Below are 57671 nucleotides of genomic sequence, written 5' to 3'. Positions count from 1 at the left end.
TTTGGTAATATCAACTTTATCTAATTTTACATTTTCCTCATTCAATACTAGAAATGACTGACCTAATTTTTCCTTGGCTTCTTCAATTGTTCCTTCCGTTTCATTTAATTCAGCTTCTAGATTTATAAATTTAACATCGTCTGGTAAAGATATAATAAATGTATTGTCGGAAAATTTTGGTGTCGTATCAATGACTGAATACACACTCTCCATGCGAATACTTCCACTTGTATTAATACTTTTTACTATAAACCATGTTTTTTTATCAATCCAAAGCTCTATTTCTCCATATAATGAGTTTTTCTCCTTTGCCTTTAGTTTTATGTGGTGCGTATGGAAATCATTCACTTTTTCTTCACCAAGATACTCATATTCATGACTCCCTTTTAAATTTTCTAATAAGGTAATAACATTTTCTTTAGGACTTCGATTCGGTATTTCCAAAGTTTCTATATCATTTACAATCATTGCCTTATTTTCTATTTTGTCATAAGCAGTCATCGTTTTACCATCATTTATTAAAATTTCTTCCCCACCTGTCTGTACGTTTTTCATAATCACTTTTACCTTTTCTCCACTTCTCTTTTCTTCCATAATACTATGCTCAATTAGTTCGTTATTTTCATATGTTTTTAGTTCGGCTTCTGCATAATACGATTGAAAATTTTGATCTTCCGCTAGTACTTTCTCAATGATTTCATCTGTTCGCAAAGTGGATTCCTCCGAACAGCCTGTTAGTAAAATTCCAACACTTACAAACAAAATGAGAATTATTTTTTGTAAATTCATTTATAATTCACCCTTCCTTTAACCAACATGCCGCGAGTGTACCATAGTTTGGATGTGACCATAATTTTATTTTTCCTCCATGTTGTTCCATAATCATCTTTGCAATACTTAACCCGAGCCCCGAAGTCCCGCCTTGCCCTCTGGCTTCTTCAAGTTGGACAAAGGGTTCGAATACATTATCTAAGTCTTTTTTTGAAATTTCCTTTCCTTCATTTTGAATGAGAATGATGGTTCCATTTTTCCGCCAGGATTCAAGTTCCCAAATAAAAGGTGCAAATATCCATGTCGGTAGCGGGTTTGATTGTGAAATTGCAGCGAGCCATATATTTTTTCCTTTATCTGTATAACGAATCGCATTGGACATTAAATTATCAACCACTCGAATCATTTGTTTAACATTAACTGAAATATGAGCGGACACATTTTGTTCGACAGTTAAGTTGATCCCTCTTTCACGACAGGTTCCTTCATATCCCCCCAATAACATATCGAAAAACTCTTCCCCATCAACGTCAACAAATTCAATTTTTTTCGCAGTCGATTTTAACTTTGTAAATACATTTAAATCATCGACCATCTCTTTCATGTAATCCAATTTTTCAAAAATAATAGCACGATATACTTCCATTTCTTGATCCGACAATTCTTGACTTCTACTTATCGCTTCAAAATAAGCACGTATCGCTGTTAGCGGGGTTTTTAAATCATGGGATAAAGCAGCGATGATATATTCTTTTTCCTGTTGTTGCTTTTTAATTTCCTTATTCTTTGCTTCAATTTCTTCCCGCATTTTTGAAAAATGAGCCATTAACTCTCCAATTTCATCTTTCGTTTGAGGTAGTTTTATTCTCCTACTTTTTCCTTTTGCAAAAGCATTCATTTCTTCTTTTAATAGGTGTAACGGTCGATTCAATTTACGATTTAAGAGAATTATCACACACCCATAAATGACCATGAAAGTTATGACTAGACATCCACCGAGAATCAATGTCCGATTTTGAACACCCTCTAACCAAATATCACGTGTCATTGTAATCTCATAAATCCCAATCAGATTATTTTCATTAAAAACCGGCTTCTTGTATGTGTACGTACGGTAATCCTTTTTTAAAACGTTTAAATCTTGATAAGTAAAATTTCGTCGGTGAACAGAATAGATTTCAACACCGGTGTTATCAATTGTTGAATATAGCTTTAAGCCATCGTCACGATACAACTTAATGTTCATAGATGAGTCAACTATGTCTTGTAATTCTCGATAGTTTTCTACATCTTGTACCTGGTAATAAGAGGGATTAGATAAAATTGAATCTAACTTGGTTACTTTATCCATTGCTTCCATATATTCTTTAAAATCACGTTTTTCATCAAAATGTAATAAACTTATATAGAAAAAATAAAGGACGATTATAGGTAAGATCATAACAACAAGATAGCTAATCATAAGCCATGGTTTAATCTTCATCTTTTTCTTTCTCCAATAAAGCGATATCCGACACCCCACACCGTCTGGATAAACTTTGCTGTTTTTGCTTCATCTTTTATTTTTGTCCGTAAACCTTTCACATGAACTGTAACCGTGTTATTGCCATCGATGTCCTCCTGTTGCCAAACATGCTCATACAATTCTGACTTGCTAAAGGTCTTAAAAGGATTTTTTGCTAAAAGAAACAATAGTTCGAGTTCCTTCGCCGTTAAGTGAACCGGTTCACCGTTTAAAAAAACAATCTCATTTCGGAAGTCAATTCTTAAACCATGAAAGTATTCATGAATATTTGGCTGATCAGTATTTAAATAACGTCTGTATCTGCGCAGTTGGGCATTTATTCGTGCTGTTAATTCATCAAGACGAAACGGTTTTGTTATATAATCATCGGCACCTAACTCAAGACCGTTAATTTTACTATCGACTTCCGTTTTCGCGCTGATGATTAATATCGGAAGATCACTTTCAAGTCGAATAGTTTTACATAATGTAAACCCGTCCATTTCAGGTAACATGAGATCAATAAGTACAATTTGATAATTCTCTGATTTAAAATCCTCCCACCCTTCTTTACCAGTCGAGGCCCAAGTAACAAAATAACCTTCCTTCCTTAGATGGTCACATAAAATACGGGCAATTGATGCATCATCTTCAACAAGTAAAATTTTCTCTCTATTATCCATTTCGTATCCCTCTTTCTATTTCGATTATAAATGTCACTAAAAATGATCATACAATTCTTTATTTTTATTTAATAAATCGTTTTCAAACGATCTACATGTTGAAAGTATCTTGTTCTTTGCTTGATCGTCATCCAAAAAGACTTTTTTGATAATGAGAAATTTATTCAGAATACGTAAATGTAAATGAACCAAGACTTTACTTTTAAACGGGGATTGTCATTTGCTGCTCTTAAAAAATATACGGACACCGTATCTTAATGTTTGGTGTCCGTCAAAACAAATGATTCATTTTAAATAGGAGAACGTAAATGATTGAAATTAAATTCTTATAAAAAGTTCTTTAACCAAAGACCAATAGCTGTACCCGCATAATTCCCGATAATATAACCTAATGTTCCGACGAGCAAGATCGGTCCAACAAGTTTTGTCCATCCTTTTGAAATTGCCATCGCCGCAGCAGTTGTCGGTCCACCAATATTTGCATTACTTGCCAGAATAATTTCTTCCAATGAGAATTTCGTCACTTTACCAACACCAAAGGAAACGATCATATTAATCAACACCATGATTGTGACAAAGACAAATATAAGCGGTGCATTTTGTAAGATCAACGGAAGAGAAGCAGGAACACCTATAACGACAAAGAAAATATAGATTAAATATGTCCCAATTTCCTGAGCTCCATTTATACTTTCAAAATAACGAGGGAAAACCGTCACGAGAAGCATCGTCAGTGTCGTTAACATTAAATAGTTATCACCCAATATTCCATTTAATACATTGAAAAATATACTTACGTTTTCTCCAGATGGAATCAAATGGTCAAAATACGAAGCAATCGTAAAGGATATCGCTACAATGCCAAAAGCTGTACCAACTGCTTTACTGATATCTAATAATGACATGTCCTTACGTTCCCAATATGAAGCAGCTAAGTTCTTATCAGAATGGTTACTTCTTTCTACTTCATCTATATGGGGGGTACGATATTTATTACGAAAAAATTGTAGTGTTGGAAGTAGTATCAATACAAGAAAATAAATTGCCATGAGTAAATTATCGGCAACAACAGTTGCTGAAACAAGTTCACCTGGCGTTTCAAATTTTGTAGCCATCGCAGCAAAGTTTACACTTCCACCGATATAAGAACCAGTCATCATGGCTGTAATCTTATCTAAGCTAGGAATATATTGTTTCAGCACGAAAAATAATCCTACAATTGCTCCGGCTACTGTTCCAATTGAACTGATTAAGAAAATCAAAAGTAGTCTACCGCTTTCTTTCCATATTTTGAATATGTTAGAACGAAACAACAGTAATGGTATAGCAAGTGGTACTACATATCCCCAGACCGTATCATAAACGGGAGATTCCGTAGGGATAATATTAAAGTTTGCTAATAACATGGCTCCAACAAGTGCGATAATCGCACCGGATATTCTGGAAGCCCATTTGTATTTTTGCTCTAAATATATACTAACAGCTGCCCAGCCTGCTAAAAACCCCCATAATAGCCATGTATCGTCTGGCTGTATCAGTGTATTCATTTTTCCATCCTCCATTTTCTCTTTAATAAAAAAATTCTTTCAGCTATAAAACTTATAGGAAGCAATGCTTGTTTTACTTAGCTTTCCAAATGAAGATTCCCTGCTACATCCTGATAAGTGAATTCTAAATATTGCCATGTAGGTACCCTATCTTGACCAAACTTTCATAAAATTGCAACACGCATTGTCCTTTTCCCATAATAAATGAATGTGTTATTTTGTGTCAACGATTGGTAATAACCCGGATTCAAATATAGATACGGGCTTTAAAAAATAAAAAAAACACTCATCGTGAGTGTTTTTTCAGTAAGTTTATTCAATTGAACAAGTATTTTCTTAATTATTTCTGACACTTATTAACATGCTTTTTTGTGAAATAATGTTACCGTTTTCGAAATATACTCTAGGGACACGATGTCCGATTAAGCATGCTGTTTCATAATGAATGGTATTCATGATCTTCGCTACTTCACCTATAGGAATATGTCCTTCCTTCGGATCTCCAAAAATCGTAATTACATCGTCGGTTGTTACATTTGGAATATGACTTACATCTATCATTGATTGGTCCATACAGATTCGCCCAACAATCGGTGCCTTTTTATTTTTTAAGGTAACATAGCCTTTGTTTGATAACAATCGTGATAAACCATCCGCATATCCAATCGGCATCGTTGCAATCAATGCATCTTCTTGCGGTACAAACGTGCATCCGTAACTAATAGGTTCCTTTTCTTTAACCGTTTTAAAATAAACAGGTTTTGTTTTTAAACTCATAGCCGGACGTAAAGAAATGAAAGATTCTAAATGTTCCTCCGGATATAAACCATATAGACTGACACCTACACGGACCATATCCAAATGCATTTCGGGGAATTGAATGGTCGCTGCGCTGTTACAACAATGTTTAAGGGGAATGTACACACCGTTATTTTCTAAATATGTTACAACTTCGAGAAACTTATTAAATTGATAGTTCGTATACGTCCCATCTTGGTTATCCGCATCTGCAAAATGAGTATAAATCCCTTCTATATGAACAAAATTTGAATCAATCTTTTGCACAAGTGCATATGCATCTTCCGGATCTTTTATCCCGATCCTGTGCATTCCGCTATCAATCTTTACATGTATGTTAACTTTTGTTTTTAATCTATTAGCTACCTCTTGGATCTTATCAATTACTTCGCTAGTAAAAACAGTTAACGTTATTTCATTTTCAATTGCTTTTTTTACGGACTCAGGAGGAGTATAACCTAGTACTAAAATAGGAGTTTCTATTCCTGCCCTTCGTAATATTAAGGCTTCATCAAGTATGGCAACAGCAATATAGTCCGCTCCAGCTTTAAGCGCGGCTTTTGCTACTTCTACACTACCATGGCCATAACCATCAGCTTTTACTACCGCCATTAATTTCGTCTTATTTGATATATATTTTTTAAATGAAGCTACATTATATTGTATAGCATCTAATGAAATTTCTACCCAAGCATTCCGATAACTACCAAATTTCATGCTCTTCTCCCCTTTGAATAAAAAAGAGGAGCTGTCCAGATTACAGCCCCTCCTCACTTTTTAAACTGTTACTGCATATTTAACTACTTCATCGACTGGAACATATTCATAGCCAAGATCGTCTGCTACAGCTTTATTTGTTACTTTTCCAGCAATGACATTAACACCTGTTTTAATTGGTGCAATATCTTCAATCGCTTTCTCTACACCTTTTTGAGCGATTTGAATAGCATATGGTACTGTAACATTCGTTAGACCAACAGTCGCTGTTCTTGGAACTGAACCTGGAATATTCGGAACTGCATAGTGTAGTACACCATGTTTTACTTCAATTGGGTTATCATGTGAAGTTGGTTCATTGATCGTTTCAAAGTTTCCACCTTGGTCAATCGCAACGTCCACGATAACTGAACCAGGTTGCATAGACTTAACCATTTCCTCTGTAACAAGTTTTGGTGCTCTTCTACCAGGAATTAATACTGAACCGATAACAACATCAGATTCCTTCACAGCTTCTGCAATGTTATAAGAATTTGACATTAATGTTTGAACTTGGTTACCAAAAATTTCTTCCAATTGACGTAGGCGAGCTGGATTCAAGTCGATAATCGTGACATCTGCACCTAAACCAATCGCTACTCTAGCCGCATTCTCACCAACAACACCTCCGCCAATAATGGTTACTTTTCCACGTTTTACACCTGGTATACCACTTAATAAAATGCCTTTACCGCCTTTTGATTTCTCTAAAAATTGTGCACCGATTTGTGCAGCCATACGACCGGCAACTTCACTCATAGGTGTAAGCAAAGGAAGTGTATTATTTACAGTAATTGTTTCATATGCAATAGCCGTTACTTCATTTTCAACTAACGCTTTTGTTAATTCAGGTTCAGCTGCTAAATGAAGGTATGTGAAAAGGATTAAACCTTTACGGAAATATTTATACTCGGCTTCAAGCGGTTCTTTAACTTTCATGATCATATCAGCTTTCGCCCATATCTCTGAAGCGCTTTCAATTATTTCAGCACCAGCTGCTCTATATTCATCATCAGAAAAACTACTGCCTAAACCAGCACCAGATTCTATTATAACCGTTTGACCAGCATTAACTAAGTTCACTACACCAGCAGGAGTTAAAGCAACACGATTTTCATTGTTTTTTATTTCCTTAGGTACCCCAATAATCATACTCTCCACATCTCCTCTAATTGAATTTACACTTTAATCATAATTCTTTTCTAAAATAATTTCATTATTTAAAAGAATAAAATTAAGAGTGGGGGTTTGTGAATTTACACAATTAGTGATAAACTTTGTGAATCAGTAAATCAAGATATAAGTTCGTTTTAAGACTTGAATCGTTTAAATCAATCTCACATATTTCAGCTATCCTCTTTAAGCGATAGTTCATCGTATTTGAGTGAACATGAATCTTTTTTGCAGCCAAGTTAATATTACTATCATTTTTTAAATATACTCGTAAAGAATTTAGTAAATCCGTATTATTCTCTTCATCATACTCTTTTAACTTTTCAATGACTTCATTTCGATAATTTTCTTTCATTCTAATTCGATATAAATCATCTAGAAATTGATAAATCCCTAGATCTTGATATAAATAAACATTTTCAAGCTCGTTAGGAAATTTCCTTTTCAGCTCTAATACTTTATTGGCCTGCTTATAGCTATAATGTAATGATGATGGAGTATCATATATCAATCCACTACTTCCTATCACATGATCGATTTGTAGTCGATTACAAAGCCTATCAATAAATGTCTGAATATACTCATGAATAGCAGATTTTGTATCGTTTTCTTTTTTTAATTGAACAAGTAAAATGAGCTGATGTTGATCAAAGAAACGGCCAACAATGTTGACTTTGCTCAGCGTTTCCACTAAATAAAAAGCATGTTTTTTTACCAAGTCAGTTACAGATTCTACTTTTTCAAAATCGATAATAACAATGGACAATTTTCCACTTAAATTCATATCAAATTGTTTTGCTAATTCATGAATTTTATTTTCTTCTTTAAAATCACCCAAAAGCAACTGCCAAAAAAAATCGCGATACTGCTTTTTACTTTTTCCTGTTTTATTACGGACATATAAAAAATATTTTTTCGCAAATTTTGAAGCTTCAATAAACAACTCTAAATCATCGTTTCTTATTGTTTTTTCCTCTATATGTGCCCATATAAACCCTAAAATTTCATCATTTTCTCGAATAGAAACAGTAACTCTATTTCCTAAACCAACACTAGGAATTGCTGGTATTATAACGGGTTTATCACTTTCTAATAGTTTTTTCATAATCCCTTTTTTCCATAAACCATCGATTACTTTATTTGGTACTTTTCTTTGAATAATGGTAGAAAGTCGCGCTTCATCAATATTTTCATTGTGTTTGCTATATGAAATTAAATGATGATTTGCATCCTCTATTGTTATTGGACAATCTAAAACTTCAGCAAGGAAATCTGCTAATTTTTCCGGATACTTATAAATTTCGCTATTCAGTGCTTCATATAATCGTTGTTTTCTTGATGTATGGCTCAAACAGTACCCCTCCATTCTTAAAAACGGAAAAAAGTAGATATCTTCCTCTATAATATGTCCCTTTCTATTATTAAAATATAAAGAATATATATTTGTCCAATTCCACAAATAAGAAAGATTAATTTTTATTTTTTAAATAAATGAATCTTTCCAGCTTTTTTGATATATTATTATCAAAGGGGGTTATTTTTCTAAAAAAATATTTTGAAAAAGGGAGATTTGAAGTCAAACGGGGAGGAATCTTGATGAAAGATATCTTAAAAATTGGAAGCGCTTTTATAGGGATAATCGTCGGCGCTGGATTTGCTTCAGGCCAAGAAGTTTTGCAATATTTTACTAGTTTTGGGATAATGGGTATTTTTAGCGCTATTATTTCAGCAGCTTTATTTGCTTATTGTGGGATGGTACTAGTCTGGTTAGGAAGTAAAACAGGAACAAATTCCCATAAAAGTGTTATCTATCAATTAAGTGGTCGGATTGTAGGAACAATCATTGATTATATATTAATTTTAACTCTTTTCGGTATTGGAGTTGTTATGATCGCCGGTGCTGGCTCAAACTTACACCAACAGTTCGGACTTCCTTACTTTGTTGGGACATTAATCATGACGTTACTAGTATTTTTTATCGGTCTTTTTAATACTGATCGAGTTGTTGCAGTCATTAGTAGTCTAACACCATTTCTAGTTCTATTTGTCATTATCGTTGCGATCTATTGTATATTTACTTTAGATACTTCCTTTTCCACTTTAAATAACATTGCAAAAGAAACACCTACTTCACTTCCGAATTGGTTTATTTCAGGTATTAACTATGCTTCCTTTAATATTGCAGTTGGGGCTTCCATGGCTATTGTTATGGGGGGATCGGAAAAAAATCAAAAAACAGCTGCTTTAGGTGGCCTTATCGGTGGACTTGGTATTGGAGGTCTAATTATATTAATTCATTTTGCTCTCTTCTCAAAAATTGAAAGCGTTGCAGCGTTAGACTTACCACTCCTTGGAATTGTAAATTCTATATCACCTGTTTTAGGCTTTACCATGTCCATTGTCATATTTGGAATGATTTTTAGTACAGCAATGGGAATGTTCTACGGATTTGTAGCTCGTTTTGTAGAAACAGACACACCAAAATTTAGAGCTGTATTAGCAGGGGTGATGATTGTATCCTTTGGATTAAGTTTTATCGGATTTACTGATTTAATTGCTTACTTCTATCCACTTATAGGTTATCTAGGACTTGTATTAATTGTCGTATTATTTATCGCGCCAATTAAAATGAAAAAAAATCATCAGATGAATTCTGAAATTAATCATGACCATAAAAATAAATTGGCAAAATAAGTATATGAAAGAATAAAAGAAAAACAAAATCAAGTCTGTTGTTTGAATTTTCAAAAAATAGAACAATATAGACGTTAATTATATTCATAAAATAAAAAGCTCCTCATTATCTGATTCGTGAGGAGCTTTATCTTTTTTACGATGAAAAAATTTTTTTGAAGGATTAACTCAACAATTCTACTAATTCCTTTAAATCTGTTACTTCTCCTACGTTTCCAGGGAAAATAATATAAGGCATATTTGGATACTTACTATTTTCATCTGTTAACCATACAGGAATGCCGGGTAATGCCTGTCCTAATACGAGTGCCTTTCTCACATTTAATGCATCTGTCCCAATTTGTGATGAAGTTATTCCACCTTTGGCAATAATATATTTTGGTTTGCATCTAAGACTACGAATAATTCTTGTCAAACCTTTGGAAATTTTTACCGATATGGCCAATTGCTTTTCCTCTATGCCAGTCGCGAGCTTTAATTGTTTTCTCTTCGTAAAAATTACACATGTTTGTCCATCTGAAATGCTTTCGTCCAACTCCTTAATTTTCTTTGTTATTTCCCCTTCCAATTTTTCATTATTTAAAGTGAGGTCACTATTAAATTCAATCGGTTTTACAAAATCAAGTTTTAATAATTCCTGTAATTGTTGTGTCGTTTTTTGGACGTAGGAACCTACAATAATCAATCCGCCACCATCACTATTTGAATTAATCATTTTTTCCTTCGAAAGTAGATCTTGATCTGAAATATTTCCAATGACTTTTGTAAAAGATGCAGCTGTTCGGAACAAAAATCGTTTTCCTTGTTTTAATGCATTAACAATTGCAATAGACAAAACTTTTAAATCATCATCGGAAATCGCATTGACAACAATTTTATTAAAATTGTTAACTTGTAAAAGTTGTTTCGTAATTTTATCTATGTTGAACGAACGTAAATCTTCCAAAGAAATATATGTTACATTCTCCTTTTTATAGATTCCATTTGATTTTTCTTCAATATAATCCCCAAGATGACTACTCTTAAATCCAAATGTGCGGTCTTGAGCAAATTCTGTATCCCCTACTGGAATAAGTTTATCTTTTATTTTTACATAATGAATGTTTTCAATCGTAAACCTTCCACCCTCTTTAAAAAAGGGAATAATAAACTCACCATCGAATGGCTTGCTTAATGTCTTATTTATCGTTTCCGATTCCAGGGGAAAATGTCCACGTAAGGTAGAATCTCCTCTACTTACGATAATATATGGCTGATTCAATTGATTCGAGATTTTTTCAATCTTAATCATAATGTCTTGATGAACTTGAACTGTTTTTTCCCTAGAGAAGGCTCGAGAATTTGTTAAAATAAAAAACATTTGATTGTCTGATTGAAATCCTTCCAAGATTGATTCCTCTTCCCAATTTGTATAGACGTGAACGCCATGTACCTTTTGAATGCCAGTCGGATCGTCATCTAATATGACAATCTTATAAGGGAACTGTTTTAACGCTTCCTGATAGCGTTCATTTAAAACCGTTTGATTATAATTAGAAAATTGATATAAAGTTCTAAGTTCCAAATGAAGCACTCCTTCCAAAATCAGTAAAAATGAAGGAACGAATGTTCTTATACTACTATTGTAAACGCTTAATCTATCTTTGTATATTCATATGCAAAATAAGTTTTGAAGATCTTGAAACCTTCTTGTTATTTTTTGCTTGTTAAAGGTAAGCCCAGTATGGTTTTTAACCAGTATATGAAATATTGGTATAAGAACGTGTTAAAACAGAATGGTAGTTTTTAATAAGAATTACCTTTTGTTTCTAATCACCTCAAAAAAGGCATATCGTTGATAAACTTGACGTTCTCATTGTTTTCACTATGCAACAAATGCAGATCATGTACCAACTTAAGTACTATTCATTTTTTCTACTATTCCTTTCTTCCTGTTTTTAAAATTTTCAGAGGATTTTTATATTTCTAAGAGAATATTAATCTCTTAGAAATATGGAAAGGATGTGCATAAATTGAAAAGATTAAAATACGTTAGCTTATTACTTATACTCTTCATGATGATGGCAACACCCGTTTTTGCTGCTCCGGGAGGTTCAGAACAAGCATTTGATAATAAAATTGTGAAAAGAATTAAAGTCGATAATATTTATCATCATATTCAATATTTATCTGAGGAAATTGGACCCCGGCCAGCAGGTTCAGAGGCAGAGCTTAAAACAGTAGAATATTTAGTGAATGAATTTAAAAGCTATGGTTATAATGAAGTGAATGTGCATAAGTTTACTTTTACATCCAGCGGTAATGAAATAACAGCGTATAATGTAGAAGCTGTGAAAAAACCAATGAAAAACCATGATACAGGGCAACAAATTATTGTAGGTGCCCATCATGATTCTGTTCCTGTAAGTCCTGGTGCAAATGACGATGCTTCAGGGACTGGGGCATTGCTTGAATTAGCACGAGTATTTGCCAACACGCCAACTGATACAACTATTAAATTCATTGCTTTTGGTGCAGAAGAAAACGGACTTTGGGGCTCAAGAAAGTATGCTGAAGCAATGCCTCAAGAAGAAGTGGAACGTACGGTTGCAATGTTTCAACTAGATATGATCGGTAGCGCTGATGCAGGAGATTTAGTCATGTTTACTGCTGACGGAGAAAAAAACCTTGTAACAGATTTAGGGGCAGCGGCAGGTTCACGCTTAAGTGAACTCATTCCATATAGTGAACTTGGACGAAGTGACCATGTCCCTTTCCATAATTTAGGGATCCCAGCTGCATTATTTATTCATACACCATTAGAACCGTGGTATCATACTGAAAATGATGTGATTGAACATATTAGTAAAGAAAAATTAAAAGATGTAGCCGATATTGTTGGTGCTGCCGTTCATCAAATTGCTAGAAAGGACACACCAGCACTTGAACGTTCCAGAGTTGCGCCGGTTCCAGTAGATTATTATTATGAAGAACCGAATTTATAAATTTCATTCAATTTGCTTTTAAACAAGTGGAGACCATTACTTCACTTGTTTTTTTATTGATTTCCAATACTTTTGTTGTCCATCTCGACTCCAAAAAATATAGATAGGACAGAAAGTAGTATCTAATAGCCTGACCGCCTATCCAACATTAAAAAAACAAAATTATCTTATTGTTTTTTCCTTAATGATATGTTCGTTAATTTTTTTCCAGAATACTTACAACACGAATCTCATCTTTAATGAGATCAGGTAGAGTGAGCAATAAAAACCCGTTTCCTTCCGAGCTTTTCCGATAACCAAGCGGTATTGTTCGTTTGATTAGTTGGGCAAAAATTTCAGATTCAATAAGTGGTCTTTCAAACTCTTTTTCACTTAAGTTGATAATTAAAGCTAAAGCACCTGCTACATGTGGAGCTGCCATAGATGTTCCCGTTAATTTTGCATATTTATTGTCAAGATAAGTTGATACAACATCAACACCAGGTGCGACAAGATCCACTTCATTATTCGTATTTGAAAAAGGGGCAAGCGAAAGCTCCATATCTACAGCACCCACACAAATAACTTCATTGTATGCTCCAGGATAAGCATATTCCCATGTATCTTCCCGTCCATCTCCTTCATTTCCTGCAGCAACGACAACAGAGACATCTTGATTTACAGCATTTTTAATCGCTTGATGTAATTCTGGTTCATCTTGGGGACCACCTAAAGACATACAGATCACACGCACTCTTTCATTATTTGGACCACGCCATTCTACTGCATAATTGATCGCTTCAATAATCCATTCATAATTACCAACACCATCTCCCGTTAACGCCTTTAAACTTAAAATTTGTGCTTTCGGGGCGACACCTGTTACTCCCGTTTCATTCAAGCTTGCTGCAATTGTTCCTGAAACATGGGTTCCGTGGCCATTATTGTCATCATATTGGTTTGGATCTCCATTATAATCCGTTGTAAAATTTCTTCCGCCTATAATTCGCTCTTTTAAATCTTGGTGATTCGTATCTATACCGGTATCAATTACCGCAACAATAATACCTTCACCGTAATCACTGTCTTCCCAAATAGCAGGAGCTTGTATTAATTCAACCCCCTCTGGCGTTTCATTCGTAGTTTCTACAATGGACTGAATGGTATAAGGAATTAACTTAACCTTTTTGTCGTTCATCGTATGCCTCCTTTTAAAATATTTTTTAAATTTACACTATAGAATATTTCATGGAGGTCATTTCTTAACATACAACCGATAATTGACAACTCTAGCATTTTCAGTAGAAAAACTTACTAATTGACCTCGACCACCCCCTGTAACTTTATGTTTTACTATTTTAACTAATAATTAGTTAAAATGTTGTTGAAAATTGTTGTAATAATCTATCAATTTTATTACGAATGATTCTATCGATTTAATCGTATTGAAAAATAGATTTTTAATCATCAATTATTATAAAACTTAAAGTTATTTTGTTAGGTGTCTTATAAAATAAAAGAGCTCCTGGACATGCCAGAAGCTCGATGAACGTTTGATTCAAAGCATCACCAATAGATGTAATCGATTTCATTGTTGGAACTTATCTATTCCAGCTCTTCTTTCAATAACTTTAAAGTCTCATCAAATTCTTTTTCCACTGCAGGAATTGGTTTATACGTGAGCTTACTAACCCAAACGGCAACGATTAAATTCAAAAGAAACCCTGGTACAATTTCATAGAGATAATCCCCTAGTGCTGTATTTCCCCATATAAATACAGTAACAGCACCGACAATCATCCCTGCTAGAGCTCCGTGACTAGTGAATCTCTTCCAATATAACGAAAGGAGGATGATCGGCCCAAAAGCTGCTCCAAATCCTGCCCAAGCAAAGGCAACTAAATTTAATATTGTATTCGTTTTTTCCAAAGCTAAAATTAGAGCCACAATCGACACCACTAAAACAGCAATTCGACCAAGTAAAATATATCGTTTTTCCGATGCATCAGCTTTATATATCGCTTTGTAAATATCCTCAACTAAAGCAGATGAAGTTACAATGAGTTGTGACGAAACGGTACTCATAATTGCTGCTAAAACAGCCGCTAATAAAATCCCTGCGATAAACGGATGAAATAAGATTTGTCCCATTTGGATAAATACGGCTTCAGGATCCGATAGTTCTACTCCTGTGTTTTGTTGGAAATAGGCAACTCCGACAAATGCTGTTGCGGCTGCACCTGCCAACGTTAAAATCATCCAGCCAATTCCGATTCGACGGGCCTGTTTCGTCTCTTTTGCCGTTCGAATCGCCATAAACCGAACAATAATATGTGGTTGTCCAAAATATCCTAATCCCCAAGCAAGGGATGAAATAACCCCAGAAACAGTTGCTGTTGCAGTTAAACTTAACCAATTAGGATTAAAATCTTTTACTGCACCAATCGTCTCGCTTAGTCCTCCAGTGGTGAATACACCCATGATTGGAAGTGAAATAAGTGCTAAAAACATAATTGTCCCCTGCACAAAGTCCGTGTAACTAACAGCAAGGAATCCTCCGACTAATGTATAAAGAATTATCACAGCACCAACAATAAATAATCCTAAATGATAGCTATAGCCAAAGGAACTTTCAAAAAACACTCCACTTGCCACAAAACCTGATGATACATAAAAAGTAAAATAGACTAAAATAATAATTCCGGATACAATCCGTAAAATTTTCGCATTTTCTTTAAAACGGTTATCAAAAAAACTTGGTATCGTAATTGAATCATTCGATATTTGAGTATATACCCTCAGTCGCGGTGCTACAATCTTCCAATTTAACCAGGCCCCTATGGTCAGGCCAATCGCAATCCACCATTCCACTAAGCCTGCAACATAAATGGCTCCTGGGAGGCCCATCAACAACCATTGTGACATATCTGCTGCTCCGGCACTTAATGCAGAAACAGCTGGACCAAGACTTCTCCCACCTAACATGTAATCATTGAGGTTATGAATGCGACGGTAGGCATAAAATCCTATGGCTATCATCGCAAGAAAATATAGAATGATGGCGAATAATTGAAAAGCACTCTCTGATAATTGCATATAATCCCCCCTGTTTCATTATATTATTTTATATTAGCATAAAATTACTATTATTGAAATATTCTTTATTTTTATAAAAAACTTCTAAAAGATTCGTTCTTTTCTTAAAAAAATTTGTCATATAAGTAATAGAAACTATCTTATTTTGCAACTCTTCATAAGTTTTTTGCCCTCTACAATAATTTTGTAATGTTTACCAGAAAGGGATATTATCAAAAAAATGTATGCGTTTATTCATTTTTACAAATAATCACGCTTTATTTTTATTTTTTCAATAAATTAATTATTACAGAATTTTGATATATTGTTTTTGAGGGGTATTTTCTTTCATCAATGGGAGACATTAGATAACAAGGGGGAAATTTTAAAATATGAAAGATATCTTAAAAATTGGAAGCGCTTTTATCGGGATTATTGTCGGAGCAGCCTTTGCATCCGGTCAAGAGATATTACAATATTTTACCAGTTTCGGATTAATTGGTTCTATTGGTGCAATAATTTCAACAGCAATTTTTGCTTATTGTGGGATGGTTCTCGTCTGGTTAGGAAGTCGTACAAAGGCTACTTCTCACAAAGAAGTAATTTATCAAGTAAGCGGTCGACTAGTAGGGACCATTATTGATTACGTTTTAATTTTTACACTTTTCGGTATGGGAATCTTAATGATTGCTGGTGCAGGTGCTAGTTTACACCAACAATTTGGTTTACCATACTTTGTGGGTTCCTTAATCATGACTTTACTAGTTTTTGTTTCTTCTCTATTTAACACCAGTCGTGTCGTTTCGATCATTAGTAGTGTATCACCATTTTTAATTATTTTAATTATCATTATTTCAGTATATACTCTTGTGACATTAGATAGCTCATTTGCATCGTTAAACAAATTAGCAACTGCTGTAGAAACACCTTCTTCACTTCCGAATTGGTTCGTCTCTAGCCTTAACTATGCTTGTATGAACCTTACACTAGGTGCATCTATGGCGATTATATCGGGAAGTACCATTAAGGATCCGAAAATCGCGGCTTTCGGTGGACTTGCTGGTGGTCTCGGACTAGGAATTTTAATTCAACTTGTCCACTTTGCCATCTTCATTAAAATTGAAGAAGTTGCCACTCTTGATATGCCGTTACTCGGTATTATCAATGAAATTTCACCAATCTTAGGAACAATAATGTCCATTGTCATTTTCGGAATGATATTTAATACAACAGTGAGTGTAGTCTACGGTTTTGTTGCACGACTTGCACAAACTGGTACAAAGAAATTTAATGTTATTTTAGTGATTGCACTGATCAGTGAATTTGGATTAAGTTTTATTGGTTTTACTGGTCTTGTTTCAAGTTTCCTTCCATTAGTCGGATATTTAGGTGTTATCTTAATTGTCGCACTAATAATTGCACCATTTAGACTGAAAAAAAACAACTCAGATTCTGAATTAAATTCAAATCAATCAAAAGATAAACTTGCATAATCAAGAGAAAACGACAGAACGTAGTAGCCCACTATGTTCTGTCGTTTTGTTTTAATAAATGACCGCTCTTAACTTCGGATGTTTTACAATTTGAACAATTGTAATAGCACCAATACTTTGGAAAAGAATTTTCACAATAAGTTGACTTAAAATCGCCACTGGGACAGCTTCCCACGGAATAAATCCAGCACCTAAAGGACTTAATCCTAAAATAACAAAAATAGCAGAATCTAAAAATCCTCCAACAATCCCACTTAAGAAGACTCTCCACCCAATGGACAATTTTAATCGTGTATAAATTTCCGTATCCGACGCCTCTGAAATTAAAAAGGATACGGCGGACGCCATTACAATCATTAAAGTATCACCTAATAAATAGGAAACAAAAGCTGATAAAACTAAAGCAGTGGCAATGAAAAGATATGTTAATTTACGACCATATTTATTTTGAACAATATCCCGAAATATAAATGTACATCCAATTAAAAACGTGCCAATTGGAATAATAAGTATACCGACTTCTAATGGTTGAAATGCTGCAGTCAACACATTCGCTAGAATAATAGAAGCTAAATATAAAAATACTCTCATTATACAATCTCCTTCAACACTGTGCTGTTTTTTTACTTTGAATATATTTTTCATACCCGTTTCTACGGAGGACACAAGCAGGACACGTTCCACAACCGTCGCCAATTATTCCCTCATAACAGGTTAATGTTTTTGTTTTAATTAAATCTAATATCCTTAACTCATCAGCTAACTTCCAAGTTTCCGCCTTATCCAACCACATTAAAGGTGTATGGATCACAAAATCTTGATCCATCGCTAAATTGATCGTAACATTTAATGATTTAATGAACGAATCACGACAATCCGGATAACCGCTGAAATCCGTTTCACTTACCCCTGTTACTAAGTGCTTGGCACCGACTTGACTGGCTAAGACTGCGGCAAAAGATAAAAAAAGTAAATTTCTTCCAGGTACAAAGGTTGATGGCAATTCGCCATTTTCCCCATTTTTCACTGCGATATTATTTCTTGTCAATGCATTCGGTGCAAGTTGATTTAATAAATCCATATTCAAAATGTAATGCTTAACACCAGTCTCTTTGGCTATAGCTTGGGCACATTCGATTTCTTTATTATGACGTTGGTTATAATCAAATGTGACAGCAACTACCTCTTTAAAGTTCTTTTTTGCCCAAAATAAACATGTTGTGCTATCTTGACCTCCACTAAACACAACAACTGCCTTTTCATCTTTTAACATGTAAGCTTCTCCTTTCTAAAGAAAAAAGCAGTACTAAGGGAAGTACTGCTTCTCACTTAGTTTTTTTATAGAGGGTGACTATAACCTCATAACAAACAAAAAAGCCATACTAACGAAAGTATGACATTCCTTAGTTTTTTATAGAGGGTAGCTAGAACCTCTGCCGCAAGTTGCGGACTTTCTATTTTATTTTCCACTATTAATAGAAACATAACATCGGATATTTTTCAAGAGAAATATTGAACATTATTTACCAGCAAAAGCATTGAAAGTTATATATAAATACAGACCACATCTTGGAAGATCAAATGATGATAAGCAAAACATACTTGCAAAGGTATACTTTGATTATTCACCTTTCTTAAGCAAAGTTTATAATAAAAGATAGTACAAATGAAATGGTGTAGGTAATATGGATAAAAGATCCTCCCTGACCATACTTAATTTCCAGTTTTTCTTTTACAATTTACAATAACAAAGAAGAAGGTAGAGTTGCATGGAACAAATAAAAACGCCGTTATATGATGCTTTAGAGAATTTTTATAAAAAAAATAAAATCTCTTTTCATGTTCCCGGTCATAAAAATGGACAAATATTTTTTACGCAAGGTCCATCTCTTTTTCAATCAGTACTTTCTATTGATGCTACCGAATTGACAGGCTTAGATGACTTACATGCACCCGAAGGTCCTATTCTCCAATCGCAATTCATGTTAGCAAATTTATATCGGGTAAAGAAAAGTTTCTTCCTCATAAATGGATCAACAGTAGGCAATTTAGCAATGATACAGGCAGTTTGTGAACCTGGTGATACAGTTTTTGTTCAAAGGAATTGTCACAAGTCGATTTTACATGGACTCATGCTAGCCAATGCAAATCCTGTTTTTTTAACTCCTAATTATTATGAAGATTGGGGTATAGCCGGCTCTCTTGATGCAATAACGGTATTAAAGGCACTTGAAAGTTATCCGAAGCCAAAAGCCATTATTTTAACTTATCCAAATTATTATGGTTTAGCGGAAGAAGAGAATGTAAAAAAGATTATCCATATAGCTCATGAAAAAAATATCCCTGTTCTTGTAGATGAAGCTCATGGTGCACACCTAACTTTAGCATATCCGTTTCCAAAAAGCTCCATATCATTTGGAGCAGATATCGTCGTTCACTCGGCACATAAAACATTACCTGCCATGACAATGGGCTCTTTTTTACATTTTAATAGTAATCTTATCGAAGAAACCCAAATTGAATTTTATTTACAAATGTTGCAATCCAGCAGTCCTTCCTATCCGATCATGGCATCCCTTGATTTATCAAGGGGCTATCTAGCATCATTTACTGAGGAAGATCAATCGTATTTGCTAAAAAAAATCAACGCGTTCAAAAACTTACTTTCTACTATTAAAGAGATTGAAATTTTAGCACCACCGGCTAATGTAACAATGGATCCGTTAAAAGTTACTATTCGTTCCACAACAGGCTTAAGTGGCTATGAATTACAAAAATTACTTGAAGAAAAAGGAATCTACACTGAATTAGCAGATCCGCAAAATGTGTTGTTCGTTCTGCCGCTTTTAAAACGTGAAGAAGAGTATCCTTTTAAACAAACTGTTGAGTTAATTCAATCAGCAGTGAAAAACCAAGTAAAATCCAAGGTAAACGCTCCATCATTTCATTGGAAAGAAATCGAAATGATGACAAATTTAGAAATCCCCTATAGTGAAATGCGAAAACGTTCGAAAAAACAAACTCCATTTAAAGAGGCCATTGGCAAAATCGCTGGAGAAATGATTATACCTTACCCACCAGGAATTCCACTCATTATGTTAGGGGAACGAATTACAATAGAAAAAATAAACACCCTCGAAAAGTTAATTTCACTCGGTTCTAGATTTCATGGTGGAACTGGTTTAGAAAATGAGAAACTCGTTCTTTTTGAAAAATAAATAAAACGAAAAATGCTGGCCAACACCCTAATAGTATGGCCAGCATTCCAATCATTTCATATTATTTTAGATTTCCAGGTACAGATTTCAAAATTCTCCCATCTGCTGCTTTTTTCACTGGAGACTTTGCAGGACGAATAACTTTCATTCATCTCACCACCTTTCATGGTAAACTTTTAATCTATTAAACCGTAGCTTTTGCTTTCTCTTCTTGCATTAAACTATTTTTCCAGATTAGGTTTAATACTTTACGTACATTTCGTTTTTCATATGGACAAGGTCTTTCTCCTGTCACAACACGATACCATGGACAATGATTTCCTTGACAAGCTGGACGGAAGAAGCAAGATTGACAGCCACTATCGTTTTCTTCACCATTTGTTACCCAGAAAGCAAGTTTGTCATAATCAAGATCTAATGTACCATCTTCATAGATATGACCTACTTTGTTTACATCTTCATCTAAAACCGTTGTACATTTATAAACTTGTCCGTCTGAACCAATGACTAAAGAATTCGGCTTAGCTGCATAACAAACGGATGCGGTTGGCATCATAGATCCAGCTACAATTGGACTCATACTCACCCCTTGTTGTACCGCTTCTTCTTGGAAATCCCATATTTTTTGATTGGAAATAATATGGTTACAAATTGGCAGCTCATCATCATTTTTACCGCCCCATTTCCCAACTGGGCGGAAGAACATACCAAATCGTTGGTCATCAGAGAAATGATCTCGAACAAACTTAATAAGTTCACTAACTTCTTTCATATTTTCTCGGTCAAAGTTCACACGAATTGTAATATCAAACTCTTCATCACTTTCTTTAACCGCTTTTAAGTTTTCTATAATTCGATCAAATGTTCCTTGACCACCAGCTAAATGACGAGTCCGGTCATGCATTTCTCCAACACCATCAATTGTAATCATATAAGTACGAACGCCCCAAGAGATTAATTTATCAAAAACATCTCTCGTTAAAAACCATGCGTTTGTAGAGATATCGGCAGAATAGGAAATATCATGAGCCTCACATGCTTCCAAAAATGATTTCGAAAGTTCTTCAATCGTTTTAAACTCTAGTAGAGGCTCTCCACCAAACCAGCTAATATGCAAGTTTGATAACGTTTTTGCTCGTTCATTAACAAGCTCTTTTACTCCCTTTACAACTTCCGGTTTCATTTTCCCCTTTACAAAATGCTGATAACAATACGTACAACGGAAATTACATTGTTCCGTCGTCATTAAAATAAGATGCATCTGATCCGTTCTGTGCATGGAATGATGAAGAAATTCTGCACGTTTCTTTTCATTGATTTTACTTAATACAATAAAACCATTATCATATAATTCTTTTTTGACTTCGTGATCCAATTCTGGGATACCATCTCTTCTTAAAGAAGTCATTACAATTTCTTTTTCTTCCGGAGAGAAATGGACCATTGCCCCACTATAACTATTGTATAACATTAATCCGCCATCTTCTGTATGTGACAATGCATTAAACTTTGAGGGAACATATTTATTCTGAACCATTCATTTGCCACCTTTCGTATTTAAACTATGTCTTTTTAAAACATATTAAGTAAATTTTGTCTACATTCACTAAATTATATGTTATTCGTTTTGGGAAAAAATGGCAATACGAAAAAAGGGTTAAGAAAATATTGGATGAAATTACTTTTTTTTCATTCAATTTAAAGAAACCTTTAAAGGTAGAAAAACAATCTTATCGCAAGATTTTTTAATTTTTTTCGCAATAATTAAAGTTATAAAAATAATAATTTGATATAGTTATGTCTTTTTGTAATAATAAACATATTTAGAAATTTCGAAGGGGGATCGGTGTGTTGAAGAAAAAATATTGTTAATAGGAATAACAGTAATGATGTTTGTTATTATGGCTGCATGTAATAAGGATAACGGAGCGGAAATAGAGAACAAATCCGAAGAGGATTCCAAAGAGCAAGCTATTATTGATTTAGATAAAAATAAGGCTGTCGAAGATATTAAATATGTAAAAGTTCATAAACAAGCAAGTGCATCAGAAGACAAGAAAAATAATAACAACTATAAAGAAAGTAATTCAAACAGTGATAGTGGTACAGCTAAAGAGAATTCCAATAAAAGTACATTAGTAGAAAATAATCAAGATAGTAGTTCTGATAATATTCAAAATGAAGAGAAACCAAATATTATTTCAAGTGGAGAGGAAGCAATTAAATTTTTAAAAAAAGAATTAGATATGGAAAATAATGAAGATATTATTTTCGATGATATGGGTGGTACATTAGAGGAAGATTCGTCTGGTTTTTATTATACAATTTCTTTATATTCAAAATCACTTAAAGAAGCTGGTGGTTCTGGTACACTTGAAAGTTATAAAGTATATCAAGATGGAAGATACAAATTAAATTAATAATAAATAAACATAATGGAGATTCTCATATATTGAGGATCTTTTTTTTGACTAGATATATTCTTTCGTGCTAATTTGCCTCCTATTTATTAAATAAAAAACTTTAAAGGTGGTAATTTTCTTAAATTAAATATCTTTATTAATTACAACAGTTGGTCAACTGTAAAAATAAATAATTAGGAGGAATCAATGTGTCAAAGAAAAAATACAACGAGGAGTAGATTTGATTAAGAATTTGAAAAGTTTACGACTCACAGCATACCGATTATGAAATATCTTAATTTTCAATTTATATTAACGTATTTTTACATATGATAAGCGAAAAGTGATCGTTATAAATACAAACATACTGAACTTACTAGATTTGATAACATTCATGGTAAAAATTTTACAAAAAAATTACCTGTCCCTATACATTTTATCTGTATAGGGACAGGCAAAGATAAATATCAGATATTCATTATAAAATCTTCGACAAGAAATCCTTTGCACGATCCGTTTTTGGTGACGTAAAGAAAGTTTTCGGATCAGTTTCTTCTATGATCATACCATCGTCAATAAAAATAACGCGATCAGACACTTCTTTTGCAAAATTCATTTCATGGGTAACGATGACCATTGTCATACCTGTTTCGGCTAAATCTTTCATAACTTCCAATACTTCCTTTACCATTTCTGGGTCAAGAGCGGAAGTTGGTTCATCGAAAAGCATGATATTCGGCTCCATCGCAAGGGCACGAGCAATGGCCACCCTTTGTTTTTGCCCCCCTGATAATTGACCTGGAAAACTTTCAATTTTGTCCGAAAGACCTACTTTTGATAAAAGATCTTTTCCAATTTTTTCCGCTTCTTCCTTGGATATTTTTCTTACAGTTTTCGGGGCATATGTTACATTCTCTAATACGTTCATATGCGGAAACAAATTAAATTGTTGAAATACCATCCCGATATTTCTTCGAATCTCTGCGATATTCGTTTTTGGATCGGTAATCTTTACCCCATTTATGAAAATATCGCCTGATGTCGGAGTTTCCAATAAATTTAAACAGCGAAGAAATGTTGATTTTCCTGAACCGGATGGACCTATTATCGTGACAACTTCTCCTTTTTGAATGCTTGTGCTAAGATTTTTTAATACGGTATGCTTACCAAATACTTTCGATATTGAATTAACGCTGATCACTTTGTCTTAACCTCCGTTCAACCCAACTACCAATTGATGTTAATATGAATACCATGCTCCAGTAGATTAATCCGACAAATAGTAAAGGCTCAAAACTCGCATATATTTTTGCACTCACAAAATCTGCCCGACGCATCAGATCCATATAACCGATGACGGATACAATGGCAGATTCCTTCGTCAAGGTAACAAATTCATTAATTAACGCAGGCAAAATATTTTTTATAGCTTGTGGTAAAATAATATCCTTCATCATTTGTTTATAAGGGATCCCTAGAGCTTGTGCCGCTTCCACTTGCCCCTTATCAACAGCTAAAATCCCTGCACGAATAATTTCCGAAACGTAAGCACCAGAGTTTAAACCAAAGGCTAAGACTGCAGATTCATAGGCTCCTATATCATAACCTGTTATTTGAGGAATTCCAAAGTAAATAATAACTAATTGTAAAATTAACGGTGTACCGCGGAAAATTGAAGTATATACATTGGCAAAACCTTTTAATATGGGTTGATTCGTTAATTTACATAAAGCAAGTAATGTACCTAATAACAAACCTAATAAAATAGATACAACGACTAATTTTAACGTAGCTCCTATTCCGCCTAGTAAATATGGAATCCATGGCACGATTTGAGTAAAATCTATGTTCATATGAATACCTCTTTTATATTCTATTAAAATAAAGATAAGAATCGGTGGTAACCCATCCAAGGTTCATGACCACCGATGGATTGGGAAAACAAGTATAAGTGCAATAATAAAGACTATTCACCTAATCCCCATTTATCAATTAATTTTTGTAAAGTCCCGTCAGATTTGAATTGTTCTAACACTTTATTAACTTCATCGACAAGTTCGCTTCCCTTTGGAAAAGCAATGGCATATCCTGGAACGCTCGTTGATGGATCATCAAAGCCAACTAAACCTTCAGCTTCAATATATCCTTTTGCTACATCCTTATCGACATACGCAATATCAATTTTATTAGCCAAAATTTCTTGAACTAGAAGTGGTGCTTTATCGACAATTTTAATTTCTATGTTATACTCGTTTTTTAACTTTTCTATACCTTCTTGTTGAATGGATCCTAACTGAACACCGATTGTTTTACCCTCTAACTCTTCTAAACTATGAATAGCTTTATCAGGAGTTGCTATAAAAGTAGAATGCGCTGGTAAATACTCCTTTGAAAAATCAACATTTTTTTTACGATCTTCTGTTGCATTCATACCCGAAAGAACCATATCTGCCTTATTAGATTGTAGTGCACCGATTAATCCATTAAACTCCATATCAGTTATTTCTAATTTATACCCTAATTCGTCAGCAATCGCTTGAGCTAAATCAATATCAAATCCAACAAACTCTCCACTTTCATCAATGGATTCAAATGGTTCATAGTCGGCTGACGTTGCCATTCTAATCACCTTTTTATCTCCATCTGAAGAACCGTTACTTCTTTCAGCGTTACCTCCGCCACATGCCGCTAGTAAACCAATAACGAGTAGAATTAAAAAACCATTTCCAAAAAGTTTTTTCATGATTTTCGTCCCCCAATTCACCTTTTATAATTATTCAATTTATTGCATAAAAATAAATAGTTATGTATAGTTATACCACCATAAGATTTAATTTGCAATATTTTTTTACGTTTTAAAGACTGAGGGACTGACCCCTTTGTCTAATCTTTTCACTTTATTATTATCATTCCCCCTTTATTCTTTGGTACATGGGCTCGTATATTATAATATTAATCTAAAGGAGGTATTTTTTCAATTTTCTTTCAATTTATTGTTTAATTTTTTCAATATATTTTAATAATAATTCATATGAAAATTTTTATTTAGAAATAGTTTTTTCGAATAGATTTGAAATAATGGATGCGAATAGCGAGGGGAAACATCGACAATTTGCATTCAAACTTCACAAAGTTCTTGTTGTTGAAAGAAATAGAAGATAATAATTTCATAGAACAAGAGGTTCAATATTAAATAAAAATTCACCTTTTTAAAGAGAATAGTTGAAAAGTCTCGATAAAAAGGTGATTAAATGTTTGGCTAATCTAAACTATCTATTTTTTAGAAGAACAACGCTTTAATACTGGATAGAACAACTAGTACGCCGATAATGATAACAAACACGTTGCTACCAATATGTTTTCTATATTTTTCTAAAGCAGGAACTTTATAGATTGCATACATTGGTAATAAGAATAAGATAATCGCAATTAATGGTGCATTAATCATATCAATTAAGTCAAGAATACTTGGGTTAGCATAAGCAACCAACCAGCATGTCACAATCATAAAACCGATAATTATATTTTTTACAGTTTTATTATTAAGTTCGATGCCGCGCGATTTAGCACTCTCTTTAATTAAATGTTCCATACCTTCATAAGCTCCTACATAGTGACCAAGGAAAGATTTTGTAATTGCGATTATGGCAATTAATGGAGCTGCAATAGCAAATAATGGCATACTATATTTATTTGCAAGGTATGATAGAATCGGTAAGTTTTGTTCTTTTGCTAGAGCAAGGTCACCGGCAGTTACACTTAATGCACAACTATAAACAAAGAATAATACAACAAAGATTGTAATGATATAGCAAACTTTTTGAATTTGTGCTGTTTTACGGTCAACATTTTCAACTCCGTATGTTTCCCGTTGTTTAACAACGAACGTAGAGATCATTGGTGAATGGTTAAAGGAGAATACAATAATCGGCAGTATAAACCACGCGATTTTTAATACATCCATAAACCCGAAATCACCATCTGCCGCTGCAAAGTTACCAGCTAAACTTAAATTTGATACATCCCATTGCGGAATTAAATATAATGATAATAAGATAAGTGCTGCAATAAACGGATATACAATCCAACTCATAACTTTTACTGTCACATCATGACCGAAGTTAACGATAAAAATTAAAGCCAAAACTAAAACTAGTGACAATAGAATTCTTGGTGGAGCAGTCATGTTCATTTGATTTTCGATAAAGCTTATTGACGTATTTGTCAATGAAACTGAATACATTAATAAGATTGCATAGATTGAGAAAAAGTAAACGATATCAAAAATAGTACTCGCTTTTTTACCAAAGTATTCATTTACTGTAGCTGTAATCCCTTCACCAGCTGATTTGGAAGAGTAAATCATTTTTGCCATTGCTCGATGGGAAAAATACACAATTGGAAATACAAGTAGTGTTAATAATAATAAAGATATAATTCCTCCAGACCCGGCATTAATTGGTAAGAAGAGTACCCCTGCACCAATAGCCGTTCCAAAAAGACTCATCGCCCAAGTAGTATCTTGCATATGCCACTTATTCGGGTCCTTATACTTTTTTACAGTTTCTTGAGGTTGATGTGCTCTTGCAGCATTCCCACTCATTTCATTTTCCTCCTTTTAAAATATAAGGTTATCTTTACCTTTTTATTTGTTCTGTGAATCACTATACAACTCACTAAAACTTGTATTGCTTTACTTATTTATCTTTTCCAAAGATTTTATTTCTGATGGCAATCCCTGTTGGGGTTGCAGCAACGCCACCTAAGCCTGTTTCTCTTAATTCGCGTGGCATCCGTCTGCCTACTCTATACATCGCTTCAATTACTTCATCTGCATCAATTAAGTTTTTCACATCGGCCAAAGCTAAATCTGCCGCAACTAAAGCATTCGCAGTTCCAACAGCATTTCTTTTAACACAAGGAATTTCAACTAAACCAGCCACTGGATCACAAACTAAGCCAAGTAAATTTTGTAGTGCTGTTGAAAAAGCATGGGCTGATTGTTCAGGTGTTCCACCTGCAGCCTCGACCGCTGCTGCAGCAGCCATTGCAGAAGCACTACCTACTTCGGCTTGACATCCACCCATTGCTCCAGCAATACACGCATTATTTGCTACAACCATTCCGAATAAAGCTGTCGTAAATAGAAAATGAATCTGGTCTTCCCGGGTCAAATTTAAAGTATCTTTAATAGCAAATAATACACCAGGAATTGTTCCGCTTGCACCGGCAGTTGGCGTTGCACAAATTACCCCCATTGCTGCATTTACTTCATTTGTTCCTACAGCATTTTGTACGCCTAACATCATTAAATCACCTGATAACGTTTTGCCGGCTTCACGATATTTTTTTATTTTTACCGCGTCCCCACCAGTAAGACCTGTAGGAGAAAATACACCGTCACCTTCAATACTTTTGTTCACCGCATTTTCCATCGTTTCCAAGTTTTTTTCCATTTTTTGCCAAATCTCTTCGTAGGAAGCTTTCGTTACTTCCATTTCCTGTTCAATGGCTAATTCATATATTTTTTTATTCCTCGTATTCGCTGCTTCAACTATTTCTTTAATAGATGTGTACATTTTGTCTCACCCCTGGTGTTTAAAGTATGATGATATTTGCAATATCTTTGAGGTTGTTAAGTTCTTGATGTGCTTCGTTACTTAATTTTGATTCTAAATTATACGCATATAGGTATTTACCATCTTTTTTCAGATTTTGTGAGTCGTTAATTTCGACATTATACGTTTTAAAGATTCTCCCTAGTTCTAGTTCAAGATTCAACTTTTCAGAAATCGCTATCAATATTGGCAGAGAACCTTCAAGTTTCAGACTAAAACCGTCAATTTCAATATGTTTCACTTTAATTAATCCGCCACCTACCGAAATCCCAACAACACGAATACTTCGTTGATCATTTTCTAAATAAATATCTGCTGTATTAGGATGACCAGCAGGACTATCACCGGCTTCTTCCACGAAAGCTATGTCAATACCTTGAGATTTTGCTATTTTAATAGAATTAGGAACACGACTATCATCTGTTGCAAACCCTAACACGCCTGCAATAATAGCAAAATCCGTCCCATGTCCTTTATGTGTTTCTGCAAATGATTCATAATATTTTACAACGACTTTCTTAGGAAGCCCTTGTAATAATTTATTTGCAACTACCCCAATAGCTAAAGCTCCTGCAGTATGTGAACTCGAAGGGCCGATCATTACCGGTCCAATCACATCAAAACAACTTTTGTAATTAACTACCTTTTTTTCTTTCATAACCACGTTCATAGCCAATCCTCCTTTTCTACCAATAGTGTACACATTCATAACTATTAGCGAGTAAATTTATTTGAAAGGGTTTCCATTAAATCCGAAGAAATCCCATTCTATCTTTTTTAAAATTTTGATTATAAAAATATTTTCTAATTATTATAACAAAAAATTATCAAAATAATAATTTATTATTGTGATTAAAAATTATCATAGCAAAAATAGATTGTCAACTGTATTTAAGAAAATATTATTTCCGTAATAAATTTTTACTACAAATTTTAAACTATGTTATAATTATTTTAATAAAGGAGTACCTCTAATTTGATTATTCATAATATTAGAAACTACCCATCTATCATTTTCATCATTTTTTATTGAAGATATTTCATCTTAAATAATGAGAGTGTGTTATAGAGGAGGACTACTGAATTGGATAAAGAGCTATTTCGTCACTATAAAAATATCATGAACTATTTTGGAGAATTACTTGGACCGAGATATGAGTTAGTACTTCATATCTTACACCCTGACGGCGGCTCGCATATTGGGCACATAGTCAATGGTGAATTAAGTGGAAGGTCCTTAAATGGTCCTCTAACGAACTATGCTAGAAAATTAATTGAAGAAAAAGTATATTTAGAAAAGGATCATGTTGTCAATTATGTTGGGGAAGGTCCTAGAGGGAAAAAGTTTCGCTCCTCAACAAAATTTATTAAAGACCATGAAGGCAAGTTAGTAGGCCTTCTTTGTATAAATTTTGATGCGGATGCTTACCGAAAAGTAGCAAAGGATATTTTAAATTTGGCGAATTTAAACTGGGATATAGAATATATCGAAGAAAAAGCAGCCCAAGAACAACCTGTTGAAAACTTATCCGAAAACATCCATAACATCATCTATTCAGTCATTGATCAAGATATTATTGAATCAGGTGCTCAATTATCACCTGATCAAAAACAAAAAGCAATTGCGAAATTGAAAGAGTATGGTGTGTTTGAAATTAAAGGGACAATATCAGAAGTTGCAAAAGTTATGGGAATGTCGGAATCTAGTGTTTATCGTTATTTGCGACTTGTCTCACTTGAAAATCATAATTAATAAACACAATAATTCGATTCAGTATAATAAGCGGTCCATTGTTTGTTCACAAAAACAATGGACCGCTTTTTTTCATTTCCTTGATACAGCTGAATTTAATGTATTTTTTAATCCTTTTCTCACTCAATCTTGTCCCGTTATCATTTGGCTGAAAAAGGATTTAATTTTCTCACCTAAACCGACATTGTATAAATTTACACTAAAAAATTTACTTATTATAAGTCCCTCTATTCCAATCGTTAGCATTTATACGTCTTGTTTGTAAAAATCATTGGTTGCCAAACTTTATTTATATAGATATTAACACAATCGTTAATCATCCATATTTTCTTACATGAATTTTCCTTATTCGTATAAACTATTAAAGGTGATGATATGTCAATTTTTTCAAATGAAGAACTGAGGAATTATGTTGAGGAAGCAAAAAAAGTAGCAAAGAACGGTCAAGTGGCCACATACATTCCAGAATTAGGGAAAGCAAATCCTTTAGATTTAGCAATTGCTATTCATTATCCCGATGGCAACTTTGTATCAGCAGGAGAAATAAATAAAAAATTCACTTTGCAAAGTATTTCCAAAGTAATCAGCTTAGCACTTGTATTGATGGATCGAGGCTATGACTATGTATTTGAACGAGTAGGTATGGAACCAACTGGTGACCCATTCAACTCCATTGCTAAATTAGAAACAATGAAGCCAGCCAAACCATTAAATCCGATGATAAATGCAGGAGCCCTAGTTGTTACATCAATGATTAAAGGGAGTTCAACTGAAGAACGACTAGGACGTTTGCTCAACTTTATTAAACTTTTAGCAAATAATGATACAGTAGACTATAGTGAAACTGTAGCCAAATCAGAGTATGATACAGCTTTTTTAAATCGGGCTCTTTGCTATTTTTTAAAACAACACAATATTATAACAGAAGATACGGAAACATTAATGGAGTTATATACAAAGCAATGTGCAATAGAAATGACTTGCCTTGACTTAGCGAAAATAGGTTTAGTTTTTGCAATGGATGGAGTAGATCCAATCAAGCATAAGCAAATTTTACCTCGGGATGTTGCAAGAATTTGTAAAACGTTTATGGTTACATGTGGAATGTATAATGCCTCTGGGGAGTTTGCAATCAAAGTAGGTATACCGGCTAAAAGCGGAGTAGCTGGGGGAATTATGGGATCCTTACCAGGTAAATGTGGAATTGGTATTTTTGGCCCTGCACTCGATGACAAAGGAAACAGTATTGCTGGTATGAAACTATTGCATCTACTTTCCAAAAACTACAAGCTAAGCATATTTTAATGGCAAGATAAGTCACCCATTTGCTTACAAAATATACTTTTATTTAACAAACCTATCACTTCGATAGGTTTTGTTTTTATTTCAAATAAAGGTTCTAGAGCTTTTCAAAAGGGTAGAGTCATTTCCAATATACATACAATACCATTGACGACTCTTATTACTTTTTGAAAACTCTTTCAGTTTGTCAGATTTATGTTATAATATTTCTAAAATATAGCAATATGAACTACTTGAAAAGGTGAAAAAATGTTTAATAAATTGAAGTCTCTCCCAAAACAAGTAAACATTCTAGTCGGAATTTGTTTAATATTATTGAGCGGAATTTTTCCTTTTGACTCTTGGTCAGGGATGTTCTTGCGAGGAAGTATTTTGTTTGTCGCCATTCTATTTATTGTAGCTGCAGCAGAAAAAAATAAAGCTGAGTAAAAATCTTGAAGTCTATTTAAAATCTATTAAATTTATAAATGATTAATATTATTCATTTTTTAATTGACATTGTTCCGAATTTTATTAAAAATAGAAATATAGCCTAGAACATACGATAAGAATCATTTGTGATTGCCTCACAAATGTCCCTTAACGTAGATGGTGAAGGCTGGTGATAATATGCAAAAAAATGAAACCGTTTTTATTATAGGAGATGCAAAAACAGCGGTCAATAATCCGATCACACAAAAATATAACGCCTTCTATATTGGATTAGTAGTGAATAAAGACAACAACATCATTGTGGATGCGGATTGTTCAACAACGCTTGAATTAACAAGACAATTCATTAAAAGTTTGTTTATCGGCGCTTCCATTCTTGATGTTGAACAAGTCACATCGAAGATAAAAAATCGCTATTTTGGATCTTCACAAAAAGCATTAATCGTCGCTTTTAAAAATGCACATTTAAAATACATGAAATTTGTTCATGCTGCTTCGTCTGTTAAATGAACCGCAGATGAAACCCAGCAAATAGGTTTTTGATATACCTATTTGTTGGGTTTTTATATTTTAAATAGGAGGTAAAATATATGATTCAAAATGGAATTCTTTATTTAGGGGTGTTACTTTTATTAACTGCTATTGTAGCTTATTCTGAAAAAAAATTTAAAGATAGGAAGCTATTTAAAATCATTCCTGGCATTGTTCTCATCTATATTTTTGGAGCCATTTTACAGACAGCTGGCGTCTTTGGTGACAGCACTTCCAATGATGTTGTATACACAGAAGTAAAAAATTTATTACTACCAGCTATGCTTCTACTCATGCTGTTACAATGTGATTTGCGGAAGATTATTAGAATGGGACCAAAACTACTACTGACCTTCTTCTTTGCTGCAATTACGATTGTTCTAGGTTTTACAATTACATATTTATTGTTGAAAGGATTTTATGCTGAAGACACATGGAAAGCATTTGCAGCACTAAGCGGAAGCTGGACCGGTGGATCGGCTAATATGGTCGCATTACAAGATATATTAGATGTCCCTGAAAATATTTTTGGCTATGCACTTATTATGGACACGATTAATTATTCAATTTGGGTCATGTTTATGTTTTGGCTTGTTTCTCATGCATCCCGTTTTAATCGTTGGACAGGTGCAAAAAATAGTGCAGTACCAAATGAATTAGAAGTATCGAATGAACAAAGTGAAGGGAAAATTGGTTTTTCTGAACTGATGGTCCTTATTGGTGGAAGTATTTTTATTTCAGCAGTCTGCTGGGAAATTGGAAATAGTTTACCAGCAATTGGAGCAGTATTTAATGCAACAACTTGGACAGTTATTTTTGCATCTATTATAGGATTAGGATTAGCTGTTACACCGGTTGCAAAAATTCCTGGATCAAACGAAATTTCAAGAGTAATGCTTTATATTATTATCGCTTTAATTGCATCCCATGCAGACTTTTCACAAATTTTCCAAGCACCGATCTATATACTTTCAGGATTTATGATTTTGCTCATCCATGCTTTGGCAATGATTTTTGTAGCTAAAGTGTTCAAATTAGACCTATTTACGATGGGTGTGGCTTCTTTAGCCAACATCGGCGGAATGGCATCTGCCCCAGTTTTAGCAGGAGCCTATCATAGAGCACTAGTACCTGTTGGTGTATTAATGGCGTTATTAGGAAATTTATTAGGAACTTATTTTGGTATCATAACCGCTCAAATATTATCAGCACTATAAACTGAAAGAAGGGGCTTTTATGAAAATTGTTGATGCACAAATTCAAACTGAACGGACGTCTTTAAAGAGACCGTTTAAAACTGCCGTTCGTACTGCCTTTGACATTCAAAGTTTAATTGTAAAAATAACACTTGAAAATGGAATAACAGGATATGGTTCCGGTGTCGCAACGGAAAAAGTCACCGGAGACTCCCTTTCTGGTATGAAAAATATATTGGAACAACTGCTTTTTCCAAGCATACTTGGGAAAGAGATTGAAAATATTGCCGAAAATGAAATGATCATTCAAACAAGTTGTATCGGCAATACAAGTGCAAAAGCGGCTTTAAGTATTGCCTTGTATGATGCTTATGCAAAACTGCTCAAAGTTCCCCTCTTTCAAATTTTTGGAGGAAGAACGAATTCACTCATAAACGATATGACGATAAGTTTAAATGAACCTGATGAAATGGTTCACGATGCTATAAAAGCGGTAGAGCAAGGATTTTCAATTTTAAAAATTAAAGTGGGTAATGATCCACAAAAGGATTTGGAGCGAATTCAAGCAATCTATGATCATTTAGGCGACAACATTGTTTTACGGATTGATGCTAATCAAGGCTGGTCTGCTAAAGAAGCAATAAAAATCATTGGCGAATTTGAAAGTAGAAATTTCCCTATTGAATTTATTGAACAACCCGTCCCCCAATGGGATTTTGATGGACTAAAATTTGTACGTGAACGGGTAAATATACCAATTATGGCTGATGAAAGTGTTTATTCAGCTAAAGATGCTATTAAAATCGTAAATAAGAAAGCAGCAGACCTAATAAATATTAAATTAATGAAGACAGGAAGTCTTTTAGAAGCTTGTAAGATTGCTAGCATTGCAGAAACTGCCGGAATTCCTTGTATGATCGGTTGCATGATGGAATCCTCACTATCCGTTTTAGCAGCCGCTCATTTAGCAGTAGCACATCCGAACATCAAAAAAGTCGATCTCGACTCACCTTTATGGCTCAATGATCATAAAGTTGATCGTTATTTTAGGAATTCGCAAATCCATCTAGAGGAGATTCCGGGAATAGGATTTCATCCCGTTTCTCAATAAATTTGAAAGAAGGATGTGGTTATGATGAAAAAATGGCTATTCACATTAGTGACGGTCATCGGTCTCCTTTTCACCTCTTTTACTCCAGTCCATGCTAACACTGTTTCGGACAAAATTAAGGTTGGTGATACTGCCTATATCGATGTATCTGTTGCAACCGTTTGGACTGATCCAGATATCGCACGTCCAATTGATGAACCAGCACTTACTAATCCTGCGCTCCCATGGAAATGGACGAAATCAATGACCTATGAAGAGAAACTTTGGCTTGTAGGAAACTTAGAGACTCAGGCATTGTTAGGGATGAAAGTAACGGTCCTTGATAAAGAAGGTGACTGGGTGAAAGTTGCCGTTCATGGTCAACCAACACCTAGAGAAGAGATTGGTTATCCCGGTTGGATGCCGGCGGAACAATTAACAACAAATAAGAAATTTGAGAGATTTTTAGAAAAAAAGCCATTCGCTCAAGTTAATTCACCAACCGCTTGGCTCTACGATGATCCAAAACTAAAAAAGTCTTTCATGGAAATTAGTTTCAATACGAGACTACCAATCATTGCTGAAACCAAACATACCGTTAAAGTTTTAACACCAAGCGACGGGCAAAAGTGGATGAAAAAAGAAGATGTACAAATTTATCATTCGGTTGAAGAAATTCCCGAGCCAACAGCCGATGATTTATTGAAAACTGCCTACCAATTCATGGGTCTCCCTTATTTGTGGGCAGGTACGTCCGGATTCGGTTTCGATTGTTCTGGATTTACCCATACGATTTATAAAGCTCATGGCATTACCATTCCTCGTGATTCATCTGTCCAGGCTGTCCACGGCACACCTGTTGCAGAAGAAGACTTACAACCTGGTGACTTAATCTTTTTTGCCTATGATGAAGGAAAGGGGCGAGTCCACCATGTCGGTATGTATATTGGAAACGGAAAGATGATTCATTCACCAAATACTGCTTCTACTGTTCGAATCGATGATTACAGAGCTCCTGGATATGGCGAGGAATATGCGGGTGCAAGAAGATATTTAAAATAAGAAGACTTTAAGGGTTACACTGAATCGTTTAACTTCCCTTTATTTTCACACTGTCGTTTTTCTAGAAAATAAATTTTGTAATCAAACTGACAATTGAATGATAAGGTCCCGTCAGATTTACCTGTGACGGGACCTTTTTTTCTTTAATATGAATCCTTTACCATTGAAAAAAGTACTCAAACGAATTATTGTAATATTAATTTTTCAAGTTCTAATGGCTCGATATATTTGCCATCTTTATAAGCACGCATATTTCCACCTGAAATTTCATCAATCAAGACAATTTCTTTATTCTCTCCAGCACGACCAAATTCAAATTTAATATCGTATAATTCAATTTGCTTTTTCGCAAGTTCATTTTTTACAATCCCTGCAATTTTTTGGGTTAACTCTTTCAACACTTTATATTCTGCTTTTGATAAGATTCCAAGCATATCAAGCGCATCTTCGCTGATCGTAGGATCTTCCCTTTTGTCATCTTTAATCGTTACTTCAACGAAAGCATCAAGGGGCTGGCCTTCTTCGGCATATAATCCATAACGACGGAAAAAGCTACCAACTGCGCGATATCGACAAATGACCTCAAGTCCTTTTCCAAAGACTTCAGCTGGTTTTACGGTCATGGTTACATTTTCAATATCAGCATTAATATAATGTGTTGGAATCCCTTTTTCATTTAACAATTCAAAAAAGTACTTCGTCAATTTCAAACCAGAACGTCCTGCTCCTTCAATTGTTAAACCAACAGAATTTGCGCCAGGGTCAAATACACCATCTACACCAGTTACATCATCTTTAAATTTTAACATATAGTTCCCATCTTCTAATTGATAAACGTCCTTCGTCTTGCCTTGGTAAATCAGCTTCATCTCAAAACTCCTTTAAGCTTAGGATATGTGATGTTTATATCATAAATCAAAAAATGAACCTGGACAAGATACCTTTTTAAAATTTTTCAATTCATCGAAATAAAATATTAAATTCTATAAACTGAAAATAATGCAATGAACACAAGTAACGTTTTCAAAAGTTTTTCTGACAATTTTTTATCTATATTTAATGTTTTTATATAAAATAATCTATTTCCAATTTATTTACAGATTATATATTTAATAGATATAATTAAAAATACAAATGAATGATCTGGTTGTGTGATTAAATTAACATGATAGATCATTTACCTTAATTATGGACAAGGAGTGAAGGCTATGAGTGAAAGAATCCGATTAGGTATAGTTGGCTATGGTAATCTAGGGAAAGGTACAGTAAAGGCAATCCAACAATCCCAAGATATGGAACTAGTGGCTATTTTTACAAGAAGAAACCCGCAAGACTTCCATATTGATATTCCTCATGTTAAAGTTGAACATATTTCAACAGCTTTAGATTATCAAGATGAAATTGATGTCATGTTACTTTGCGGCGGTTCGGCTACAGATTTACCTGAACAAACACCGCAGTTTGCAAAACATTTCAATACAGTCGATAGTTTTGATACCCATGCAAAAATCCCTGAATTTTATGAAAAAGTGAATAAAGCTGCAACTGAAGGAAAAAAGATTGCTATGATTTCAGTTGGTTGGGACCCTGGTTTATTCTCCATTAATCGTGTTATGGCCGATGCCATTTTACCAAATGGTGAAAACTATACATTTTGGGGAAAAGGTCTAAGCCAAGGACACTCCGATGCGATCAGACGTGTTGAAGGAGTAAAAAACGGTGTTCAGTATACTATTCCATCAGATGAAGCAATAGATAAAGTACGTAGTGGTGCAAATCCAACCTTAACAACTGCAGAAAAACATCGTCGTGTCTGCTATGTTGTTGCTGAAGAAGGTGCTGACAAAGCAAAAATTGAAGAGACAATTAAAACAATGCCAAACTACTTTGCGGACTATGATACGGAAGTACATTTTATTACAGAAGAGGAACTTCAACGTGATCATTCAAAAGCTCCGCACGGTGGATTCGTCATTCGTGGTGGAAAAACCGGAGATAACAACAACCAAATCTACGAGTTTTCATTAAAACTTGATAGTAACCCTGAGTTTACCGCTAGTGTATTAGTCGCTTATGCACGGGCAGCTTACCGACTATATAAAGAAAATCAATACGGTGCCAAAACTGTGTTTGATGTACCACTGAGTTATATCTCACCTCGCTCTAACGAAGAACTACGTAGAGACTTTTTATAAAATAAATAGAAATTAATGCAATTTGTATTTTGGCTAGCTCGATTTTTTTCACAAAAAAACGCACGGAAAAGCCCGTGCGTTTTAATCATCTTTTTTGAATTAATAGCATTCGTGAAATTCTACCTTTCTATTTATTTTTTCTTATCATGACAACTTTCGTATTCGTATACTCGGTAATCCCTTCTAACGAATGCTCAACACCAATTCCAGATTGTTTGTGTCCACCAAACGGGAATTTCGGATGGAGCACTTGAGCTTCATTGATCCACACTGTTCCTGCTTCCAATCGATCAGCTATTGACCTAGCCAACGCGAGATCTTCTCCCCAAACGGATGCACCTAGACCATAAATGGTATTATTAGCTCTTTGAATGACATCATCATAATCATGATACTTTAATACTGGCAAAATCGGACCAAAGGCTTCTTCTACAACAACGCGAGAATCATCGGCCGGATTATCAACGATCGTAATTGGGATAAAGTAACCTGGTTTCGATTCGTCGATTTCCCCACCTAATACAATCTTTGCTCCCGACCTTTTCGTATCCTCAATTATTCCTTTCACTTTTTCATATTGCGTTTTATTTTGAAGTGGACCAAGTTGTGTTTCTGGATCCATCCCGTCGCCAACTTTAACAGTTTTAGCATAATTGACAAGCTCTGTTAATAACTCATCATAAATTTTTTCATGAACATATAAACGCTTGGTTGCAACACAAACTTGTGCCGTATTTAAGAAGGCTGCCCAAAATAGTGGTTTAGCAACTTTCTTTGGATCAGCATCTTCCAAAACGATAGCTGCATCATTACCACCTAGTTCTAACGTTACCCGCTTAAGATTAATTGCTGCCCCTTGCATCACTTTTTTCCCAGTACCAGTTGATCCTGTGAAACTAATCTTGTCAATACCGCTATGTTCTGTCATCCAAGCTCCCAATTCATTGGCACCAGTAATAACATTAAAGACCCCTTTCGGAAAAATTTCTTTCGCGAGTTCTCCTAAATATAATGTTGTTAAGGGCGTATTCGGAGAAGGCTTTAAAACAACAGTATTTCCAGTTAATAGTGCTGGAGAAACCTTCCAAACAGCCAATGAAACTGGGAAATTCCACGGGACAATTAGTCCTGCCACACCTAGAGGAGTATAATACTTTTCAACATAGTGAGTGTCTTTATCTTGAAGTATTTCACGAGGTAATCTTTGTTTTGCATAAAATTCAACCGTTTTTGCCGCTCCCGACACTTCTTGTAACGCACCTTGATACGGTCTTCCCATTTCTAATGTAAATAGACGTGCTAATTCTTCACTGTTTTGTTCGATCGCATCAGCAAATTTTTCTAACATTTGTGCTCTTTCTTCCACTGATAGTGCTGCCCAAGATGGAAAAGCAGCCCTTGCAGCATGAACTGCAAGATTTAAGTCATTTTCATCAGCATGGGGAACTTGGGCAATTACTTCTTCATTTGCTGGGTTTATAACAGGTAAAGTATTTTTCGTATAAACCGTTTCTCCATTAATGGTCATGCCAAATTGTCTTACACTCGTCGTCAAATAGATCATTCCCTTCTTAAAGATTAAAGAAACATATTCATCTCTTTACTTACTATTACAAGAGAAAAGATTTCTTCCATTTAATTATACTTTAAATTTTTAACCTAATTCAAATCTTCTGAATTAAATATCGAATTCTATTTCAACAGGAACAATTTTTTAGGTGGTCACCTGAATCTATAGTAGAAAGAACACTAGACTATAAGCTATCCGCTGCTTCATTTCATAAAACCTTAAAAATAGTTGAATCGTTAACATCATGAAAGATCCATTTCTAAATAATACTCTACTTCATGAAATCCCACTTTTTTGTAAACAGGTCTCCCCATTTCAGAAGCTTGAAGGAATATTTTTGTTAGTCCTTTTGCCTTCACTTCTTCGATTAATTTATTTAATATTTTCTTAGCAAGACCTTGCCCACGGTATTCATCTTTCGTATACATATTGGCAATATATGCTCTTATTCCACTTATATTCGTAAAACTTGGTGGAAACTCGTAAAATATGACAGCTCCTGTTGCTATTATTTCTCCCCTATCCTCTACTAAATACTGTATAATCGAATCTTCCATAAATCTGTTTTTAAAAAACTCGTACATATGCTGATCTACATCAGACATCGGTTCTTGACCTTCATCTATCAGTTGTACTTTTCTTAAATCTACTAATTTCCATATATCATTTATAGTAGCCTTGCGTATATTCACATAATCCCTCCTACATGTGTTAGATTCACAAATAACTTCATTTTCTTAATAAATTTATGAATTTAATCATCACTCAATCAAAACTTTAAATATACCTATTTTACCTGTTCTTCACTATAGTAGTGCGATTTGATTTATTAAAAATATAATGCCCGTTTCGTTTTTTAGTCCTCAATTCAATGAAATTAGTAGATATGAGATTTCAATAAAAACATGAGGCTAAAGGGGCAAGTATACAATAGTCATTTGTATTGAAAATAGGCGGTAATAAAAATGATGTCAATCGATATCGGATATATAATTTGTAATAACTATTCGCAAAAGAAACAGAGGTTAATTAACACCTCTGTTCATGTCTTCCTTATCTTATATAAAACTAAATACTTTATATTAAAATGTTTTGATTTTATATTAAATTTTACGTCTAATTACACCATTAAAACACCAATTTGTTGCTACCCAATGACTCAATGGTAAAACAACCAAACCATACATACCTGCAATTAATATTGCTATGATTTCATCAGTTCCTTGTACAAATGAAACAAGAAATATAACACTTAAGACAAGAAGAACATCTTTAACCATTCTTTCCTGAATTATTCGTATCCACGAACAACCTGAAAGACGTAATGGGAAATCACGTTTTGCTTGTAAAATAGCAGTTATCATAGCACTAATGGCCGCAGCAACTGTAAAAGCAATTATCAACGCTATTAAAGAAAAATTTAACACCCATACAATATATGCTGCATACTGGGCATGGAGAATCCCTTCTTCTGCAATGTAAACAATTCTCAACTCACCTTTTATACCATTTTCTCTGAGGGAAAATACATCCAAATGATGACGATGTATTAACATCTGAGTAGCATCTACACCAGTAAAAACTATATTTCCAGTAGAAGCCATGGAAGTCAATGAAGAATCATTATAAGCTTCGTAGAGAGAAGGGACCATGACAACTAATACTTTATCTGTAAATTGAAGTTTCCCATCTCCCCCACCAATTGAAACAGGAATTTTATAACCATCGACCGGGATAAAGAACTGAAATTTTTTTATTAATTCTTCTGAATTCCCACTTCTTGACCAAATCTTAAAATCCTCTTTTATCATTTGAACTAGATCATCAGGTAATGATGTTAAAGACACCTGATTGAGCGATCGATCAGGGACGTTCGATGTAACTAGATCAAGCCATCTTTGGTTTACATAGGAAATTGCCGAAAACTCTTTTAAACCTGTTGGAGGCATCATATCTTCTGTAAATGTATATGATAATGCAACTTGATTGAGCGATTCAGCATCTTTTACCATCTCACCAATTTGAGGTTCCAATTTGTCCATCTCACCAGTCTCGCTTGCAAAAGCTAAAGCAACTTGATCTGAGAGCTTCTTCCATTGTGCCATTTCAGCTGCCGTTATTTCCGATTGTTTAAAAGCTTTCCATGCAGGACCTGCTGTCGCTATTATTAATAATAATGTAAGTATTTTAATTACAATTGCTGTGGAACGTAAACTTTTTACAGCCGGTACTCTAGTAGCTAACATAGTAGCAGTTGGCCACGCTGCGATTGACATAATTAAAGCAACAAATAGCGAGATTAAAATGACAGCTAGTAATAGAATTATTAATGCCTTTAAAAATGAGTCTACATATGCCCAACCATGATATACACCAACATAAACTGCTGAAATACATGCAACAGCAAATGCAGATATAATCAATGCGCCACCAAAGCTTGACAAATCTTGAGTTTGAATCCTAAAAGTGTGTGAACCAGCCAAGACTCGAAGAGCACGTCCCTTTGCTTTTAATGAAAGCCAAAACAGCGCCATACTTGCAATTAGTGCAGATGAAGCAATAACCGCTGCAGTAAATCCTTTTTCCTGAACTACAAAGCCCAAGCTATGGATAATTGATGCATCTGTTCGTCCAACATCGATTGAGCTATGAACTAAAGTGTTTTCAAATTCATCCAAGTGAGCAGTCTCTCCAGTTACAAGATAAAAACCGTCTGGATAAGATGTAGACAATCTTTCTTTATCTACTATTTTACCAACTTCATCTTTACCAAACCAAGTAATTTCAGAAGGATAATCTCCTTCGTTCAAAGGAACGAAAATTTGCCGATCATCGTCATTCGTTAAATCTGGAGCAACCTTTACTAAGCCTAAATTCCAACGTTTATCTAATTCTTCCAGTAACTTAAATGCTTCATCAATAGACAGACCCGATTCACTGAAGTTTAAAATTAATCTACTTTTAACATCAATTGCTTGTGGAAAGTCCCGATCAAATAAGTCTGTGATAATAATGGCTAATAATGCCAGTAAAGTGAACATGACAGCTGCCACAATCGCTATAATACGTTTATACAACAGTGAGACCTCCATTTTACTTAGTTTATACGAACCATTACAAAGGGATATAGATCCTAACAACAATTTACTACGTTAGCAATTTTTATAAAAGGAAATTTTTTTACTGACAATAAGGATGCAAGAAAACGATTTTTCATTAACACTTCACAAACAACTAACGCTTAACTAGATATACCGGAACTCCAAATCCATCTTCTTCACTAAGGTGACTCAGAAATTCCCCTATTTTCTCCCTTTCTTCGTTTGTACCGTAAGTTATCATAATAAGTCCTCTATCTTGGTCATCCTTACACGGTTTTTCAACCTCTACTGTAATTTCATTCCCCAACTTTTGAATTTCTTTGACTAAATCTTGGTTATTTTCTAATGAAGCAGAAGCTTCAGAAATAGATGGTAATTGATCACATGATGGATGAGTATCCTTTGGTGATAAGGGAATCCATCCATTTATATATGCAAATAACCCTATAAATAGTAAAAAAACGATAATAATGCCGATAAACTTATAAAGCTTGTTGGTAGATTTCATATTTTCCTCCCTTAAACTGAGTTATTGATTGATACCTGTTTTATAATAGCGTTGTTTTTTCCGACTTCATGCAAAACATCACATGCTTCTATCATTTCTTGATCGTGTGTAGACACAATGACAGTTCTACCACGTGAGGCAAATTCAGTAAATAAATCAATTACCATCTTTCTATTATCTACATCTAATGAAGCCGTAGGCTCATCTACAAACAAAATTTTAGCATCTTTATAAATCGCACGAGCTAGTGCGAGTCGCTGCTTTTCACCACCACTAAGATGACCGGCTAGTTCTTCTTCTCTACCTTGTAGACCTGTTTGTTTTAAAACCTGTGTCAACCGTTCTCTATTACCCTTAATTCGGCCAAAGACACTTGATTCCATCGTTACATTAAACGCAACTGTTTCTTCATCCATAATACCGTAATCCTGAAGTATAAACGCTGCATAATCACGCCAAAATTTCCTTCGAGATGCTGCATTAAATTTCGTTACATTATTTCCGTCTATAAAAATTGATCCTTCATCAACTGGAAGTAAAAGACCGAGACAATTTAGCAATGTAGTCTTACCGCAACCACTCGGTCCTACTAACGCACTCATCTTTCCAGGCAAGCAACAAATACTCTCGCGATTTAGAACTTTTTTTCCACCTATAGATAATGAAATTTCTTGTGCTTCTACTTTCATATACATCACCTAGTTAATAAATTTTAGTAAACGATTTAATTTAAAGCTATTTACATAAATAATTATTATTTCTACCACCTTCAGAAGGAAACTGATAAGCTGAAGTTATCCAAACCTGAGCAGATATTATGCTACTCCTACTACACTAATAGCAAGTACTTTACCGACCACCTTCTATGTTTATACTATAAAATGAAAGTTAATAATCTTGATGTAAACTTAAGTATATCGAAAATATTGAAAAGATTAATAAGGACTAATTCTTATATTTTAAATTATGTATTTAGTTATATTTTACTGATTTTTCAAAAATGTTTTCTGTTAAATAACTAAATTTAAGCAATTTATCCTTGATGATAACTTTATTTATCAAACGCTTTCATGTTTCTTAATAACAAAAGTAAAACCTTATTCGAATTGAATAAGGTTTTACTTTAACTATCGCCATTTATAATTAATTTTCTGAATGGTGATACTGACGGAATTTATTAACAACGTCAACTCCACCAGCAATGGATATGACACTTCCTGTAATCATATCAGAATCCTCATCACATAAAAAGTCAATCACTCTTGCGATATCTTCTCCACTACCAGGTCGACCTATTGGTGTATTAGAATCAGCGATATCACGTGTTTCTGCAATACTTAACTCTTTCATTTCACCAACGATATCTCCAGGTGAAACCATATTAACCGTTATACCATGTTCGGCTTCTTCTAAAGCTACTGTTTTCGTGAGTGAAACAAGTCCAACCTTTGCAGCTCCATAAGCAGAGCGATACACCCATCCTGGTGCATGCTCTGCCTCATGAAAACCATACGTAATAATTCGACCAAACTTTTGTTTACGCATGACTGGGATAACTAATTTTAAAAAATGGTATACGGAACTTAAATTTCCTTCGATCATTTCATACCATTCTTTATCCGTGTAATCAACTAATTTTTTCCGTTCAGAAATATACGGACCCGCATTATTAATTAAATAATCAATACGACCAAATCTTTTCATTGCCTGGGTGAAAATATTTTTTATATCTTCTTTTTGCGTCACATCTCCTTGAACAAACTGAAGACGGTCTGCATACTCTTTCCATTCTTCTTTTAGTTCATTTACTCGAGACAGGTCACTACGGAAATTTACCGTTACCGAACAACCTTTTTGCAGCAATTGTTCAGTCACTTTTTTACCAAGACCTTTCGACCCTGCAGTAACAACTGCATGTCTCACATCACTCACCCACCCTCTTTTGGATTTCGACTAACGATTTAATAATGTTAAAAATTCCATTCGAGAATCGGAACGATCTGCAAACACTCCTCTTACTGCCGTTGTTGTTGTTTTCGCGTCCGTTTTCTTTATTCCACGACCACACATGCACATGTGTTTTGCTTCAACAACAACCATGGTTCCTTGAGGTTCCAAAATTTCTTCCACTGCATCCGCAATTTGATTTGTTAGATTCTCTTGCACTTGAAAACGTTTAGCATATCCATCTACCATTCTAGCAATCTTCGAAAGTCCTGTAATTTTCTCATTAGGAATGTAACCGACATGAGCAACGCCGAAGAAAGGTGCAAAATGGTGTTCACAAATCGAGTAAAATTCTATATCCTTCACAAGAACTAATTCGCGATGCTTCACATCAAATACCTTTTTTAAATGTTCTTTCGGGTCTTCTTGATATCCTTCTGTGTATTCAAGGAAAGCTTTCAACACCCGTTGAGGTGTTTCTAATAACCCATCGCGGTTTGGATCATCACCACATAATGCTATGAGTTGGCGTAGAGCTTCCATAATTTTCTCTGCTTGCTCTACTTTATTTGCATCCCCTTCAAAAATATGAGGAAATTTTTCAATTATTTTTGTCTTTGTATCAATGAGAGACATATGCGAAAACCTCTTTTCATTCAATTTAGTTATGTCTTCAAATGATGGCAAACAGACCACCTTGTATAATTTAAAATTATTACTACTTAATAATATCAATTTTTTTCATTTATATCATCCGATTAACATGCATTACTAACTTTTGGAAAGGATATTTGACAAAAATCATATAAATTAAATAAAAAATGGAAAGATAAAAACTCATTTGCATCTTTAAAACAAAAAAGAACAGGATTTCTCCCATTCTTATTAAAGATGGCATATTTTATTTTAATAATGAAAAGCTCTGTTCCCTTTATTACAGATCTACCCGTTCAAACCGTCTCACAGATACTTTGAAAGCTGCAAAAATGGAAACAATATAAATAACTATTCCGACAAAAAGAATGGGCAACTGGCGAACCAAGAAACTTGGTTCTACACGATCAAGCCAAACAAATCCTGGGAAATGGACGATCACTTCCATTAATAATACCACTAAACTGGCAGGAATAATCGCGAGAATGAAGGCATTCCCTACCTTATGCGCTGATTTAAAGAAGTACGTTAGAAAAATATAATTAAATATAGCATATGTGATGAAACCAAAACCATAATAAGCAACATTTGCTTCAATACCAGCCGGATTTCCCTCCGGTAATACATACAATCTTAAAACGGCGAAAGGTAATGAAATCATTAACTGGGTAATTTGTGCTAAAATGACGAGCAAAAATTTTGCTTTTACTGTGTCACTTTTTTTTACAGGTAGTAAAGCTGTATAATGTATATCATTTGTTTCCCGTCCATACATAAATGTGATAAATGGAGCAAGACAACCGAATAAAAATACCATTCCATACGGATAAGCCGGAACAATTACTAACACACCTAATGCGGTAAAAATAAACAAATTCGGATGGGCTGCCAAACGAAGTTCTTTATATAAAAGATTAAACATCGTACGCTCTCCTTTCTGTGCGAATCATGATTTCTTCTAGAGACAACGCACCTGTTTCTCCGGGTTCTTTTAAATGTTGAAAGGAGTTGATGAACACTGATTTCTCAGCACTTTTAAGGAGTTTTCCATCTTTAATATACGTAATGTCATCGGCACATTTTTCCAAATCCGAAGTAATATGAGTTGAAAACAAAATACTGCGTTCGCCACCTTTCACTAACTGGCGAAATAATGCTAGTAATTCATCACGAGATACAGGATCAAGTCCACTCGTTGGCTCATCTAAAATGAGCAGCTTCGCCCTATGGGATAAAGCAATCGCGATCATAAACTTCACTTTCATTCCTGTCGACAACTCTTTCACTTTTTTATTAGGATCTAAGGAGAAAGTTTGTAAATACTTTTGAAAAGCAGCTTCATCCCAATTTTTATAAAAGCGCTTCGTTACTTTAGCAATATCTTTTAATTTTTTATGATTGTAAAAATCAATCCCACCTAAAACGACACCCAAATCTTGCTTACAACTTTCTTCATTTTGTTTAAAATCTTTTCCGAACATTTGAATGGTCCCTTCATCAGGATGAACTAAATTTAACATGGATTTTAAAGTCGTACTTTTTCCTGCGCCATTTTTTCCAATTAATCCCATAATTCTTCCTGGTTTAATTGAAAAAGTAATATTTTGTAAAGTAAAGTTAGGATATCGTTTTGACAAACCCTTTACAGATAAAACATGCATTAAATCATCCACCTTTCGTTTAAAAAAATTTATCTACTGTTTGTCCTGTCATTCGTAGGAAAGTTTGACTCTCAATTAAAGCGATCCCTGGCGTTTCAGGACTCGTATCTCCTAAAACAATTAGTGTGTCACCTGGTTTCAAATTTAAAGTTTCCCGAGCTTTTTTCGGCAATGAAATTTGTCCTCTTTCACCGAGACTGACGACACCAAAAATATGCTTATTTCTCGGTGGGATAGGAATCCCTTCTTTATCACTGTCATAACGAACTAAATCGTTTAAGGAAACATCATAAAGATCTGCTAATGCATCACATTTAATAATGTCAGGCAACGATTCACCATTCTCCCATTTGGCAACCGATTGTCGCGATACACCGATTTTCTCTGCTACTTCTTCTTGGGACATTTGATTTTTATTTCTTAAATATCGAAGGTTTGCAGCAATATTATTTTTCATACTTTTCATACCTCCTATATTTATCATACCTTGTAACAGCTAACGTTTACACCAACCAACGCCAACGTATTTTGTTAATTTTAGTTGCATATATTATACATCAAACCTTTCCTTTTATAAGGAATTCAATAAAGATCATCTTTTTTTAATTTAACGACAACAAAATAAGAAAAAATTAGCTTTATTTATCAAAAAAGAGTTGTTCATATTGATTTTTTTATTATGGAAGGGAATAATTACGTACGGTTACCCTGATTTTTGTGCGAAAATCAAAAAATCATGTGCGATTTTTCTAATTTGTGTGCGAAAATCAAAAATTTCGTGCGGTTTTCTCATTTTCTGTGCGAAAAACTAAAATTATGTGCGATTTCCGCAATTCTTGTGCGAAATCAAAAATAAAGTATAAAAAGGTTATGAAAATCAAAGTTATTGACACATATTACATTATTGCTATAATAAAAATGTCCAATATCTTTGACATAGGTGAATATGTTGAAAAATAAAATAAAAGAAATTCGCAGGAAAAAGGGACTAACCCAAGAGCAACTTGCCAAAGTGTGTGGCGTTGCTAGACAAACGATCAATGCAATTGAAAATGATAAATATGATCCAACACTTCAATTAGCTTTTAAATTATCAAAAATATTACAAGTAAAGGTAGATGAGTTGTTTATTTATGAGTAAATTTAAAAAAGATTACATTATAACGATGGATGATATTGTCAGAGAAGGTAATCCTATACTTCACCAACCAACAAAAGAAGTAACATTACCGTTATCTGACGAAGACAAAGAAACGTTAATTTGTATGATGAACTTCTTGAAAAATAGTCAAGACCCAGAAATGTCAAAGAAATATAAATTACGTAGTGGTGTAGGATTATCTGCAAACCAAATAGGATTAAATAAGCGCATGTTCGTTACGTATTTCACCGATGATCAGGGCAAACTTTTTGAGCATTATGTCATTAATCCAAAAATCATCAGTCACTCTGTTTCGATGATTTATTTACCACCGGCTGAAGGTTGTCTGTCTGTTGATCGTGAGGTACAAGGTTTTACACCAAGATACGAACGAATTAAAATAAAAGCTTATAATTTAGAGGGAGAAGAAGTTATCCTTAAATTGAAAGGATATGCTGCCATTGTATTCCAACATGAATACGATCATTTAGAGGGCATCATGTTTTATGATAGGATTAATAAAGAAAATCCATTCCAAGTACCAGAAAATTGTAGAAGTTTGTACTAGCATTTCCGCCTATAAAAAATGAGCTGTTGACACAACAGCTCATTTTTATTCGAAAGACTTCATTCCGTTTTAAAATGAATCATGAAAGGCATTGTCCTAAGTTGTTCTTACTAAAAACGACCTTTTTTCTTCTTTTGTGCTTGTATAAATTTCTTCGCATTTTTTAAAATGCGAAGAAATAGAACTGGAGCAGTAAAAAAACTTACGATAATTTATCACAAATTTCTACCGATAGGTTTACAATGCTTTATGGAAATTGACAAGTTAAAAGCTCTGTTGCTTAAAAGGAAGAAGAGGGGACAGTAACAATGTATAACTATGCGGATACTACTGTCCCTTTCTCTACGTATTTTAGAAGAAGAAACACCACCAGCATGCGATAGCTATAAGTGCTTTCATTGAAATTCCCTCCTTTTAAACAATTTTTATGATAGTGAAATTGAATTAAAGATTGAAAACTGTTCAAAATAGGACTAAAGTATAATCCATGCATAGAAATGGTATTATAGCCCAATACAAGTATAATCAATAATACCTATTTTTTCTATTAAAATTTGTAATTTTTTCCATCATTGTAAAAAAAATATGATATTCAACCAAAAGAAGGTTGATATAGTAGTCTAAAATTCCTATTTCGATTTTTCTTTAGCTATTTTCACCCATTCAGGAAATACTTTGTCAAAAATATCGACTAAATGTGGGTCAAACTGACTTCCTTTTCCAGCCATAATCCGGTTATAGGCTTCTTCAAATGGAAGTGCTGCCCGGTAAGATCTGGATGAAGTCATCGCATCGAAGGCATCGGCAATGGCTGTAATTCGCGCAAGAAATGGAGTCTGTTTACCAACAAGCCCTTCTGGATAACCTTTTCCATCCCATCTTTCATGATGATATAAAATAACATCAATATTTTCATCAATTCCTTGAACTCCTCGCAATGCTTCCGCACCTACTACTGGGTGGGTTTTAATAATTTCATATTCTTCGTCGGTCAATCTTCCAGGCTTTGTTAAAATCGCATCTGGTATATTAACCTTTCCAATATCATGTAACAGACATGCGTAATAAAAATTACGTAACTCATCTTCCGTAAATTTACCGGTTGCCTTCGCTAAATTCACAGCATAGAGAGCAACCCGTTCACTATGTCCTCGTGTATACGGATCTTTCAATTCTAAAGTAGAAATAAATCCTTTCACAATTCCTTGCATTTGTTCATCATGGGATATTTTAATAGCATTTATATATTTTAAAAAACGATGGAGCAATATAAAAGCGATAAATGAAACAACTATATAGATCATAATCGGGAAAATAACTAAAATATCTTTTAAAATAATTCCCATAAACGCATGTTTAAAGATTACACCAGTCACGACAAAAAGAGTGAATCGTTTATTCACAAAAATGGGCGAGAATAATATAATGACAAGTTCAACTAGATTCCCACTATTATATGTATTAGGCGTATCTACATAATATAGAAACTCTATAAGTATATTTAATATGACATAACTCGCAATTAAAACGTATTTTATCTTCTCAGGCTTTTCCTTTTTTATATTGTAGATGAAGATTGGAATAAGAATAATGAAATAAATATATTTAAGAAGGTTTAACACATGCCAAATTTGATTATCAACTGTCCTATCTGACCATGGTAATAAAGGTAAATAATTATAATATATAATATCATAAGCAAAATATACGATATAAAATAACAATAAAAATATAATTGTAGAACGTTTTTCTTCTTGTAACAATGGAATATTTCTAATCATTTTTTCACCCCACAAAGTGAATTTTTAACATAATAAACTTTTTAATTAATTCTTACATAGTCAATCATTATTGTCATGATTTTTAGTAATTTTTAAAAATTTAAGTTTACTAGAAAACATTAATATATTATAAAGTCAATAAAACTTCATGACAATGATAAATGATGGATTTCACATATATTACAAAATTAACCCTAGACATATAAGAACGTATATTTCCATGTACTGTTATCGGTCAATAATTACATTTTTTTATATAATTCGTCTCCCTAATTAACTCTATCATATTTTTATATACCCCATGTGACAAAACATAAAAAAAAAATAAAAAAAGGAGACATTCAAAACATCGTAACGATGTATAAATGCCTCTTCTTAATTTCTTTATTCCGTTGAATACTTTAGAAATACCTATTTACAATCGATTCATTTCTTTACCGTTTTCCACTCACAAATGATTGACAACTGACCATCATTTAATTTGCTAGAAATAGAGCCGTTCATTTTTTCCATTAAACTTTTTACAATCGATAAACCCAAGCCAGTGCTTTTCCCAGAACGAGATTGGTCAGCCATATAAAAACGATCAAACATATGCTGAACATCTTGTTCCGTTAACGAAAGAGCATCATTGGTAATCATTAGACTTGCAACACCATTTTGTTCTTCTAGCCTGATCATGATATTCCCATCAGCGTGCTTTAACGTATTAGAAAGTAAATTTTCAATTACACGTGTAACAGCTGAATGATCAGCAAAAATAGTGACATTGTTCTCTAAGCCTTCAATTGTTGGTTCCAATCTTTTTTCCTGAAAACGATCATAAAAACTTACCAATACTTCTGTCAATAATTTAGTCAAGTTTATTCGTTGTAATTTTAACTCGTAATCAGTGGACTCTAGAACACTCAGTTCAAAAAAATCATTCAATAAACGTTCCAATCTTTTTGCACGGTCAAATGCAGTAGCCAACAATTCTTCTTTTTCGACTTCTGACAGATTTTCATTATTTGCGATCTGAATATAACCAATAATAGATGTAAGAGGTGTACGCAAATCATGAGACATATTTGCCACTGTTTGCCGTTGTTCTTTTTCAAAAAGGACCCTTTTTCGATTTTCCATTACATACAAGTCAATTAAACGATTGACTTCGACTCCTAAATGTTCAATATCTTGATCAATGAGTGTAATATCAATTTTTTTATTTGTTTTACGATTGTTATACAATTGTAACTGTTTCACGATCTTTCTCACTTCATTTTTAAAAGAAAAAAGCCGAGTGAGTGCAATAAAAGTAATGATAACTAACGTTATAACAATAAAAATCACTGCTCCCACCCGCCTTTTTTATTTGATTTCTTTTCGATTAAATATAAAAATACCACAGAAAACAATGAAAATTAAGGAAACAGTACCAACGATAAGAGCTGTAAGCATTTGGCCCTTCGTCATTATCGGAGTAAATACATCACTAAACTGTTGAAATATAGAATACTTATACAAAAATTCAACAACAGATGACATAGGTAGCTTTTCAACAACAAATATTATAATAGTAAATAAAATCGAAAAAATAATCGTTTTACCACTATCTTCGGTCACGACAGCAAACAACATTATTAACGCTATATAGCTTAGAAAAGGGAGTAAAAATAATCCAAATGACCTTGCTAAGTATAAAAGACCAACACTGTTTAGGATATCACCATGACCTAATAATAATACCATTAAAAGACCTATGATTAATGGAATGAATATTGTAATAAGAACCGCACCCAATGAAAAAACAAGAAACTTCGCTAAAAATATATGGGAGCGTTTATTTCCACTCATAACTTGATTTTTTATAACACTACTAGGTGAAAAATCAACGGCGATATAAAATCCAGCCAATGTGCTAACAATTAAATTGAAAAATAATAACGTTATAAATGGAGATAGTGCATTTAATTTACCTAATCCTACTTGCATAAAATTAGTATTGTCCATTATCCACCAATCAATCATCACTAAATAATGTAATAACAAACTGACTCCCGTTACGATTACAGTAATACCCCAAAATGACCGGTTCCTTTTTAATTTATATAATTCTGCTAGAATTAAATTAGTCATATGTTGCATCTCCAATCCGTTTTGAAAAATAGTTCTCTAAACTATCACCATTTAGTGAGAGATGTTCTAATATAAGTCCACGATTGGTTAAAATACGAGAAACGGTCCGAATATCATCGAGATAGTTATAAAGTTTTATGGTCCCATCTGGCATTACTTCAAAATCATCTGCTTGTAATTGTTCTTCTAAGACCGTAGCTCCCAGTTGTGGTTGATCAACCTTAATCCGCAAATGTTGTCTGCATTTTTCATCTAATTCTTTTGTTGTCATTTCCTCTAACAACCGTCCTTTGTGAATAATACCGAAACATGTTGCGGTTTTGTATAGTTCCGTTAAAATATGGCTAGATATTAAAACTGTAAGTCCTTTTTCCCGATTTAATTTATGAATTAACTCCCTCATTTCAACAATTCCCATTGGATCAAGTCCATTTGTTGGTTCATCGAGAATTAAAACTTCTGGATCGCTTAATAAGGCAATAGCAAGCCCTAGCCTTTGTTTCATTCCTAGAGAAAAGTTTTTCACTTTTTTCTTCCCTAAATCTTGAAGACCGACTAGTTCCAACGTTTCACTTATACATGTTTTACCTGGAATCCCTTTTTGTAAGCGATGCACTTCTAGGTTTTCAGAAGCTGACATATTTGGAAAAAGTGCTGGGTGTTCAATAATCGCACCGATTCTTTTTTGGGCTTCACATAAGTTTTTAGATTGATATTCACCAAAAATATGGATAGTTCCACTTGTCGGAAAAGCTAGTCCTGTAATTAACCGTAATAATGTTGATTTTCCAGCACCATTTTGACCAATTAAACCATAAATTTCACCCTTTTTAATATTGATATTGACATCCTTTAAAGCATAATCATGATGATATTTTTTTGTTAATCCATTTGTACGTAAAATATACTCATCCATTTGTGTATCCCCCCATTTCGGACATTAACTATAATATGGAACATAATAATTAAGAGAGGCTTAAGATAAATCTTAAGAAAAGCTTAAGATTTCATCCGATAACCCATTCCCCATATTGTTTCAATATACTCTTCATTTGGATTTGCCTTCGTAAGCTTATTTCGAAGGTTACTTACATGTACATTTACCGTGTTATCATCTCCGTGATACGGCTCATTCCATACACTCTCGAAAACATTAGCTTTAGAAAAAACTTTATACGGTGTTGTCATTAATAGTTTTAATATATTGAACTCCCGAGCGGTAAGAGAAACATTGACACCATTGACCAAAACAGTCTTCGAATCTAAATCAAGTTGAATATCTTTATGAGTTAATATTTGCTTTTTCGGTTCATTCGGGTAGCGAGTTCTCCGTAGAAGCGAATCAATCCTAGCAGATACTTCATCAATATCAAAAGGTTTTGAGATAAAGTCATCAGCACCTTTTCGCAAACTCGTAATTTTCGTTCTCTTTTCATTTTTAGCTGAAATGATAATAACCGGCGTAGATCCTTTTTCTGTAATTTTTTCAAGTACTTCTTCTCCTGCCATGCCCGGTAACATTAAATCTAGCAACACTAAATCCCACTGTTGTTTTTCTAAATATAATAGTGCCTCTGTCCCAGAATAAGCCGGTTGGGGATGATAGTTGCTCATTTTAATAATTCGACATAAAAGTTGATTTATGTCATTATCATCTTCAACAACTAAAATGTTAATCATGTCATTCATTGTAATCCCTTCCTTTCTTCCTTTAATCTTACATTTCAACTGGGATCAATGAGATTGGGTAACTCCTTATATTTCTTTCATCTTTATTAATGTAATCATGAAGTTGACCTTCATATACCTGTTCCAATCCGTTTATTACTTGTAAATCGTTCGGAGCGATAAGGGATATCGGTTTTCTAAAATCAACAACGTTACTATTTTTTAATACTGACGCCACAAATTGTGAACAAAAAAATGCTTTCTTTCTTTTTATTGGTTTATTGATGATAAAACCAAATAACCCGATAAAATTATAACGAAAGTCTTCTTTTTGTTTATCCATTTTTGTTACATATGCTTTCATCTTTTTTAATTGTTCATCGGTTACTGAAAGTGAATAAATGATACAATTGGCATTTTTAAATAAACCTTCCTCTACATTCTCTTTAACAAATCCCCCATCAAAAGGGTTATTCACTTTTTTCCGTCCAAAGCTATATACCTCTGATAATTCAGCATCAAAGGATATTGATGCATGATTATAAGGTTTTTTTGTAAATATTTTGATTAACCTTGTAAATAGTGTACCTGTATCCGTTAAAAGAATATATATCTTTTTTTCTTTCATCATTCGAATATCCCCCTTATCTGTTATCGAACGGTGTATTTAATATACAAAACAAAACATAAAAAGATCTTAATGGAATTCTTAAGAATCTCTTAAGTTTTACAAATGTTGAATGGAATGCGATTCATAGTGTTGACATTTTATATCACCTGTAATATATTTATTACAGGTGAAACAAAATGTCAACATAGGGGGGGTAAAAAAATTAGTGAGGCTTAGATTGACTAATGAATTCGTTATTTATTTTCTCATCAGAGTTAGTCTCGTGATTTTTATCCGATTGACCGAGTTGTTCCGATTAAGTTCAGCCTACACTCATATTCACTTAGCCGGTTGGGGAATGATTGCATTGGCAGGAATGATCTACCACGTTTTTCAAACAGCGGGTGCGACCAAATTAACACAAGTTCATGATCAATTTCTGATGATTGGAATACCACTGTTATGCATAGATATAATTTTTTCTAGACTGGGACAATATGAAATAGGTAGTTTAATCAATTGGGTTGGCGGGATTCTCATCCTTTTCGGTGTAATATTTTTTGTCATTAACGCTATGAATAATGTGAGAGTAATGGCTCGATCATGATTAAAGAACCTGTAAATGGTGATGAGCTTCTAGCCTTATTTGAAGCCCTTTCCAATCCACACCGTATGAGAATCATCGCTATTTTGGCTAATGGAAGACAATATGTCAGTCAATTAGCTCGGGAAGCTGAAATGAGTCGTCCTTTACTTTACATGCATCTACAAAAATTAGAAAATGCCGGCATTGTAAATACTAAAATGGAAGTTTCCGATGATGGAAAAGCAATGAAATACTATGAACTTGTAAACTTTGATTTCCATATTACACAGGACTTAATCAAAGAGGCTGTTAAAACATTATCAATAAAAAAGAAAGAAGGTAAAAAATAATGAGTGAAGAAGTCATTTGGGGTTTAGCAGGAATGGCATTTGTAGTATTAATTGTGGCAATTTTGTTCATTCCAATTGCAAAAATCGCACAAACAAAAATTCAAACAACCAAAGAAGAAGTCTATCAAAAATTAGCAGCAGAAGCAATTGAAGCACAAAAGGAAACAAATAGAATTAACGAAAAACTTGCAGATGAAATTTCAGATTTAAAAGAAAAAATCGCTTCAATTGAACGTATTTTGAAAGAAGTAGAATAGCAAATCTGTTTGATAAACGAAGGGGGATCCAAAAGGTCTTCAATGACTGATGGATCCTCCCTTCTCTATTTTTATGCTATTTTTCGTAGGATGCTCATTGCCTGAGGGACAATATGTTTTATCCATATTATGTTGCCAAAATTTCTATTTAACAGTACTTTTATTAGTACATTTACATATACAATGAGAAATATTGATCATATATTAATTAATAAACTAGTTAAAGAGGTGTCACCTTGCGACTGGGATCATGTGGAAGTTGCAAAGAGCCTGAAAATCAACCAAGTCTATTTTCATCTCAGACAGAAGTGGATTTGTCAATTCCCTTTGGTGTTGGTACTGAAACACCGGTATTAATGTTATCCGTTCCAACCACATCAAATACTCAATCTATTTTTATTAATGGACTTGTTCAAGTTCAAAGTATAATTCCGTTAGGTTTATTGTCATATCAGTATGGAGTCAGATTAAGAATCCGCCGAAATGGAACTCTTTTGTTTACTCAAACTTTACAACAAGGAAATTCTATTACATTAACTTTATCTTTTACACAGATTGGCGCCATTCCAATTTCTATTGTTGATACGAATCTACTCTCGGTACTAATAATTATACTGTTACATTAGAGTTTTTTCTGAGGTCTGCTACTGGAGTATCCGTTACCGCTCAATCGCGCTCTATTAATGCCCTAGTGATATAAAATATCCTACTGTTTAGGCAAAACTCTTAATCGTTCATATACTAAAAAAAACCTATTGATTCAATCAATAGGTTCAGACTGTCGACAAACCCCAACTCAAATGCTTCATTTGAGTTGGGATTTGTCTTTTTTTGCTCATCATTTTCTAAGATTCTTATCTTATTTAGGCTGGACATGGTCTTTTCCATGTCCAGT

At 33.9% G+C, this 57671-nt stretch carries 55 protein-coding genes and 1 riboswitch (1 of these 56 running past the window's edge); of the genes, 19 read left to right on the top strand and 36 right to left on the bottom strand.

All coding sequences use genetic code 11. From position 1 onward, the window contains the following. The 7 genes from OEV82_RS02600 to OEV82_RS02570 form a co-directional block, all read right to left on the bottom strand. On the bottom strand, positions 1-789 hold the 5' portion of the coding sequence (locus tag OEV82_RS02600; RefSeq protein WP_263060911.1) for a LolA family protein. The gene continues 285 nt to the left of window position 1, outside the view; 789 of the gene's 1074 nt are visible here — the first part of the coding sequence; the start codon lies at positions 787-789; its stop codon lies off the left edge, out of view. A gap of 7 nt (positions 790-796) precedes the next feature. Beyond that, the gene (locus OEV82_RS02595) at positions 797-2254 is read right to left on the bottom strand and encodes a HAMP domain-containing sensor histidine kinase (RefSeq protein ID WP_263060910.1); all 1458 of its coding nucleotides are present in this window, start codon (positions 2252-2254) and stop codon (positions 797-799) included. Continuing rightward, on the bottom strand, positions 2251-2958 hold the full coding sequence (locus OEV82_RS02590) for a response regulator transcription factor (protein ID WP_263060909.1): 708 nt from the start codon (positions 2956-2958) through the stop codon (positions 2251-2253). The genes OEV82_RS02595 and OEV82_RS02590 overlap by 4 nt, the downstream gene beginning before the upstream one ends. Before the next feature lie 326 nt (positions 2959-3284). Next, on the bottom strand, positions 3285-4505 hold the full coding sequence (locus OEV82_RS02585) for a DUF819 family protein (RefSeq protein WP_263060908.1): 1221 nt from the start codon (positions 4503-4505) through the stop codon (positions 3285-3287). A 336-nt stretch (positions 4506-4841) separates the two neighbouring features. Then, positions 4842-6020 carry an alanine racemase gene (gene alr / locus OEV82_RS02580; protein WP_263060907.1) on the bottom strand — a complete coding sequence of 393 codons (1179 nt, stop codon included), beginning with the start codon at positions 6018-6020 and terminating at the stop codon, positions 4842-4844. A 60-nt stretch (positions 6021-6080) separates the two neighbouring features. Beyond that, positions 6081-7211, bottom strand: coding sequence for an alanine dehydrogenase (ald, locus tag OEV82_RS02575; protein ID WP_263060906.1), 1131 nt, complete (start codon positions 7209-7211; stop codon positions 6081-6083). Between the two features lie 112 nt (positions 7212-7323). After that, a complete protein-coding gene (locus OEV82_RS02570) occupies positions 7324-8583 on the bottom strand; it encodes a PucR family transcriptional regulator (protein WP_263060905.1) in 1260 nt (419 codons plus the stop codon). A gap of 245 nt (positions 8584-8828) precedes the next feature. Between OEV82_RS02570 and OEV82_RS02565 the strand changes: the two genes are divergently transcribed. Continuing rightward, on the top strand, positions 8829-9926 hold the full coding sequence (locus tag OEV82_RS02565; protein WP_173662544.1) for a YkvI family membrane protein: 1098 nt from the start codon (positions 8829-8831) through the stop codon (positions 9924-9926). A gap of 163 nt (positions 9927-10089) precedes the next feature. Here OEV82_RS02565 and OEV82_RS02560 read toward each other — a convergent pair whose 3' ends face one another. Continuing rightward, complete coding sequence (locus OEV82_RS02560) at positions 10090-11490, bottom strand: four-carbon acid sugar kinase family protein (protein WP_263060904.1); 1401 nt, start codon at positions 11488-11490, stop codon at positions 10090-10092. A 439-nt stretch (positions 11491-11929) separates the two neighbouring features. Here OEV82_RS02560 and OEV82_RS02555 point away from each other — a divergent pair, with 439 nt between their 5' ends. Further along, positions 11930-12910 carry a M28 family peptidase gene (locus tag OEV82_RS02555; protein ID WP_317634295.1) on the top strand — a complete coding sequence of 327 codons (981 nt, stop codon included), beginning with the start codon at positions 11930-11932 and terminating at the stop codon, positions 12908-12910. 196 nt (positions 12911-13106) lie between these two features. On the opposite strand, the gene OEV82_RS02550 is transcribed toward OEV82_RS02555, so the two are convergent. Both OEV82_RS02550 and putP read right to left on the bottom strand, forming a co-directional pair. Then, positions 13107-14087, bottom strand: coding sequence for a S8 family peptidase (locus OEV82_RS02550; protein WP_263060903.1), 981 nt, complete (start codon positions 14085-14087; stop codon positions 13107-13109). A gap of 407 nt (positions 14088-14494) precedes the next feature. Continuing rightward, positions 14495-15985 carry a sodium/proline symporter PutP gene (putP, locus tag OEV82_RS02545; protein ID WP_263060902.1) on the bottom strand — a complete coding sequence of 497 codons (1491 nt, stop codon included), beginning with the start codon at positions 15983-15985 and terminating at the stop codon, positions 14495-14497. A 371-nt stretch (positions 15986-16356) separates the two neighbouring features. Between putP and OEV82_RS02540 the strand changes: the two genes are divergently transcribed. Further along, complete coding sequence (locus tag OEV82_RS02540) at positions 16357-17457, top strand: YkvI family membrane protein (RefSeq protein ID WP_263060901.1); 1101 nt, start codon at positions 16357-16359, stop codon at positions 17455-17457. 51 nt (positions 17458-17508) lie between these two features. Here the strand turns inward: OEV82_RS02540 and OEV82_RS02535 are convergent, their stop codons facing one another. Together OEV82_RS02535 and queC are read right to left on the bottom strand one after the other, a co-directional pair. Further along, positions 17509-18048: a VUT family protein gene (locus tag OEV82_RS02535; RefSeq protein ID WP_173662201.1), complete on the bottom strand. Its 540-nt coding sequence runs from the start codon at positions 18046-18048 to the stop codon at positions 17509-17511. 13 nt (positions 18049-18061) lie between these two features. Next, the gene (queC, locus tag OEV82_RS02530) at positions 18062-18730 is read right to left on the bottom strand and encodes a 7-cyano-7-deazaguanine synthase QueC (RefSeq protein WP_263060900.1); all 669 of its coding nucleotides are present in this window, start codon (positions 18728-18730) and stop codon (positions 18062-18064) included. A gap of 124 nt (positions 18731-18854) precedes the next feature. Continuing rightward, positions 18855-18897, bottom strand: a riboswitch (PreQ1 riboswitch). A 329-nt stretch (positions 18898-19226) separates the two neighbouring features. Here queC and OEV82_RS02525 point away from each other — a divergent pair. Then, on the top strand, positions 19227-20675 hold the full coding sequence (locus tag OEV82_RS02525; RefSeq protein ID WP_263060899.1) for an aminotransferase class I/II-fold pyridoxal phosphate-dependent enzyme: 1449 nt from the start codon (positions 19227-19229) through the stop codon (positions 20673-20675). A 184-nt stretch (positions 20676-20859) separates the two neighbouring features. On the opposite strand, the gene OEV82_RS02520 is transcribed toward OEV82_RS02525, so the two are convergent. Further along, a complete protein-coding gene (locus OEV82_RS02520) occupies positions 20860-22212 on the bottom strand; it encodes a radical SAM/SPASM domain-containing protein (protein ID WP_263060898.1) in 1353 nt (450 codons plus the stop codon). Between the two features lie 349 nt (positions 22213-22561). Here OEV82_RS02520 and OEV82_RS02515 point away from each other — a divergent pair, with 349 nt between their 5' ends. Then, positions 22562-23095 (top strand): hypothetical protein, encoded by a 534-nt coding sequence (locus OEV82_RS02515; RefSeq protein WP_263060897.1) that lies wholly within the window; start codon positions 22562-22564, stop codon positions 23093-23095. A 460-nt stretch (positions 23096-23555) separates the two neighbouring features. Here OEV82_RS02515 and OEV82_RS02510 read toward each other — a convergent pair whose 3' ends face one another. The 6 genes from OEV82_RS02510 to sdaAB form a co-directional block, all read right to left on the bottom strand. Next, positions 23556-24278, bottom strand: a complete 723-nt coding sequence (locus OEV82_RS02510; protein WP_173659817.1) for an amino acid ABC transporter ATP-binding protein — start codon at positions 24276-24278, stop codon at positions 23556-23558. Further along, positions 24265-24930 (bottom strand): amino acid ABC transporter permease, encoded by a 666-nt coding sequence (locus OEV82_RS02505; protein ID WP_173659820.1) that lies wholly within the window; start codon positions 24928-24930, stop codon positions 24265-24267. Before OEV82_RS02505 ends, OEV82_RS02510 begins: the two co-directional genes overlap by 14 nt. 113 nt (positions 24931-25043) lie before the next feature. Then, positions 25044-25820: a transporter substrate-binding domain-containing protein gene (locus OEV82_RS02500; protein WP_263060896.1), complete on the bottom strand. Its 777-nt coding sequence runs from the start codon at positions 25818-25820 to the stop codon at positions 25044-25046. A 537-nt stretch (positions 25821-26357) separates the two neighbouring features. Next, complete coding sequence (locus OEV82_RS02495; protein WP_173659824.1) at positions 26358-27680, bottom strand: aromatic amino acid transport family protein; 1323 nt, start codon at positions 27678-27680, stop codon at positions 26358-26360. A gap of 94 nt (positions 27681-27774) precedes the next feature. Then, entirely contained in the window at positions 27775-28656 is an 882-nt protein-coding gene (gene sdaAA / locus OEV82_RS02490) for an L-serine ammonia-lyase, iron-sulfur-dependent, subunit alpha (RefSeq protein WP_263060895.1), read from the bottom strand. Between the two features lie 19 nt (positions 28657-28675). After that, entirely contained in the window at positions 28676-29371 is a 696-nt protein-coding gene (gene sdaAB / locus OEV82_RS02485) for an L-serine ammonia-lyase, iron-sulfur-dependent subunit beta (protein WP_173658092.1), read from the bottom strand. Between the two features lie 408 nt (positions 29372-29779). Here sdaAB and OEV82_RS02480 point away from each other — a divergent pair, with 408 nt between their 5' ends. The 7 genes from OEV82_RS02480 (at position 29780) to OEV82_RS02450 (ending at position 36061) form a co-directional block, all read left to right on the top strand. Next, positions 29780-30448: a helix-turn-helix transcriptional regulator gene (locus OEV82_RS02480; protein WP_173658093.1), complete on the top strand. Its 669-nt coding sequence runs from the start codon at positions 29780-29782 to the stop codon at positions 30446-30448. Between the two features lie 375 nt (positions 30449-30823). Beyond that, a complete protein-coding gene (gene glsA / locus OEV82_RS02475; protein ID WP_263060894.1) occupies positions 30824-31753 on the top strand; it encodes a glutaminase A in 930 nt (309 codons plus the stop codon). A gap of 246 nt (positions 31754-31999) precedes the next feature. Continuing rightward, positions 32000-32179 (top strand): hypothetical protein, encoded by a 180-nt coding sequence (locus OEV82_RS02470; RefSeq protein WP_173658095.1) that lies wholly within the window; start codon positions 32000-32002, stop codon positions 32177-32179. Positions 32180-32359: 180 nt separating this feature from the next. Next, complete coding sequence (locus OEV82_RS02465; protein WP_173658096.1) at positions 32360-32692, top strand: DUF3870 domain-containing protein; 333 nt, start codon at positions 32360-32362, stop codon at positions 32690-32692. Between the two features lie 80 nt (positions 32693-32772). Further along, on the top strand, positions 32773-33930 hold the full coding sequence (locus OEV82_RS02460; RefSeq protein WP_263060893.1) for a DUF819 family protein: 1158 nt from the start codon (positions 32773-32775) through the stop codon (positions 33928-33930). A 19-nt stretch (positions 33931-33949) separates the two neighbouring features. Continuing rightward, a complete protein-coding gene (locus tag OEV82_RS02455) occupies positions 33950-35020 on the top strand; it encodes a dipeptide epimerase (RefSeq protein WP_263060892.1) in 1071 nt (356 codons plus the stop codon). A 24-nt stretch (positions 35021-35044) separates the two neighbouring features. Next, entirely contained in the window at positions 35045-36061 is a 1017-nt protein-coding gene (locus OEV82_RS02450; protein WP_263060957.1) for a C40 family peptidase, read from the top strand. 185 nt (positions 36062-36246) lie between these two features. Here the strand turns inward: OEV82_RS02450 and OEV82_RS02445 are convergent, their stop codons facing one another. After that, complete coding sequence (locus OEV82_RS02445; RefSeq protein ID WP_263060891.1) at positions 36247-36930, bottom strand: phosphoribosylaminoimidazolesuccinocarboxamide synthase; 684 nt, start codon at positions 36928-36930, stop codon at positions 36247-36249. A gap of 339 nt (positions 36931-37269) precedes the next feature. On the opposite strand from OEV82_RS02445, the gene OEV82_RS02440 reads away from it, so the two are divergent. Continuing rightward, on the top strand, positions 37270-38256 hold the full coding sequence (locus OEV82_RS02440; RefSeq protein WP_263060890.1) for a diaminopimelate dehydrogenase: 987 nt from the start codon (positions 37270-37272) through the stop codon (positions 38254-38256). Positions 38257-38383: 127 nt separating this feature from the next. Here the strand turns inward: OEV82_RS02440 and OEV82_RS02435 are convergent, their stop codons facing one another. From OEV82_RS02435 to OEV82_RS02390, 10 genes are all read right to left on the bottom strand, one after another. Further along, positions 38384-39820, bottom strand: coding sequence for an aldehyde dehydrogenase family protein (locus OEV82_RS02435; protein WP_263060889.1), 1437 nt, complete (start codon positions 39818-39820; stop codon positions 38384-38386). A 248-nt stretch (positions 39821-40068) separates the two neighbouring features. Next, positions 40069-40518, bottom strand: a complete 450-nt coding sequence (locus OEV82_RS02430) for a GNAT family N-acetyltransferase (RefSeq protein ID WP_173658102.1) — start codon at positions 40516-40518, stop codon at positions 40069-40071. Between the two features lie 411 nt (positions 40519-40929). Then, positions 40930-42903 (bottom strand): hypothetical protein, encoded by a 1974-nt coding sequence (locus OEV82_RS02425; RefSeq protein ID WP_263060888.1) that lies wholly within the window; start codon positions 42901-42903, stop codon positions 40930-40932. 157 nt (positions 42904-43060) lie between these two features. Then, positions 43061-43435: a hypothetical protein gene (locus OEV82_RS02420; protein ID WP_263060887.1), complete on the bottom strand. Its 375-nt coding sequence runs from the start codon at positions 43433-43435 to the stop codon at positions 43061-43063. An 11-nt stretch (positions 43436-43446) separates the two neighbouring features. Then, positions 43447-44124 carry an ATP-binding cassette domain-containing protein gene (locus OEV82_RS02415; protein ID WP_263060886.1) on the bottom strand — a complete coding sequence of 226 codons (678 nt, stop codon included), beginning with the start codon at positions 44122-44124 and terminating at the stop codon, positions 43447-43449. A 454-nt stretch (positions 44125-44578) separates the two neighbouring features. Further along, on the bottom strand, positions 44579-45358 hold the full coding sequence (locus OEV82_RS02410; protein WP_173661040.1) for an SDR family oxidoreductase: 780 nt from the start codon (positions 45356-45358) through the stop codon (positions 44579-44581). Positions 45359-45388: 30 nt separating this feature from the next. Then, positions 45389-46018, bottom strand: a complete 630-nt coding sequence (gene folE, locus OEV82_RS02405) for a GTP cyclohydrolase I FolE (RefSeq protein WP_173661038.1) — start codon at positions 46016-46018, stop codon at positions 45389-45391. Positions 46019-46316: 298 nt separating this feature from the next. Next, complete coding sequence (locus OEV82_RS02400) at positions 46317-46958, bottom strand: ABC-2 transporter permease (protein ID WP_263060885.1); 642 nt, start codon at positions 46956-46958, stop codon at positions 46317-46319. Next, entirely contained in the window at positions 46951-47697 is a 747-nt protein-coding gene (locus OEV82_RS02395) for an ABC transporter ATP-binding protein (RefSeq protein WP_173661034.1), read from the bottom strand. Before OEV82_RS02395 ends, OEV82_RS02400 begins: the two co-directional genes overlap by 8 nt. Positions 47698-47716: 19 nt before the next feature. Beyond that, complete coding sequence (locus tag OEV82_RS02390) at positions 47717-48154, bottom strand: helix-turn-helix domain-containing protein (protein ID WP_263060884.1); 438 nt, start codon at positions 48152-48154, stop codon at positions 47717-47719. 492 nt (positions 48155-48646) lie between these two features. Between OEV82_RS02390 and OEV82_RS02385 the strand changes: the two genes are divergently transcribed. Both OEV82_RS02385 and def read left to right on the top strand, forming a co-directional pair. Further along, on the top strand, positions 48647-48838 hold the full coding sequence (locus OEV82_RS02385) for a helix-turn-helix transcriptional regulator (protein ID WP_173661030.1): 192 nt from the start codon (positions 48647-48649) through the stop codon (positions 48836-48838). After that, a complete protein-coding gene (def, locus tag OEV82_RS02380; protein ID WP_173661028.1) occupies positions 48831-49406 on the top strand; it encodes a peptide deformylase in 576 nt (191 codons plus the stop codon). Before OEV82_RS02385 ends, def begins: the two co-directional genes overlap by 8 nt. A gap of 629 nt (positions 49407-50035) precedes the next feature. On the opposite strand, the gene OEV82_RS02375 is transcribed toward def, so the two are convergent. From OEV82_RS02375 to OEV82_RS02350, 6 genes are all read right to left on the bottom strand, one after another. Beyond that, a complete protein-coding gene (locus OEV82_RS02375; RefSeq protein ID WP_263060883.1) occupies positions 50036-51187 on the bottom strand; it encodes an HD-GYP domain-containing protein in 1152 nt (383 codons plus the stop codon). Between the two features lie 426 nt (positions 51188-51613). Then, on the bottom strand, positions 51614-52519 hold the full coding sequence (locus OEV82_RS02370) for a sensor histidine kinase (protein WP_263060882.1): 906 nt from the start codon (positions 52517-52519) through the stop codon (positions 51614-51616). A gap of 18 nt (positions 52520-52537) precedes the next feature. Further along, on the bottom strand, positions 52538-53305 hold the full coding sequence (locus OEV82_RS02365; protein ID WP_173662333.1) for a cation-translocating P-type ATPase: 768 nt from the start codon (positions 53303-53305) through the stop codon (positions 52538-52540). Then, on the bottom strand, positions 53298-54221 hold the full coding sequence (locus OEV82_RS02360) for an ABC transporter ATP-binding protein (protein ID WP_263060881.1): 924 nt from the start codon (positions 54219-54221) through the stop codon (positions 53298-53300). The genes OEV82_RS02365 and OEV82_RS02360 overlap by 8 nt, the downstream gene beginning before the upstream one ends. 83 nt (positions 54222-54304) lie before the next feature. After that, positions 54305-54994: a response regulator transcription factor gene (locus tag OEV82_RS02355; protein WP_173662335.1), complete on the bottom strand. Its 690-nt coding sequence runs from the start codon at positions 54992-54994 to the stop codon at positions 54305-54307. Between the two features lie 28 nt (positions 54995-55022). After that, positions 55023-55604 (bottom strand): hypothetical protein, encoded by a 582-nt coding sequence (locus OEV82_RS02350; protein WP_263060880.1) that lies wholly within the window; start codon positions 55602-55604, stop codon positions 55023-55025. Positions 55605-55809: 205 nt separating this feature from the next. Here OEV82_RS02350 and OEV82_RS02345 point away from each other — a divergent pair, with 205 nt between their 5' ends. The 4 genes from OEV82_RS02345 (at position 55810) to OEV82_RS02330 (ending at position 57402) form a co-directional block, all read left to right on the top strand. Beyond that, the gene (locus OEV82_RS02345; protein ID WP_173662336.1) at positions 55810-56190 is read left to right on the top strand and encodes a cytochrome-c oxidase; all 381 of its coding nucleotides are present in this window, start codon (positions 55810-55812) and stop codon (positions 56188-56190) included. Continuing rightward, on the top strand, positions 56187-56519 hold the full coding sequence (locus tag OEV82_RS02340; RefSeq protein ID WP_173662337.1) for an ArsR/SmtB family transcription factor: 333 nt from the start codon (positions 56187-56189) through the stop codon (positions 56517-56519). Before OEV82_RS02345 ends, OEV82_RS02340 begins: the two co-directional genes overlap by 4 nt. After that, positions 56519-56776, top strand: a complete 258-nt coding sequence (locus OEV82_RS02335) for a hypothetical protein (protein WP_173662338.1) — start codon at positions 56519-56521, stop codon at positions 56774-56776. Before OEV82_RS02340 ends, OEV82_RS02335 begins: the two co-directional genes overlap by 1 nt. A gap of 236 nt (positions 56777-57012) precedes the next feature. Further along, a complete protein-coding gene (locus OEV82_RS02330; protein WP_263060878.1) occupies positions 57013-57402 on the top strand; it encodes a hypothetical protein in 390 nt (129 codons plus the stop codon). Positions 57403-57671: the final 269 nt, after the last annotated feature.

Source organism: Pallidibacillus thermolactis (assembly GCF_025660415.1).
Taxonomy (GTDB): Bacteria; Bacillota; Bacilli; order Bacillales; family Caldibacillaceae; genus Pallidibacillus; species Pallidibacillus thermolactis.
The sequence above is the reverse complement of the archived record's forward strand: the minus strand, read 5'-3'. Positions and strand labels throughout refer to the sequence as shown.

Bases quoted from the DNA above. Each gene is read 5' to 3' on its own strand.
- OEV82_RS02595 (WP_263060910.1), bottom strand. From the start codon at position 2,254: ATGAAGATTAAACCATGGCTTATGATTAGCTATCTTGTTGTTATGATC.
- OEV82_RS02590 (WP_263060909.1), bottom strand. From the start codon at position 2,958: ATGGATAATAGAGAGAAAATTTTACTTGTTGAAGATGATGCATCAATT.
- OEV82_RS02585 (WP_263060908.1), bottom strand. From the start codon at position 4,505: ATGAATACACTGATACAGCCAGACGATACATGGCTATTATGGGGGTTT.
- alr (WP_263060907.1), bottom strand. From the start codon at position 6,020: ATGAAATTTGGTAGTTATCGGAATGCTTGGGTAGAAATTTCATTAGAT.
- ald (WP_263060906.1), bottom strand. From the start codon at position 7,211: ATGATTATTGGGGTACCTAAGGAAATAAAAAACAATGAAAATCGTGTT.
- OEV82_RS02565 (WP_173662544.1), top strand. From the start codon at position 8,829: ATGAAAGATATCTTAAAAATTGGAAGCGCTTTTATAGGGATAATCGTC.
- OEV82_RS02550 (WP_263060903.1), bottom strand. From the start codon at position 14,087: ATGAACGACAAAAAGGTTAAGTTAATTCCTTATACCATTCAGTCCATT.
- putP (WP_263060902.1), bottom strand. From the start codon at position 15,985: ATGCAATTATCAGAGAGTGCTTTTCAATTATTCGCCATCATTCTATAT.
- OEV82_RS02540 (WP_263060901.1), top strand. From the start codon at position 16,357: ATGAAAGATATCTTAAAAATTGGAAGCGCTTTTATCGGGATTATTGTC.
- OEV82_RS02535 (WP_173662201.1), bottom strand. From the start codon at position 18,048: ATGAGAGTATTTTTATATTTAGCTTCTATTATTCTAGCGAATGTGTTG.
- queC (WP_263060900.1), bottom strand. From the start codon at position 18,730: ATGTTAAAAGATGAAAAGGCAGTTGTTGTGTTTAGTGGAGGTCAAGAT.
- OEV82_RS02525 (WP_263060899.1), top strand. From the start codon at position 19,227: ATGGAACAAATAAAAACGCCGTTATATGATGCTTTAGAGAATTTTTAT.
- OEV82_RS02520 (WP_263060898.1), bottom strand. From the start codon at position 22,212: ATGGTTCAGAATAAATATGTTCCCTCAAAGTTTAATGCATTGTCACAT.
- OEV82_RS02515 (WP_263060897.1), top strand. From the start codon at position 22,562: ATGATGTTTGTTATTATGGCTGCATGTAATAAGGATAACGGAGCGGAA.
- OEV82_RS02505 (WP_173659820.1), bottom strand. From the start codon at position 24,930: ATGAACATAGATTTTACTCAAATCGTGCCATGGATTCCATATTTACTA.
- OEV82_RS02500 (WP_263060896.1), bottom strand. From the start codon at position 25,820: ATGAAAAAACTTTTTGGAAATGGTTTTTTAATTCTACTCGTTATTGGT.
- OEV82_RS02495 (WP_173659824.1), bottom strand. From the start codon at position 27,680: ATGAGTGGGAATGCTGCAAGAGCACATCAACCTCAAGAAACTGTAAAA.
- sdaAA (WP_263060895.1), bottom strand. From the start codon at position 28,656: ATGTACACATCTATTAAAGAAATAGTTGAAGCAGCGAATACGAGGAAT.
- glsA (WP_263060894.1), top strand. From the start codon at position 30,824: ATGTCAATTTTTTCAAATGAAGAACTGAGGAATTATGTTGAGGAAGCA.
- OEV82_RS02470 (WP_173658095.1), top strand. From the start codon at position 32,000: ATGTTTAATAAATTGAAGTCTCTCCCAAAACAAGTAAACATTCTAGTC.
- OEV82_RS02465 (WP_173658096.1), top strand. From the start codon at position 32,360: ATGCAAAAAAATGAAACCGTTTTTATTATAGGAGATGCAAAAACAGCG.
- OEV82_RS02460 (WP_263060893.1), top strand. From the start codon at position 32,773: ATGATTCAAAATGGAATTCTTTATTTAGGGGTGTTACTTTTATTAACT.
- OEV82_RS02455 (WP_263060892.1), top strand. From the start codon at position 33,950: ATGAAAATTGTTGATGCACAAATTCAAACTGAACGGACGTCTTTAAAG.
- OEV82_RS02450 (WP_263060957.1), top strand. From the start codon at position 35,045: ATGAAAAAATGGCTATTCACATTAGTGACGGTCATCGGTCTCCTTTTC.
- OEV82_RS02445 (WP_263060891.1), bottom strand. From the start codon at position 36,930: ATGAAGCTGATTTACCAAGGCAAGACGAAGGACGTTTATCAATTAGAA.
- OEV82_RS02440 (WP_263060890.1), top strand. From the start codon at position 37,270: ATGAGTGAAAGAATCCGATTAGGTATAGTTGGCTATGGTAATCTAGGG.
- OEV82_RS02435 (WP_263060889.1), bottom strand. From the start codon at position 39,820: ATGATCTATTTGACGACGAGTGTAAGACAATTTGGCATGACCATTAAT.
- OEV82_RS02420 (WP_263060887.1), bottom strand. From the start codon at position 43,435: ATGAAATCTACCAACAAGCTTTATAAGTTTATCGGCATTATTATCGTT.
- OEV82_RS02415 (WP_263060886.1), bottom strand. From the start codon at position 44,124: ATGAAAGTAGAAGCACAAGAAATTTCATTATCTATAGGTGGAAAAAAA.
- folE (WP_173661038.1), bottom strand. From the start codon at position 46,018: ATGTCTCTCATTGATACAAAGACAAAAATAATTGAAAAATTTCCTCAT.
- OEV82_RS02400 (WP_263060885.1), bottom strand. From the start codon at position 46,958: ATGTTTAATCTTTTATATAAAGAACTTCGTTTGGCAGCCCATCCGAAT.
- OEV82_RS02395 (WP_173661034.1), bottom strand. From the start codon at position 47,697: ATGCATGTTTTATCTGTAAAGGGTTTGTCAAAACGATATCCTAACTTT.
- OEV82_RS02390 (WP_263060884.1), bottom strand. From the start codon at position 48,154: ATGAAAAATAATATTGCTGCAAACCTTCGATATTTAAGAAATAAAAAT.
- def (WP_173661028.1), top strand. From the start codon at position 48,831: ATGAGTAAATTTAAAAAAGATTACATTATAACGATGGATGATATTGTC.
- OEV82_RS02375 (WP_263060883.1), bottom strand. From the start codon at position 51,187: ATGATTAGAAATATTCCATTGTTACAAGAAGAAAAACGTTCTACAATT.
- OEV82_RS02365 (WP_173662333.1), bottom strand. From the start codon at position 53,305: ATGACTAATTTAATTCTAGCAGAATTATATAAATTAAAAAGGAACCGG.
- OEV82_RS02360 (WP_263060881.1), bottom strand. From the start codon at position 54,221: ATGGATGAGTATATTTTACGTACAAATGGATTAACAAAAAAATATCAT.
- OEV82_RS02355 (WP_173662335.1), bottom strand. From the start codon at position 54,994: ATGAATGACATGATTAACATTTTAGTTGTTGAAGATGATAATGACATA.
- OEV82_RS02350 (WP_263060880.1), bottom strand. From the start codon at position 55,604: ATGATGAAAGAAAAAAAGATATATATTCTTTTAACGGATACAGGTACA.
- OEV82_RS02340 (WP_173662337.1), top strand. From the start codon at position 56,187: ATGATTAAAGAACCTGTAAATGGTGATGAGCTTCTAGCCTTATTTGAA.
- OEV82_RS02335 (WP_173662338.1), top strand. From the start codon at position 56,519: ATGAGTGAAGAAGTCATTTGGGGTTTAGCAGGAATGGCATTTGTAGTA.